This window comes from Streptomyces sp. NPDC002566 (assembly GCF_042889585.1).
Lineage (GTDB): Bacteria > Actinomycetota > Actinomycetes > Streptomycetales > Streptomycetaceae > Streptomyces.
On the sequence record NZ_JBIARD010000009.1, the window covers coordinates 114,939 to 172,015 of the forward strand.

Below are 57,077 nucleotides of genomic sequence, written 5' to 3' on the forward strand. Positions count from 1 at the left end.
CGGGCGACTTCCGCCGGCCGAAGGGAAAGCGATGGGTAGGACACTCGCGGAGAAGGTCTGGGACGATCACGTCGTCCGGCGCGCCGAGGGCGAGCCCGACCTCCTCTTCATCGATCTGCACCTGCTGCACGAGGTGACCAGCCCGCAGGCCTTCGACGGACTGCGTCAGAACGGCCGGCCGGTGCGCCGCCTCGACCTCACCATCGCGACCGAGGACCACAACACCCCGACCCTCGACATCGACAAGCCCATCGCCGACCCGGTCTCCCGCGCCCAGCTGGAGACCCTGCGCAAGAACTGCGCCGAGTTCGGCGTCCGGCTGCACCCGCTCGGCGACGTCGAGCAGGGCGTCGTCCACGTCGTCGGACCGCAGCTGGGGCTGACCCAGCCGGGCATGACGGTCGTCTGCGGCGACTCCCACACCTCCACGCACGGCGCGTTCGGCGGGCTGGCCTTCGGTATCGGCACCTCGCAGGTCGAGCATGTGCTGGCCACCCAGACGCTGCCGATGACCCGCCCCAAGACCATGGCCATCACGGTCGACGGCGAACTGCCCGAGGGCGTCACCGCCAAGGACCTGATCCTGGCGATCATCGCCCGCATCGGCACCGGCGGCGGCCAGGGCTACGTCCTGGAGTACCGCGGCTCCGCCATCGAGAAGCTCTCGATGGAGGCCCGGATGACCATCTGCAACATGTCGATCGAGGCCGGCGCCCGGGCCGGCATGATCGCCCCCGACGAGACGACCTTCGCCTACCTCGAGGGCCGTCCGCACGCCCCGAAGGGCGAGGACTGGGACGCGGCCGTCGCGTACTGGAAGACCCTGAAGACCGACGACGACGCCGAGTTCGACGCCGAGGTCGTCATCAAGGCCTCCGAACTGTCGCCGTTCGTCACCTGGGGCACCAACCCCGGCCAGGGCGCGCCGCTTTCGGCGGACGTCCCCGACCCCGCTTCGTACGAAGACGCTTCGGAGCGCTTCGCCGCCGAAAAGGCCCTGGAATACATGGGGTTGGAGGCCGGGCAGCCGCTGCGCTCGATCAGCGTGGACACCGTCTTCGTAGGCTCATGCACCAACGGCCGTATCGAGGACCTGCGGGCCGCCGCCGACATCGTCCGGGGCCGCAAAGTCGCCGACGGCGTACGGATGCTGGTCGTCCCGGGCTCCGCGCGCGTGGGTCTGCAGGCCGTCTCCGAGGGCCTGGACGTCGTCTTCAAGGACGCCGGCGCCGAATGGCGGCACGCGGGCTGCTCGATGTGCCTCGGCATGAACCCCGACCAGCTGGCCCCGGGTGAGCGCTCCGCGTCCACCTCCAACCGCAACTTCGAGGGCCGGCAGGGCAAGGGCGGTCGTACGCACCTGGTGTCGCCGCAGGTCGCCGCGGCCACCGCGGTCCTGGGCCACCTGGCCTCCCCGGCCGACCTGTCCGACGACGCCCCCGTCACGCCCGCTGGAGTCTGATCAGTCATGGAAGCATTCACCACGCACACCGGCCGGGCCGTCCCGCTGCGCCGCTCCAACGTCGACACCGACCAGATCATCCCCGCCCACTGGCTCAAGAAGGTGACCAGGGACGGATTCGAGGACGGGCTGTTCGAGGCCTGGCGCAAGGACGAGTCGTTCGTCCTCAACCGCCCCGAGCGGCAGGGCGCGACCGTGCTGGTCGCCGGCCCCGACTTCGGCACCGGCTCCTCCCGCGAGCACGCCGTGTGGGCGCTGCAGAACTACGGCTTCAAGGCCGTGATCTCCTCTCGCTTCGCCGACATCTTCCGCGGCAACTCGCTGAAGAACGGCCTGCTCACGGTGGTCCTGGAGCAGAAGACCGTGGACGCGCTCTGGGAGCTCACCGAGAAGGACGCGACAGCTGAGGTCACCGTGGACCTCGAGGCGCGTGAGGTGCGCGCCGAGGGCATCACCGCCTCCTTCGAGCTGGACGAGAACTCCCGCTGGCGGCTGCTGAACGGGCTGGACGACATCTCCATCACCCTGCGCAACGAGGCCGACATCGCCGCCTACGAGGCCAAGCGCCCGTCGTACAAGCCGCGGACGCTCACGGTCTGATCCGCGAGGACCCCTGAGGGGTCGTCCCGGCGCCGCCCGTCGGCAGGGGCGAGATCCGGCCACCGCGAAACCCTTCCGTACCCCCGATCACTCCGATCGGGGGTACGGCCGTTTTCGTCCTCGCACACCTCGGCGAGTCTTCGCGGTTCCTCCCAACTTCCCACGTTAAGAAGGTGGTTGCCGGGGTACGCGAGGTGTGTGGACGCGATCTCCGCAGTCGCCAGGACGGCTGTCCCAGGCGGCAGTTGCCCCCTGGGCGGGCGACAACTCGCCCCAGATGGCACAATCTGTGCATGGAACACGACGGCCAACTCCAGCTCTATACGGCGGTCGCGAACCAACTCAAGGAAGCGCACTCACGAGTGCGCGCACTGCAAGTCCCGGAGGGCGTACGGATGGCGCTGGCCCGGAAGCTGCTGGTCATTACGGCCGCGGCCAAGCACGATCTCGCCGACGCGACAAGGCGGCTGGAGCGGTTCATGGCGGACCTCGATCAGGGACGAATGCCTGAAGAGGAGCGCTGATCGCCTCCGGAGCAGCCGATTTCGTTGCGGCACAAGGGTGATTAGCCCGTTTCGTGTTTGATTTGCGGTATATATCTGCCTAACGTGCGAAAAAGCTTGAACACTTTCGTTCTGGCGAGGTTCCGAAGGGGAAGACGTGAACAAGGCGCAGCTCGTAGAAGCGATTGCCGACAAGTTGGGCGGCCGCCAGCAGGCCGCCGACGCGGTCGACGCGGTCCTGGACGCCATCGTCCGCGCGACCGTCGCCGGGGACCGGGTCTCGGTCACCGGCTTCGGTTCGTTCGAGAAGGTCGACCGTCCGGCGCGTTACGCCCGCAACCCCCAGACGGGCGAGCGGGTTCGGGTCAAGAAGACGTCCGTGCCGCGCTTCCGCGCCGGCCAGGGCTTCAAGGACCTGGTGAGCGGCTCGAAGAAGCTCCCGCGCGGCGGCGAGGTCGCCGTCAAGAAGGCCCCCAAGGGCAGCCTGAGCGGCGGCGCCACGGCGACGGTCAAGAAGGCCGCCGCCAAGAAGGCCACCACCAAGGCCGCCGCCAAGAAGACCACCCCCGCGAAGAAGACGACGGCCGCCGCGAAGAAGACCTCGGCCGCCAAGAAGACGACCGCGAAGAAGACGACGGGCAAGACGGCCGCTGCCGCGAAGAAGACCAGCGCCGCCAAGACCGCCACCGCGAAGAAGACGACGGCGAAGAAGGCCCCGGCGAAGAAGGCGACCGCCGTCAAGGCCCCCGCCAAGAAGTCGACCGCGCGCAAGACCACCGCCAAGAAGACCACTGCCGCCCGCCAGGCGTAAGGGTTCAGGGGCACTCACACGCTGGGCCGGACTCCCTCATGGAGCCCGGCCCGCGGCGTGTCCGCACGCGCGCCACGCCCCGCGAGGACCCGCGACTCTGACGCTCCCGCCGGGCGCCGGTCAGAACGTCTGCAGCGTCACGAGCGTGATCCGCCGCGCGTCCCCCTCGCCCTCGGTCTCGATCCGCACCCGCTGACCGGGGCGCAGCAGCCTCAGCCCGCCCGCGTCGAACGCCGGCGCGTCGAAGGGAACCGGAGTGCCGTCGTCCAGCAGCACCTGTCCGCTGCGGCTGCCGGGGTCGTACGTGTACGCGGTGGCCTGCATGACGGCAGCCTACTGCCCGGGGATCAGCAGCCGCGCGGCCGCGGCGGCCGTGCGGGGGCCCACGCCCAGGGCCAGGGCGGCCCGCAGGTCCTCGCCGGTGTCCACGTCCTGGCGGACGGAATCCACCGCGTCGAGCCGGAGTTCCACCGCCCCGGAAACACGGTGGCGGTCCCGGGAATCCGGACCGAATGCGGGAAGCAATTCACCGTCCGGGCCGACGGCGAGAAGGGTCGTGCCGATTGCCGCGGCATCCGGGAGAAAAGCGCGCGGGAATTCAGCGGCCGCGTCCAGTACCCGCGCCAATTCCAGTGGACGCAGAGCCGGCAGATCGGCGTTCAGCGCCGCGATCGCGCTCCGGGGACGTGCGGCCCGTACGAAGGCCGCCCCGTGCTCCAGCGCGCCGTTCAGACCGGTGCGCGGCTCGTCGGGGACGACGCGGGCGCCCAGCGCCGCCAGTTCACGCCCGGCCAGCGCGTCGTCCGTGACGACTGCCACATCCCGCACCACCGGGCAGGCCAGCGCGGCCGCCACCGTGTCCTGGGCGAAGGCGAGGGCGAGTCCGGGGCGCAGTTCGCCGGCCGCGGTGTCCGCGAGCCTGCTCTTGGCCAGCGCCAGAGGCTTCACGGGTATGACCAAGTTCCACTGCACCGGTGTACCGTCCCTCTCTCGTCGCCGCCATTGTCACCCGGCCCCTCCGGCGCGGCCTCGGTCGGGGCGTACGGTGTTCTCGACACAGAGGCGGCCTGGGGCGACACTTGTGCGGCCCCCAGGCGCCGTAGGGAAGTCCTAGAGGAAGGTGTCCGCGTGCCCCGCCGCAGAATCGGGTTCTGGTACCGCTTCGCTGCGGTCCTGTGCAAACCGCCCTTGGTGGTGCTGATCAAGCGGGACTGGCGCGGAACGGAGCACATCCCGGCCGAGGGCGGATTCATCACCGCGGTGAACCACAATTCGCACGTCGATCCCTTCGCCTACGCGCACTACCAGTACAACACCGGACGAGTGCCGCGATTCCTGGCGAAGAGCGGGCTGTTCAAGAAGGGGTTCGTCGGCGCCGCGATGCGCGGCACCGGGCAGATCCCCGTCTACCGCGAGAGCAGCGACGCCCTCAGCGCCTTCCGCGCCGCGATCGACGCGGTGGAGCGCGGCGAGTGCGTCGCCTTCTACCCCGAGGGCACCCTCACCCGCGACCCGGACGGCTGGCCGATGACCGGCAAGACCGGCGCCGCGCGCGTGGCCCTGCAGACCCGGTGCCCGGTGATCCCCGTCGCGCAGTGGGGCGCCAACGAACTGCTGCCGCCCTACGCGAAGAAGCCCAACCTCTTTCCCCGCAAGACCCACCACGTCCTCGCGGGCCCGCCCGTGGACCTGGCGCGGTTCTACGGCAAGGAGATGACTCCCGAGCTGCTGAAGGAGGCGACGGAGGTCATCATGGCCGCCGTCACCCGCCAGCTGGAGGAGATCCGCGGCGAGAAGGCGCCCGCCACGCCCTACGACCCGCGCCGGGAGCGGATCGAGCAGCGCCGCCGCACCCAGGAGGAGCAGACGCGGCCGCCGGAGGCGACGCAGGCTCAGCAGACGCCGGCTCCGGCATCGGTACCCGCACCGGCACAGACGAAGACGCCCGCACCGACGCAGACCGGTCGGCCGGCCGTCCGAGAAGGGGAGAACGGCACGTGAGCAAGCCCGTCAAGGCGGCCGTGTTCGGCACCGGATCCTGGGGCACCGCCTTCGGGCGGGTCCTCGCCGACGCGGGCTGCGAGGTGACGCTGTGGGCGCGCCGCGCCGAGCTCGCCGACGCGGTCAACTCCACGCGGACCAACCCGGACTACCTGCCCGGCGTCGAACTCCCCGCCAACCTGCGCGCCACCGCCGACGCCGCCGAGGCCGCGCGGGACGCCGACTTCACCGTCCTCGCGATCCCCTCGCAGACCCTGCGCGACAACCTCGCCGAATGGCGCCCGCTGCTCGCCCCGCACACCGTCCTCGTCTCCCTGATGAAGGGCGTCGAACTCGGCACGACCATGCGGATGAGCGAGGTGATCGAGGACGTCGCCAAGGTGGCCCCCGAACGCGTCGCCGTGGTCACCGGACCCAACCTCGCCAAGGAGATCGCCTCCCGGATGCCGGCGGCGGCCGTGGTCGCCTGCGTCGACGAGCCCGTCGCGCAGCGGCTCCAGACCGCCTGCCACACCCCGTACTTCCGCCCCTACACCAACACCGACGTCGTCGGCTGCGAACTGGGCGGCGCGGTGAAGAACGTCATCGGGCTCGCCGTCGGCATCGCGGACGGCATGGGCCTCGGCGACAACGCCAAGGGCTCCCTGATCACCCGCGGCCTCGCCGAGACCACCCGCCTCGGTCTGGCGATGGGCGCGGACCCGCTCACCTTCTCCGGACTGGCCGGTCTCGGCGACCTGGTGGCGACCTGCTCCTCGCCGCTGTCGCGCAACCACACCTTCGGCACCAACCTCGGCAAGGGCATGACGCTCCAGGAGACCATCGCCGTCACCCGGCAGACCGCCGAGGGCGTCAAGTCCTGCGAGTCCGTGGCGGATCTGGCCCGCCGGCACGGCGTCGACATGCCCATCACCGAGACGGTCGTCGACATCGTGCACGAGGGGAAGCCCCCCCTGGTCGCGCTCAAGGAGCTGATGTCGCGCAGCGCGAAGCCCGAACGACGCTGAGCGACACCGGAGGGACCCTGAGCGCACCCCGGGAGTCGACGCTGGGTCCGGGCACCGCCACCGGGTACTCTCAACCCGATATGAGCACCGAGAACCTCCCCCAGAGCCCCGGCCAGCCCGCCCGCAAGCCGCGCGTGGCCGTCGTGTTCGGCGGGCGCAGCTCCGAACACGGGATCTCCGTGGTCACCGCGGGCGCCGTCCTCAAGGCCATCGACCGGACCAAGTACGAGGTCCTGCCGATCGGCATCACCCGGGACGGCCGCTGGGCGATCACCGCCGACGCGCCCGAACGCATGGCGATCACCGAGCGCCGGACGCCCAGCGTGGAGGAGCTCGCGGAGTCGGCCGAGGGCGGCGTGATCCTCCCCGTCGACCCGGCCAACCGCGAAGTCGTCTACAGCGAGCCCGGATCGGTGCCCAAGGCGCTCGGCGAGGTCGACGTCGTCTTCCCGGTGCTGCACGGCCCCTACGGCGAGGACGGCACCCTTCAAGGCCTGCTGGAGCTCTCCGGCGTCCCCTACGTCGGCTCGGGCGTGCTCGCCTCCGCCGTCGGCCAGGACAAGGAGTACATGAAGCGGGTGTTCACCTCCTTCGGGCTCAAGGTCGGCCCGTACGTGGTGATCCGCCCCCGGGAGTGGCAGCAGGACGAGTCCGCCGCCCGCAAGAAGATCGTCGACTTCGCAGGCGAGCACGGCTGGCCGCTCTTCGTGAAGCCCGCGCGCGCGGGCTCCTCCATCGGCATCACCAAGGTCGACGACCTCGCCGGACTGGACGACGCGATCGCCGAGGCGCAGAGCCACGACCCGAAGATCCTCGTCGAAGCGGCGCTGCGGGGCCGCGAGATCGAGTGCGGGGTGCTGGAGTTCGAGGACGGCCCGCGCGCCTCCGTCCCGGCCGAGATCCCGCCGCCGGACGCGCACGCGTACTACGACTTCGAGGCCAAGTACATCGACTCGACGCCGGGGATCGTGCCCGCGCCGCTGACCGACGAGGAGACCGCCGAGGTGCGGCGGCTCGCGGTGGACGCCTACGAGGCCGCCTCCTGCGAGGGCCTCGTGCGCGCGGACTTCTTCCTCACCGAGGACGGCGAGTTCGTGATCAACGAGATCAACACCATGCCCGGCTTCACGCCGATCTCGATGTACCCGCAGATGTGGCAGGCCAGCGGCGTCGGCTACCCCGAGCTGGTCGAGCGGCTCATCCAGGCGGCGCTGCGCCGCTCCACGGGACTGCGCTGACCGTCGCGGCCCGAAGTCAGTCGGCGATCCCTTCGGGGATCGCCGACTTGACGGCCGGCGCGAGGTCCACCAGCGCGGCCGCCCCGTCCCCGGAGGGCACCGAGACCTCGACGTACGCCCGCCGCAGAGCGGTGGTGCACCGGTAGCCGCCGTCCCCCTGCTTCTCCATCAGCCAGGCCACGCCGTCCACCTCCCCGGAGTCGGCGTTCGTATCGTTCATCTCCGCGGGCCGCTCCACACCGCAGCGCAGTATGATCGCCGGGTCCCCCCAGCCCGCGGTCAGCGCAGACGCGGGTCCGGGATCCCGGCGGTCACGTCCGTCCACCTTCGACGGCAGCGCCCTGTCGAGGTTCCGGCACAGTTCCACGACCTTCGCGGAAGGGCTGGGAACCGCGACCGAGGCGCTGTCGTCTGCCGAGGAGCAGCCCGCGGCCGCGCAGAGCAGAGCGAGGACGGGCAGGCCACTGAGCCGGCGACGGAAAAGATTCACCGGCCAAGCGTAGACGGGGGCTACAGATGCACGACCGGGCAGGTCAGGGTTCGCGTGATCCCGTCCACCTGCTGGACCTTGGCGACCACCATGCGGCCGAGGTCGTCGACGGTGTCGGCCTGGGCCCGCACGATCACGTCGTAGGGACCCGTGACGTCCTCGGCCTGGACGACGCCGGGGATCTTGCCGATCGACTCGGCGACGGTCGACGCTTTACCGACGTCCGTCTGGATCAGGATGTACGCCTGTACCACGGAACCTCCAGGGCGGCCACGAGGATCATGTGGGGAAAAGGAACGCCACGGTATCGCGTCGTAGCTCGCCACGGGGAGACCCGCGGGGAGCGCGACTCGCGCGCCGGGGTGGGGGCAGGACAGAAGTTGACGGCCACCTCGACCGTATCGAGGACACTGGTGACGCGCGACCGGGCAAGGACAGCATCAGAAGGGGCGAAAGGTCAATGAAGGGCACTGTTGGTGAGCTCGGTGAGTTCGGGCTCATCAGGGAGCTCACCTCCCGTCTCACGACCTCCGCGGCGGTCCGGGTGGGCCCCGGCGACGACGCCGCCGTGGTCGCCGCCCCCGACCGGCGGGTCGTGGCCAGCACGGACATCCTGCTGGAGGGACGGCACTTCCGCCGGGACTGGTCCACCGCCTACGACGTCGGCCGCAAGGCGGCCGCGCAGAACCTCGCCGACATCGCCGCGATGGGCGCCGTCCCGACGGCGCTGCTGCTCGGCCTGGTCGTGCCCGCCGAACTGCCGGTCACCTGGCCCACGGAGCTGATGGACGGCCTGCGCGACGAGTGCCAGGTCGCCGGCGCCTCCGTGGTCGGCGGGGACGTCGTGCGCGGCGACACGATCATGGTGTCGATCACCGCGCTCGGCGACCTGCGCAACCAGGAGCCCGTCACCCGGGCCGGCGCGCAGCCCGGCGACCTGGTCGCGGTGACCGGCTGGCTGGGCTGGTCGGCCGCCGGGTACGCGATCCTCTCCCGCGGCTTCCGCTCGCCCCGCGCCTTCGTCGAGGCGCACCGCCGCCCCGAGCCGCCGTACCACGCGGGCCCCGCGGCCGCCGGGCTGGGCGCGACCGCGATGTGCGACGTGAGCGACGGGCTGATCGCCGACCTCGGGCACATCGCGGAGTCCAGCAAGGTCCGCATCGACATCCGGTCCGGTGCGATCGACATCCCCTCGCAGATGAACGACATCGGCCAGGCCGTCGGCGTCGACCCCATGCAGTGGGTGCTGACCGGGGGAGAGGACCACGCCATCGTGGCGACCTTCCCGCCGGACGTGAAGCTGCCGGCCCGCTGGAAGGTGATCGGCGAGGTCCTCAACCCGTCCGCGCTGCCCCAGGTGACGGTCGACGGCGCCCCTTGGACGAGCAAGGGCGGCTGGGACCACTTCGGGGACATGGAGTCATGAGCGCACCGCCCCGGGTGCTGACGGTCGCCGGCTCCGACTCCGGCGGCGGAGCGGGAGTTCAGGCCGACCTGAAGACGATGCTCGCGCTGGGCGTGCACGGCATGAGCGTGCTCACCGCCGTCACCGCCCAGAACTCCCTCGGCGTGCAGGGCGCATGGGAGCTGCCGGCCGAGGCGGTGCGCACCCAGTACCGCAGCGTCGTGGACGACATCGGCGTCCAGGCCGTGAAGACCGGCATGCTCGCCTCCGCCGAACTCGTCGAGACCGTCGCCGAGTTGCTCGCCGGCACGGACGCGCCGGTGGTCGTCGACCCGGTCGGCGTCTCCAAGCACGGCGACCCGCTGCTGGCGGCCTCGGCGCTGGACTCCGTCCGCACGAAGCTGCTGCCGACGGCGACCGTCGCCACTCCGAACCTCGACGAGGTGGCCCAACTGACCGGCGTGCGCGTCGAGTCGGAGGCCGACCTGCGGGAGGCGGCGCACGCCGTGCTGGCGTACGGGCCGCGGTGGGCCCTGATCAAGGGCGGGCATCTGGCCGGCCCCGCCGTGGACCTGCTCACCGACGGCGTCACCGAGCACTGGCTGCGCGCGCCCCGGCACGACAACCGGCACACCCACGGCACGGGCTGCACCCTCGCCTCGGCGATCGCGGCGCAGCTCGCCAAGGGGCGGCCGGTGCCGGAGGCGGTGACGGCGGCCAAGGAGTACGTCACCGGGGCGATCGCCGCCGGGTTCGCGCTGGGCGCGGGCATCGGGCCGGTGGACCACGGCTGGAACCTCACCCGGGGCGGCTGACCGCCGTCCGGCCGGATCCGTAGCTGACCGCCGTCCTGCCGGATCCGGATACAGCAAGAAGCCGGTCCACCCAGGGTGGACCGGCTTGATGCAGCGAACCGGCAGTGGCCGCGCGCTCAGCTGAGCGTCAGCGCGAGACCTTGCCGGCCTTGATGCACGAGGTGCAAGCGTTCACGCGCTTCGGCGTCCCGCCGACCACGGTACGCACGCGCTGGATGTTCGGGTTCCAGCGACGGGACGTACGGCGGTGCGAGTGCGAGATGTTGTTGCCGAAGCCCGGCCCCTTGCCGCAGACGTCGCAGTTGGCAGCCACGGGTCACTCCAAAGACTTCAGATGCACTTACGGTTGATCCCGGCATGCCGGGATCAAGATCGATGGGATCAGAGATCTGAGTGGCGGTGCCAGGGGATGGCCCGATACGGATCGGGCAACCGGAGCAGCATACAACGACTGCGCCAGTACAACGAAACTACCATGGCTGCTCAGGGGCTCCGCCCCGGCCCGCTTCCGGCGGACACCCCTCCAAGGTCTACGCTGCGTGCCAGTCCAGCAGCTCAAGGAGGCCCAGGTGCCGCAGGTGCCGCAGACATTCGATGCTCTCGCGGTCCGCACCTGGTGCGGCCTGGCGCTGGGCGCGCTGGGACGCGCGCGTGAGGAGATCGACGCGATCAACGTCTATCCGGTCGCGGACGGGGACACCGGCACCAACCTCTATCTGACCGTCGAGTCCGCGGTGACCGCCGTGGAGGCCGTGTTCACCGGACACGAGGCCGGGTCGGCCGGCGGCGGGGTCCACGGCGTCCCCTCGCTCGCGGACGCGGCGCGCGCGATGGCGCACGGCGCGCTCATAGGCGCGCGCGGGAACTCCGGGACGATCCTGGCCCAGTTGCTGCGCGGCATGGCCCAGGTGCTCACCGCCGAGGGTGAGAGGCCCCACACGGACGCCGGGGGGCTGCGCCTGGCGCTGCGGCACGCGGCCGACTCCGCCCGCCGGGCCGTGGCCCACCCCGTCGAGGGCACCGTCCTGTCCGTCGCCGCGGGCGCGGCCGACGCGGCCGGTGCGGCCGACGGCGACTGCGGGGCGGTGGCCCGCGCGGCCTACCGGGGCGCGTGCGCCGCGCTCGCCGCGACCCCGGGCCAGCTGGCCGTCCTGGAGCGCGCCGGGGTGGTCGACGCGGGCGGGCGGGGCCTGGTGGCGGTGCTCGCGGCACTGGTGGAGACGCTCACCGGGGAATCGCCGACGGCCCCTCCGGCCCCTTCCCGGGCCGTGCACTTCCCGGACGCGCCGGACACCCCGCGCTCTCCGGCCGTCCCCGACCCCCTCGACTCCGAGGTCTGCGGGGACGTCCCCGAGGGCGGCGGCCCCGCCTTCGAGGTGATCTACCTGCTGGAGGCCGAGGACACCGCCGTGGACCGGCTCCGCAGCCGGCTCGACGCCCTCGGCGACTCCCTCGTCGTCGTGGGCGGTGACGGGCTGTGGAACGTCCATGTGCACGTCGACGACGCCGGGGCGGCCGTGGAAGCGGGCGTGGAGGCCGGCCGCCCGTACCGCATCCGCATCACGCACTTCGGCCTCGACGACGTGCACGCGCGCGGGGGTGAGCGGCAACCCCGTGAGCGCGTCGAGCGGGCGGTCGTCGCCGTCGTGGAGGGCGAGGGCCTCGCGGGGCTGTACGCCGAGGCGGGCGCGACGACGGTCCTCGCGCGCCCGGGGGAGCCGCCCGCCAGCGGAGAGCTCGTCGAAGCCGTGCGACGGGCCCACGCGCGCGAGGTCGTGCTGCTGCCCAACGACGCCGACCTGCGTCACACCGCCGCCGCGGCGGCCGAGCAGGCCCGCACGGAGGGCATCCGGGTCGCCCTCATCCCCACCCGCTCCGCGGTCCAGGGGATCGCCGCGCTCGCCGTCCACCAGCCGGAGCGCCGCTTCGACGAGGACGTGGTCTCCATGACCTCGGCGGCCGGCGCCACCCGCTACGCCGAGATCACGGTCGCCGAACACCAGTCCTGGACCATGGCCGGCATCTGCCAGGCCGGCGACGTCCTCGGGCTCGTCGACGGCGACGTGGCCGTCATCGGCGCCGACGTCACCGCCACCGCCGAGACCGTCCTGAACCGCATGCTGTCGGCCGGCGGGGAACTGGTCACCCTGGTGCTCGGCGACGAGGCGCCCGAGGGCGTCGCCGAGCGCCTTGAGGCACGGGTGCGGGAGGCGTACCTCGCCGTCGACACCGTGGTCTACCGGGGCGGCCGGCAGGGGGCACTCCTGCTGATCGGCGTCGAGTGACCCGCCGCCGGTTGCTCAGCCCGTCTGCTCCGTCGTGACCTGGATCAACTGCTCGGCCTCGGCCCGCCGCGCGCGGACCGTCTCGTCCCCGGTGTCGGGGTCGTCGTCGGCGTAGGCCGCCAGCACCGCACGCGCGCGTGCCGCCGCCTGCCCGGGGCGGCCGAGGTCGGTCTCCAGCCAGCCGGCGGCCAGTTCGGCCGCGGTGCGGGCGTGCAGGGCGTCCTCCCCGAGGGGGACGAATACGGCGACCGCGCGGGCCATCTGCGACAGGGCGTCCTCCCACGTCTCCCGGATGGACTCGTCGTCGGCGTCCTCGGCGGCCGAGCGGGCCAGCAGATCGCCGAACTGGCGGTGGGTGTGGCCGAGTTCGAGGACGAGCCGCGGACGCTCCTCCGCCGCGTCCGCGGTGTCCGCCGCGTCCAGCGCCTCCAGCGCGTCCGCGCACTCCTCGACGGCCCTCGTCATCAGCTCACGCGCCGCGCCGACACCGCCCTCGGCGCGCAGCGCCAGCCACGCGCGTGCGCGCAGGGACCGGATCAGCCCGTGGACGTTGCCCAGGGAGCGCCACAGCTCACCCGCGCGCGCGTACGCCCGGTCCGCCTCCTCGGGGAGCCCCGCCTGACCGAGGGACTCGCCGGCCAGGTGCGCGAGCGTGGCGTGGTCGTGCTGCTCGGGCCAGTGCCGGGCTGTCTCGGCTGCCTGCAGCCGCCGTTCGGCGCTCGCCCGGTGCTCGCCGAGCTCGCTCAGACAGTCGCCGAGCCACCACTGCGTCTGGACGACCGCGCCGTCGCCGTGCGTCTGCGGGCTCAGGTCCGCGAGCGCCGACTCCAGCACCTCCGCCGCCTCCGCCCACCGGCCCTGCCGGACCAGGAACCCGCCCAGCTGGTGCCGCGCCCACGCCCCGAGCGTCGGGCCCTCGCCGGCCTCGTCGGCCCAGTGCGCGGCCTCCAGGGCGTGCTCCGCGGCCTCCCCGGGCTCTCCCCGGCCGCCGACCACCTCGGCGAGCTGGAGGCCCAGCTGCGCCCGCCCCACCGGCTCCAGGAACGCCCCGCCGTGCTCCAGCGCCGCCCGCAGCGCCCGCTCCGCCTCCACCAGGTCGCCCAGGTGGTGGGCCAGACCGGCGAGCCGGGCCTCGTACTCCACGGCGAACCAGGGCAGGCCCGCCTCGGTGAACTCCGCCGCCGCCCGCGCGAACAGCTCCGCGCCCGCCTGCGCGTCCCCCGAGCGCACGGCCAGCTCCGCGAGCATCGCGTGCCCCTCGGCGACCCGCGCGGCGAGCCGCACGTCGTCCCCGGCCCGCCCGTCGACGAGAGCGAGCAGCTCCCGCACGGCCGCCTCGGCCTCCGCCAGCACCGCCTCGGCCTCCGCCGTGTCCGTCGGCTCCGCCGCGTCCGGCTCCCCGACCGCCTGGACGCGGCGCATCAATATGCGGGCGCGGCCCATCAGCACACCCGCCGCCTGCGGCATCTCCGTGCCGCCGTCGGCGTACAGCGCGAGGACCAGGTCGTAGGGTTCGGCGACGGCCGTCAGGGCCGCGTCGACGTCCCCGGCGAGCGCGCGGACGTACGCCGCACGCGTGCGTGCCGCCAGGGCCTCCCCGGGGTCGCCGGCCTCCGCGTACAGCTCGGCGGCCCGCTCGAACTTCCCCGCGCCCTCCGGGCCGAGCGCCATCGCCTCGTGGTCGGCGATCTCCGCACGGTCGCGCGCCTCCAGCGGGACGCCCTCGGCGGCCCGCGCCACCGCGGCCCACGCCTCCATGGCGTGCGGCTGCAGGGCGTCCGACAGCCGCCGCGCCTCCGCGAGCAGCGTGGGCAGGTCCGCCTCGACGGCCCGCGCGTCCGCGGTCGACGGCGGCTCCCAGGACGCCGGCGGCGGTACGGCCGGCGTCGCCGGGCGGGCCGTCCGCACGCCCAACGGCAGCCGTTCCACCAGCGGTTCCTGCGCCATACGCGCGCGGGTGCGCTCAGTCACGTACGAGGTGCCGTTGCGCTCGTCGAACCGCGCGGCCAGCGCCAGCGCCTCCTCGCGCGCGTGGGCCGCGAGCTCGTCCGCCGTCCACGCCCGCCCCGCCGGGCCGGGCACCGTCCGGCCGCCCAGACCCCGCGCCGACAGCCGCTCCATCAGCAGCGCCACCACGCTCAGGAACTCCAGCCTGCTGCGCGGATGGCCGTCGTCGGTGAAGTACGCCGGCCGCTCCGCGAGCAGCTCCAGGCCCCGCGCCTCGTTCCCGGTCAGCGCGCAGAACTCCACGTGGTCCGCGTACGCGCCCCGCATGCTCTCCATCGCCCGCACCAGCCGGAAACCCCGCAGATGGTGGGCGCGCGCCTCCTCCGGCCGGTCCAGGCGCAGCAGCGGCAGCAGCGAGGAGGCCAGCACGGTGTGCGGTTCGTGCGCGCACGTGTACTCGCCCTCGAGGACCGGCGCCCACAGGTCGAGGGCCTCCGCGTCCCGGCCCCGCTCGGCCTGCCACCAGCCCTGCCCGTGCAGTTCGCAGGCGTGGCAGTCGGCCATGCTGTCCCGGTCCGCGGCCAGCCAGGCGGCGAACGCCCGCTCCGCCCGCGGCACGTCCCCGACATGCGCGGCCACACTGAACTCCGCGCTGCGCACGGCCCGTTCGGAGTGCCCGGCGAGCCGGTAGCGGTGCTCCATCTCGCCCAGCCACTTCTCCACCGACGCCAGCGGCACATGCGGCTGGTCGAGCATGCCGGACGTCACCCACTTGAAGACCCAGTGCAGCGAGTGCGTCTCGTACTCGTCGAAGTCACCGGGCCGTTCGTCCCACATGCGCAGCAGCCGCGCGAACGGGACGAACATCTTGCCCTTCTCGGAGCTGTAGTTGTAGACCTTCAGCTGGTGCCCGAGCGCCTCGATCACGGCGAGCGGGATGTTCAACCGCTCGGCCGCCACGAGCAGTTGCTCCGCGCGCGCGTTGCGCGCCGGCCCCTCCGGCTGCCCGGAGTTCTCCGCCATCGCCCGGCGCAGCGCCTCGAAGTCCCCGATCTCGGTCATCAGCGACCGCCCTCCCCCTGTGCGGAGTCGCCCTGTGCGGACTCCCCGTGCGTGGCCCACTCCAGGAGCCCGATGAACGCCCGGTTCAGCAACGCGGAGTCCGCCGGCCGCAGCGGCCGCTGCGCCATCAGCAGCGCCTGCCCGTACAGCGACTCCGCCGCGGTCCCTGTCAGCTCCGCGTCCCGCAGCGAACTGATGCGCCGGACCAGCGGGTTGAGATGGTTCAGCACCAGCCGCGCGCGCGGGGCGCTGCCCCGCAGCGAGCCCAGGATCCCCGCCCACAACTCGTCCGCCCGCTCCTCGGCCTCCGCGCGCGCCTGCTCGTGCCGCGCCGCGCGGTCGTCCAGGTGCAGCGCGGGCACGGACAGCGGGTGGAACGCCCGCAGGACGACGTCACAGCCCAGCGGGTCGAGCTTCGCCCGCGCCGCCGCCAGGAAGCCCGACAGAGCCAGCTCCACCGCCGGCTCCACCGCGTCCAGATGAGCGGTCACGGTGTCCGCGTCCAGCTCGGCGACGACCGTCCCCGGCCGCACCGAAGGCAGCGCCTCGACCAGCTCGGCGTCGTACGTGTAACCGCCGTTCACCACACCGACGCCCTGCGCGGACGCGATCGGCGCGACCTGCCGGTACTCCTCCACCGTCCGCGTGAAGTGCACGACGGGGTGCCGCTGCGCGAACTCCTCCAGCGACAGCCGCCCGTCGGACGTCTCGAAGGGCAGCCACGGCAGCATCGTGCGCAGCATCTCCTCGTCGTGCCGCGCGAGGGACTTCACCCCCAGGTGGTGCACGGCCAGGAACGCGGCGAGGCGCTCCGGATCACCGGCGGCCAGACCCGTCAGCCACGCCCGGATCCGCTCGCCCAGCGCCTCGCGCACGGCCGCCAGCGTCTCGTCCTCGTACAGCGCCTCACGCGAGGCCGTCGGCCGCAGACTGTCCGTGTCCAGCACACAGCGCACGAAGAACGCCCAGTCGGGCAGCAGCTGTTCGGCCCGCTCGGTCAGCAGCATGCCCTTCAGGTGCACCCGGTGACCCGCCCGCTGCGCCGGACTGACCGCCGCCGGCAGCACGTACGCCACCCCGCGGATCCCGGCGAGCGGCACGTTCAGCTCGATCGAGTCCAGCGGCGTGAATCCGAACAGCTCGTGGCAGTGCCGGGCCAGCGCCACCCGCCGGCCCGCGGGGGAGGGGTACGGCCGGTCCCAGGGGGCCGGCAGATCGGTGACCGCCTCCTCGCCGACCCGGACGTCGTAGGGCAGCAGCGAGCCGAAGTCCCGCGCCAGCCGCAGCACCCGCTGCTCGTCGAGCCACTCCGCCGCCCCGGCCCGCGCCGTCAGGTGCACGGTGGTGCCGGGCTCCGGGCGCTCCTCGTCGGGCAGCGTCCGCACGGTGTACGAGCCGTCGTCGCGGGCCGTCCACTCCACCGGCGGCGCGCCGGGCGTGCGGGCGCTGCGGCTGACCACCCGGATCCGCTCCGCCACCACGAAACAGGCCAGCAGCCCGATGCCGAACTGCCCGAGGAAGTCGGAGCGGGCCTCCTGCAGCCCCTCCGCCCGCTTGGAGCTGCGCCCGATGGTGGCCAGCAGGTCGTGCACGTCGGCCTCGGTGAGCCCGACGCCGGAGTCCTCCACCCGCAGCGTGCCGCCCGACGCGAACAGCCGCACCCGCGCCGGGGCGTCGGGCTCCTCGGCCCGCCGGGCGGTGATGGCGTCCACGGCGTTCTGCAGCAGTTCGCGCAGGTAGACCCTCGGACTGGAGTAGAGGTGATGGGACAGCAGGTCCACCAGACCGCGCAGGTCGACCTGGAACGTGTGAGGTGACGGGGATGCCTGGGATGACTGTGACGTCTGGGAGTCCATCGCTCAAGCGCCGCGGTTGGGGGCGTCGACGGCGCGGGGTCGGGCGGTCCCGGTGGGGCGGTGACCGCGGTGAGATGGCCGGAGCGCGTCATCCTAGAGCCCGAACGAGCCGTCTGACCAGGGGTTTCGGGACACGTCTACGGCAATGTCAGTGCGGTGGTGTGCAATGGATCTCGTGCCCGCACTCGAAGAACCGCTGAAGAAGGTGCTCGGCCCACCGACCGCGAAGGTGATGGCCGAGCACCTCGGCCTGCACACGGTCGGCGACCTCCTGCACCACTACCCCCGCCGGTACGAGGAGCGCGGCCAGCTCACCCACCTCGCCGACCTCCCCATGGACGAGCACGTCACGGTCGTCGCGCAGGTCGCCGACGCCCGGCTGCACAGCTTCGCCTCCGCCAAGGCCCCCCGCGGCAAGGGACAGCGCCTCGAAGTCACCATCACCGACGGCAGCGGCCGCCTCCAGCTGGTCTTCTTCGGCAACGGCGTCCACAAGCCCCACAAGGAGCTCCTGCCGGGCACGCGCGCGATGTTCGCGGGCAAGGTCTCCCTGTTCAACCGCCGCCTCCAACTGGCCCACCCGGCCTACGAACTGCTCCGCGGCGACGCGGAGGAGTCGGTGGAGACCTGGGCGGGCGCCCTCATCCCGATCTACCCGGCCACCGCCAAACTGGAGTCCTGGAAGATCGGCAAGGCGATCCAGACGGTGCTGCCCAGCGCCCAGGAAGCCGTCGACCCCCTGCCCGGCTCCCTGCGCGAAGGCCGCGGGCTGGTCTCCCTCCCCGAGGCCCTCCTCAAGATCCACCGCCCGCACACCAAGGCCGACATCGACGACGCCCGCGCCCGCCTGAAGTGGGACGAGGCCTTCGTCCTCCAGGTCGCCCTGGCCCGCCGCCGGCACGCCGACGCGCAACTGCCCGCCGTCCCCCGCCGGCCGAGCCCCGACGGCCTGCTCACCGCCTTCGACGACCGCCTCCCCTTCACCCTCACCGACGGCCAGCGCAAGGTCTCCCGCGAGATCTTCGACGACCTGGCGACCGACCACCCGATGCACCGGCTGCTCCAGGGCGAGGTGGGCTCCGGCAAGACGCTGGTGGCCCTGCGCGCCATGCTCGCCGTCGTCGACGCCGGCGGCCAGGCCGCGATGCTCGCGCCCACCGAGGTCCTCGCCCAGCAGCACCACAGGTCGGTGGTGGAGATGATGGGCGAGCTCGCCGAGGGCGGCATGCTCGGCGGGGCCGAACAGGCCACCAAGGTCGTGCTGCTCACCGGGTCCATGGGAGCGGCCGCCCGCCGGCAGGCGCTGCTCGACCTGGTCACCGGCGAGGCCGGCATCGTCATCGGCACACACGCGCTGATCGAGGACAAGGTCCAGTTCCACGACCTCGGCCTGGTCGTGGTCGACGAACAGCACCGCTTCGGCGTCGAACAGCGCGATGCCCTGCGCGGCAAGGGCAAACAGCCCCCGCACCTCCTCGTCATGACCGCCACGCCCATCCCGCGCACGGTCGCCATGACCGTCTTCGGCGACCTGGAGACCTCCGTCCTGGACCAGCTCCCGGCCGGCCGCTCGCCCATCGCCAGCCATGTCGTCCCGGCCGCCGACAAGCCCCACTTCCTCGCCCGCGCCTGGGAACGGGTCCGCGAGGAGGTCGGCAACGGCCACCAGGCGTACGTCGTCTGCCCCCGCATCGGCGACGACGAGGACGAGCCGAAGAAGAAGGCGCAGGAAGACGCGGACAAGCGCCCGCCCCTCGCCGTCCTCGACGTCGCCGACCAGCTCGCGAAGGGACCGCTCACCGGCCTGCGCATCGAGGTGCTGCACGGCCGCATGGCCCCCGACGACAAGGACGCCGTCATGCGCCGCTTCGCCGCCGGCGACATCGACGTCCTCGTCGCCACCACCGTCATCGAGGTCGGCGTCAACGTCCCGAACGCCACCGCCATGGTGATCATGGACGCCGACCGCTTCGGCGTCTCCCAGCTGCACCAGCTGCGCGGCCGCGTAGGCCGGGGCTCGGCCCCCGGCCTGTGTCTGCTGGTCACCGAGATGCCCGAGGCGAGCCCCGCTCGCCAGCGCCTGGGCGCCGTCGCGGCCACCCTCGACGGCTTCGAGCTCTCCCGCATCGACCTCGAACAGCGCCGCGAGGGCGACGTCCTCGGCCAGGCCCAGTCCGGCGCGCGCACCTCGCTGCGCGTCCTCGCGGTCATCGAGGACGAGGAGGTCATCGCCCAGGCGCGGGAGGAGGCGGTGGCGCTGGTGGCGGCGGACCCGGAGCTGACGGGCCTGCCCGGCCTGCGGACCGCCCTGGACGCCCTGCTGGACGAGGAACGGGAGCAGTACCTGGAGAAGGGGTGAGGGGAAACTCCCGAGGGGCGCGGGCCGCATCGCCTGTGCGGCTACCGCCGCGGGATCGCGACCAGCCACAATGAACGTGAAGCAGCCCACGACCAAGGACCGAAGATGACCCGCGTGATCGCCGGCGCAGCCGGCGGACGTCGCCTGGCCGTCCCGCCAGGGACCGGCACCCGCCCCACCTCCGACCGCGCACGCGAAGGCCTCTTCTCCACCTGGCAGTCCCTCCTGGGCGGCCCCCTGGAGGGCGAACGGGTCCTCGACCTCTACGCCGGATCGGGCGCCGTCGGCCTCGAAGCCCTCTCGCGCGGCGCGAGCCACACCCTCCTGGTCGAGGCCGACGCCCGCGCCGCCCGCGTCATCCGCGAGAACGTGAGAAACCTCGCGCTCCCCGGCGCCGAGGTGAGGGCGGGCAAGGCCCACCAGGTGATCCAGACGGCGCCGGCGGCCCCGTACGACCTCGTCTTCCTCGACCCCCCGTACGCGGTCACCGATGACGATCTTCGCGAGATCCTGCTCACACTCCGCTCGGGGGGCTGGCTCGCCGCCGAAGCGCTGGTCACCGTGGAGCGCAGCACCAGAGGCGGGGACTTCGGGTGGCCGGACGGCTTCGACGCCCTCCGCTCCCGCCGCTACGGCGAGGGAACGTTTTGGTACGGTCGCGCCGCCTCAACGTGCGAAGACGCACGATGACCGGACCGGAGAGCGAGGGATCACAAGTGCGCCGCGCCGTCTGTCCCGGGTCGTTCGACCCGATCACCAACGGACATCTCGACATCATCTCCCGTGCCTCCCGTCTGTACGACGAGGTCTACGTCGCGGTGATGATCAACAAGTCCAAGAAGGGCCTGTTCGAGATCGACGAGCGGATCGACCTGATCCGCCGGGTCACCGCCGAGTACGCCAACGTCAGGGTCGAGGCCTTCCACGGCCTCCTCGTCGACTTCTGCAAGCAGCGCGAGATCCCGGCCATCGTCAAGGGCCTGCGCGCGGTCAGCGACTTCGACTACGAGCTGCAGATGGCCCAGATGAACATCGGCCTCTCCGGCGTCGAGACGCTCTTCGTGCCCACCAACCCCGCCTACAGCTTCCTGTCGTCCTCCCTGGTGAAGGAGGTCGCGACCTGGGGCGGCGATATCTCCCACCTGGTCCCGCCGCTCGTCCACGAGGTGCTCACCGAGCGCCTGCGTCAGGGCTGACGGCCCCCTGAGCCGCTGACGGCCCCTCACCCGGTGTCCCGCGGCCGCCTCCTGGCCGTACAGTCGTCCCGTCCGTCTCCTTCACAGCTGTAGAGAGTGGCGAGCAACCGGTGGACGTGCAGAAGAAGCTCGACGAGATCGTCACGGCGGTCTCCAGTGCCCGGTCGATGCCGATGTCGGCCTCGTGCGTGGTCAACCGCGCGGACCTGCTCGCCCTGCTGGAAGAGGTGCGCGCGGCCCTGCCCGACTCCCTCGCCCAGGCGCAGGAGCTGATCGGCGGCCGGGAGCAGATGGTCGAGCAGGCCCGCCAGGAGGCCGACCGGATCATCGAGACCGCGCACGCCGAACGCGGCTCGCTGGTCTCCGGCACCGAGATCGCCCGCCGCTCCCAGGCCGAGGCCGACCGCATCCTCGCCGAGGCCCGCAAGGAGGCCGAGGACATCCGCGCGGAGGCCGACGACTACGTCGACTCCAAGCTCGCCAACTTCGAGGTCGTCCTCACCAAGACCCTCGGCTCCGTCGGCCGCGGCCGGGAGAAGCTCCTCGGCACCGGCCCGGGCACCGACGAGAACGGCTTCGAGGACGAGGACGCCCCCGAGCGCAGCCACGACCCGGAGACCCTGCGCCGCGACGCCGACGCTTACGTGGACGTCAAGCTGGGCGCCTTCGAGGCGGTCCTGGCCAAGACCCTGGAGGCCGTCGGCCGAGGCCGGCAGAAGCTGCACGGCCGGATCGCCTCCGACGACCTCGGCCTCCTCGCCGACGACACCACGACCTTCCAGCACTCCTCCGACGCCGACTACCTCGCCGACCTCGCCGCCCTCGCGGCGCGGGACACCCCGGCCGAGCAGCCCGCGCAGCAGCAGCCGCAGCAGTACGACCACCGGGAGCCGCAGCCGGCGTACGACTACGCCCAGCAGCAGGACCCCTACGGCGGCTACCAGCCGCAGACGGCCTACCCCGGCGGGCAGGACCCCTACGGCTACCAGCAGCAGGCCGACCCGTACGCCTACCACGGCTACGACGCCCACCAGGCGCCCTACGACCCGAACCAGGCCGCCCACCACCAGGTCCCGGCCCCGGAGCAGGAGCCGCAGCAGCAGTCGCAGCCCCAGCAGTCCGGGCAGGACCCGCAGGCGTACGCCCTCGACGAGACCAGCCTCTTCGACACCGGCATGATCAGCGCCGAGCAGCTGCGCGCCTACGAACAGGGCCGCGGCCTGTGACGGCGGCGGTCACGGGCGGCGGGCGGTCGCGGGAGGCCGTGAGCACCCGATTGGGCCATGAGCGCAAGGTCCAGTATCCTGGCTCTTCGGTCGCGTGTGCGCGTCACTGACTGCGTGCCGTTCGCGATCACCGCTGCCCGGAAACCGGAGGGCGGCGACCCCCAGAGCTCGGAAAGATCGAAAGCAGGAATGGCTTCCAACGCCCGCCTCGACCACCGCAACCCTCTCGTGTTCGACACGCACGAGCTGGGGCGGCGTCCTGGCGCGCAGCAGCGCCTGACCCGCGAGATCGACGCCCCCAGGGACCTCGGGATCCAGGGGGTCATCGGAGTGCCGGAAGGCGCCCCGGTGGAGCTGGAGCTCCGCCTCGAATCCGTCATGGAAGGGGTGCTCGTCACGGGCACCGCCCGTGCGACGGCCGAGGGGGAGTGCGTAAGGTGTCTGGAGCCGGTCGAGCTGGAGCTCGAAGCGGACTTCCAGGAGATGTTCTCGTACCCTGACGCCGACGACCGGGGCCGTGTGAAGACGGAACCGGCCGACGACGCCGAGGACGACGAGGACATGCTCTTCCTCGAGGACGGCCTGTTCGACCTCGAACCCGTGCTGCGCGACGCGGTGGTGCTCGCACTGCCCATGCAGCCGGTGTGCCAGGACGACTGCCCCGGCCTGTGCTCCGAGTGCGGAGCCCGGCTGGCGGACGACCCGGACCACCACCATGACGCCGTCGACATCCGTTGGGCGGCTTTGCAGGGACTCGCCGGTTCACTCGAAGACGGCGAGAAGGACGAGATGAGCGGCGAAGCGCCCGATTCAGCGCGCGCCGCCGAGAAGCAGGAGAAGTAGCCGTGGCTGTTCCGAAGCGGAAGATGTCGCGCAGCAACACGCGCCACCGCCGGTCGCAGTGGAAGGCTGCGGTCCCCACCCTGGTTGCGTGCGAGCGCTGCCACGAGCCCAAGCAGCAGCACATCGCGTGCCCGTCTTGCGGCACCTACAACAAGCGCCAGGTCCTCGAGGTCTGAGCGGCTGGTGAGAGGCTTCATGTCTGACGCCAAGGCGGACACGACCGCCAAGAACAAGGCGGACACGGCCTCGTCCCACACGCTTCTGGAAGGGCGGCTCGGCTATCGGCTCGAGTCCGCCCTTCTGGTGCGTGCGCTGACCCACCGCTCCTACGCGTACGAGAACGGCGGTCTGCCGACGAACGAGCGGCTGGAGTTCCTCGGGGACTCCGTGCTCGGCCTCGTCGTCACGGACACGCTGTACCGCATCCACCCCGACCTGCCCGAAGGCCAGCTGGCCAAACTGCGGGCCGCGGTGGTCAACTCGCGTGCGCTGGCGGAGGTCGGTCGCGGCCTCGACCTGGGCTCCTTCATCCGGCTGGGCCGCGGTGAAGAGGGCACGGGCGGCCGGGACAAGGCATCCATCCTCGCCGACACCCTGGAAGCGGTGATCGGCGCGGTCTATCTCGACCAGGGCCTCGACGCGGCCTCCGAACTGGTGCACCGCCTGTTCGACCCGCTGATCGAGAAGTCCTCGAACCTCGGAGCCGGCCTGGACTGGAAGACGTCCCTCCAGGAGCTCACCGCGACCGAAGGACTCGGCGTCCCCGAGTACCTGGTCACGGAGACCGGCCCCGACCACGAGAAGACCTTCACTGCTGCCGCCCGCGTCGGAGGCGTCTCGTACGGCACCGGCACCGGCCGCAGCAAGAAGGAGGCGGAGCAGCAGGCCGCCGAGTCCGCCTGGCGGTCCATCCGGGCCGCTGCGGACGAACGCGCCGCGGCGGCCAAGACCGTCCAGGCCGTTCCGGTGGTCGACGGCAGCGCGGACACCGAGTCCGCCTCCGCCTGACCCCTCCGCCCCGACGAGCGCCCGCCCCTCACCAGGGGGCGGGCGCTCGGTTCGTCCACCAGTCCCACGGGGGTCGTCATGCCCGAGTTGCCCGAGGTCGAGGTCGTCCGGCGCGGCCTGGAGCGGTGGGTCGCCCACCGGACCGTCGCCGCCGCCGAGGTGCTGCACCCGCGTGCCGTACGCCGTCACCCGGCCGGGGCCGACGACTTCGCGCACCGGCTGGAGGGCCACCGCGTCGGCGTCCCCAGCCGGCGCGGCAAGTACCTGTGGCTCCCGCTGGAGGACACCGGCCAGGCGATCCTCGCGCACCTCGGGATGAGCGGGCAGCTGCTGGTGCAGCCGCAGGGATCGCCCGACGAGAAGCACTTGCGCGTCCGCGTCCGCTTCGCGGACGCCCAGGCCACCGAACTCCGCTTCGTCGACCAGCGCACCTTCGGCGGCCTGTCCCTGCACGACACCACCCCCGACGGTCTGCCCGACGTCATCGCTCACATCGCCCGCGACCCCCTCGACCCGCTGTTCGACGACGCGGCCTTCCACCAGGCGCTGCGGCGCAAGCGCACCACGATCAAGCGGGCCCTGCTCGACCAGTCGCTGATCAGCGGCGTCGGCAACATCTACGCGGACGAGGCCCTGTGGCGCTCCCGTCTCCACTACGACCGGCCGACCGCGTCCCTCACCCGTCCCCGCACCGCCGAGCTCCTCGGGCACGTCCGGGACGTGATGAACGCGGCCCTGGCCGTCGGCGGCACCAGCTTCGACAGCCTGTACGTCAACGTCAACGGCGAGTCCGGCTACTTCGACCGGTCGCTGGACGCCTACGGACGCGAGGGCCTGCCGTGCAAGCGGTGCGGCACGCCGATGCGCCGGCGGCCCTGGATGAACCGGTCGAGCTACTACTGCCCGAAGTGTCAGCGGCCGCCGCGCGTCTCGTCGTAGCGCGTGCGGGCGGCGAGGACGTCGTCCATCCGCCCTTCCACCAGGTGGATCAGGCCCAGGAGCCGTTCGGCGACCTCATGGCCGAAGGGGGTCAGCTCGTAGTCGACGCGGGGCGGGTTGGTCGGCTGGGCCTCGCGGTGCACCAGGCCGTCGCGCTCCAGCGCCTGCAGGGTCTGGGACAGCATCTTCTCGCTCACGCCGTCCACCCGGCGGCGCAGCGCGTTGAACCTGAGAGAGCCCTCGTGCAGGGCCCCCAGCGTGAGTGCGCCCCAGCGGCCCGTGACGTGCTCAAGCGTGCCCCGCGAGGGGCAGGCCTTGGCGAACACGTCGTAGGGGAGCTCCTGCTCCGGGATGCCGTCCATTCCTTCAGAATACGCGAGCACAGCGCTGAACGACAGATAGCGCTAACCAATGGTTAGCGCTATCTGTCGGCTGAGTGCTGTCTGTCGGCGCTCCTAGTAGCCGAAGTCCTGCGTCCACCAGGGGCCGCCCGAGCCGAGGTGGACGCCGACGCCCAGGGTCTTGAAGTCGCAGTTCAGGATGTTGGCGCGGTGGCCGGGGCTGTTCATCCAGGCCTGCATGACCGCCGCCGCGTCGGCCTGGCCGCGGGCTATGTTCTCGCCGCCGAGGTCGGTGATGCCGGCCTTCGCGGCCCGGTCCCAGGGGCTCGCGCCGCTCGGGTCGGTGTGGTCGAAGAAGTTCCGGCTGGCCATGTCCACGCTGAAGGCCTGAGCGAGGGACGCCAGGGAGCTGTTCGCGGCGACGGGGCTGCAGCCGACCTTCGAGCGCTCCTCGTTGACGAGCTTCAGCACCTCCGCCGCGGCCTGGATCTCCGAGGACACCGCGACCGCGGCGCTGCTGCGGCCCGGCGACTTCGACGCCGACTTCGACGGGGCCGACTTGCGCGCCTGCTTCGTCGGCGCGGTCGTCGGCTTCTCGGTGCTGGGCGGCGCGCTCGGCGACGCCGTCGAGGCCGACGGGCTGGGCGAGGCCGGCGTCGACGCGGGGGCCGAAGCCGAAGCCGAGGCCGACGGCGTGCCGGACCGGCTCGCGTCCCGGCTGGTCGACGACTCGCCGCGCTCGGCGCCGGGGTCGGCGGAGCCGGACGTGCCGCCGAACTCCGTGGCGGAGTTGGCCGGCGGGTCGGCGGCCGTCACCCTGTCCGAGGGGCCGCCGTTCCCGCCCAGCTTGTAACCGTCGAGGCCGGGCACCACGCCGGACGCCACCGCGACCGTGCCGAGGGCGACGGCCGCGGACACCCCGAGCAGCCCCGTCTTGACCGGGGTCACGGCCTTGCGCTTGCGGCGCCGGCCCGTCCCGCCCCGGCCCGGACCGGTCGAACCGGACAACCCGGACCCGCCGGGGCTGAAGCCGTCCGCCGTGAGGACCGCGGTGTCCTCGGCGGACCGGGCGTGGCCGTCGTCCGTCGCGTACAGGTAGTCGTGGCTCCTGGCGGCCGAGTCGGCGTACGCCTCCGGGTTCAGGTACGGCGCGATGCCCATGATGGGGCCATCGGCGTGACGGTCCTGCGCGCCGCGGCCGGCGGCGGCGCGTCGGTGGCGTCCCATGTCCTGGCCTTCCTCGTCCGAACGGTCTCCTCGGTCGACCCGCGCCGGGCGGCGCATGGCGTCACAGACTCCATATGGTCGACCTGACTCACTCGATCGAGTGAGTTTCATATGAGATTCATTGGGTCGGGACGGTACCGCATGCCGCCGGGGGCGGAAGCGTTCCGAGTGGCTTCGCCCGGTTAGATGGCACCCATGAGCGAGGAAGTACGGATGGTGGCCTGGGTGCGCGGACACGTCCAGGGCGTGGGTTTCCGCTGGTTCACGCGGGCCAAGGCGCTGGAGATCGGCGGTCTGAGTGGCTTTGCTCTCAATTTGGCCGACGGACGGGTCCAGGTCGTCGGCGAGGGCAGTCGTGAGGCCTGCCAGGGGTTGCTGGAGTGGCTCCTGAGTGACGACACGCCCGGGCGCGTGGACGGAGTCACAGAGATATGGGACACACCCCGCGGGGGCTACGACGGCTTCGCCATCCGCTGACGAAACACGCACCCCGGGGGGCCGCGGCGGCGCGGGAACCTACCGCCGGCGGCCGCCCGAAGTGAAAAGAAGCAGGTGGTTGCCAAGAACCGCTTGCCGTGGCAGGCTCCGCACGCAAAGATGATCGCCACGCCCTGAGGGCCCGCGGGAGTCACAGCGCCGCCGTTTCCGGCCGCGCGCCCCACGGATGCCCACCGATACGGGGCGTGATCGTGTTGACCGTCAAACTTTTTGGTGAGACGCTGAAAGCACCCCGCGCACCTAGCTGTTTGGCATGGATGAACGGCAGCACGAACAAGATCCGGTCAACACCGCGGGTGCGAATCCCTCACGACCCACCACCGCTTCGGTCGGTCACTCAGTGTGGAGGACCATCCATCATGGCAAAGGCGCTTCTCGGTTACGTCGGCGGCTCCGACCCGCGACTCCTCGCCGAGATGCGACGGCTCCAGCAGCGCGTCCAGGACCTGGAAAACGAGCTCGGACGAATCCAGGCCGAGAACGACGCTCTGACGGCTGCCGCTTCTCACGACAGGTTCATGGAGAGCATCGACGCACACCAGGCGGAGCCTGCGCTCACCTGATCGCTGCACCGCTCCACGACAGCAGGCGCAGCGAAGGGGAGACACTTTCCCATCGCGTCGGACCGCTAAAGTTGTCAGAAGTAGCAAGGGACGCTTCGGCGTCCCTTCTTTCTTCCCCCGATCCCCCGGCTGACGCCCGCTTCCGTCCCGATCCGCCGATCGGCTTCCCCCGCGCATCCTTCCCACTCTTCAACGAAGGGTCTGCCCTCAGCGTTCAAGGGTGAAACCGCGGGTTCACGGAGTGGGACAAGTCGGGAAGGTAGAGTCCAGCGCCGTGCACCTCAAGGCCCTGACCCTGCGGGGGTTCAAGTCGTTCGCCTCGGCGACCACGCTCCGGTTCGAGCCGGGCATCACGTGCGTCGTGGGGCCGAACGGCTCGGGCAAGTCCAACGTCGTGGACGCGCTCAGCTGGGTCATGGGCGAGCAGGGCGCCAAGTCGCTGCGCGGCGGCAAGATGGAGGACGTCATCTTCGCCGGCACCACCGGCCGCCCGCCGCTGGGCCGCGCCGAGGTGTCCCTGACCATCGACAACTCCGACGGCGCGCTGCCCATCGAGTACGCCGAGGTCACCATCACGCGGATCATGTTCCGCAACGGCGGCAGCGAGTACCAGATCAACGGCGACACCTGCCGCCTCCTCGACATCCAGGACCTGCTGTCCGACTCCGGCATCGGCCGGGAGATGCACGTCATCGTCGGCCAGGGCCAGCTCGACTCCGTGCTGCACGCCGATCCCATGGGCCGCCGCGCCTTCATCGAGGAGGCGGCGGGCGTCCTCAAGCACCGCAAGCGCAAGGAGAAGGCGCTCAGGAAACTGGACGCGATGCAGGCCAACCTCGCGCGCGTGCAGGACCTGACCGACGAACTGCGCCGCCAGCTCAAGCCGCTGGGGCGGCAGGCCGCCGTCGCCCGCCGGGCCGCCGTCATCCAGGCCGACCTGCGCGACGCCCGGCTGCGCCTGCTCGCCGACGACCTCGTACGGCTGGAGGAGGCCCTCCGGGCCGAGGTCGCCGACGAGGCCGCGCTGAAGGAACGCAAGGACAGCGCCGAGCAGGAGCTGAGGAAGGCGCTCCAGCGCGAGGCACTCCTGGAGGACCAGGTGCGCCGGCTCACGCCACGCCTCCAGCGGGCGCAGCAGACCTGGTACGAGCTCTCCCAGCTGGCCGAGCGCGTCCGCGGCACGATCTCGCTCGCCGACGCGCGCGTGAAGAGCGCCACCTCCGCGCCCCCAGAGGAACGGCGTGGCCGCGACCCCGAGGACCTGGAGCGTGAGGCCGCCCGGGTGCGGGAGCAGGAGGCCGAGCTGGAAGCCGCCCTGGAGGCGGCTCAGCGGGCGCTCGACGACACCGTCGCCCACCGCGCCGACCTGGAGCGCGAGCTCGCCGTGGAGGAACGGCGGCTGAAGGACGCCGCCCGCGCGATCGCCGACCGCCGCGAGGGCCTCGCCCGGCTGCACGGCCAGGTCAACGCGGCCCGCTCGCGCGCCGCCTCCGCCCAGGCCGAGATCGACCGCCTGGCCGCCGCCCGGGACGAGGCCAGGGAACGGGCCGTCGCCGCCGAGGAGGAGTACGAGGCGCTGAAGGCCGAGGTCGACGGCCTCGACGCCGACGACGCGGAACTCGCCGAACGGCACGAGGAGGCGAAGCGGCGGCTGGCCGAGGCCGAGGCCGCGCTGACCGCCGCCCGCGAGGCGGCCGGCACCGCCGAACGCGAGCGGGCCGCGACCAAGGCCCGCCATGACGCCCTGGCGCTGGGCCTGCGCCGCAAGGACGGCACGGGCGCGCTGCTGGCGGCGAAGGACCGCCTCGGCGGACTGCTCGGCCCTGCCGCGGAACTCCTCACCGTCACCCCGGGCTACGAGGTCCCCCTCGCCGCGGCCTTCGGCGCCGCCGCCGACGCCCTCGCCGTCACCACCCCGTCCGCGGCGGCCGACGCCATCCGCCTCCTGCGCAAACAGGACGCGGGCCGAGCGGCCCTGCTCCTGACGGGAGCACCGGAGGACCAGGCCCCTGCCCCCGCCCCCGTCACGCCCGCGCAGGCCAGGGGCACCGACGGGAACCACGACCACGCCCCCACCGCCGCGCCGGGCACGGCCGGCGATCCCGCACACCTCACCTCCGGCGAAGGCGAGACGCCCGCACCCGCCCGCTACGCCATTCCCGCCCCCGCGTCCGGCAGCAGCACTCCCGCCCACGCCACCGGCACCGGCCACGGTCCCGGTGCTCCCCCGTTCGCCGCCGGCCTCGTCAAGGCTCCCCTCGAACTTCTGCCCGCCGTGCGGCGGCTCCTGCGGGGGATCGTCGTCGTGGAGACGCTGGAGGAAGCCGAGGAGCTGGTGTACGCGCGGCCGGACCTCACCGCCGTCACCGCCGAAGGCGACCTGCTGGGGGCGCACTTCGCGCACGGGGGGTCGGCGGGCGCGCCCAGTCTGCTGGAGGTCCAGGCCTCCGTGGACGAGGCCGCCGCCGAGCTGGAGGAACTGGCCGTGCGCTGCGCTGAGTTGACGGAGGCGCAGCTTGCGGCCGGCGAACGGCGCAAGGCGTGCGCGGCCCTCGTCGAGGAGGCGGGGGAGCGGCGGCGGGCCGCCGAGCGGGAGAAGTCGGGCGTGGCCCAGCAGCTGGGGCGGCTCGCGGGGCAGGCGCGGGGCGCGGCGGGGGAGGCCGAGCGGTCCGCCGCGGCGGCCGCCCGGGCCCAGGAGGCGCTGGACAGGGCGGTGGAGGAGGCCGAGGAGCTGGCCGAGCGGCTGGCCGTGGCCGAGGAGATGCCGGGGGAGGAGGAGCCGGACACCCACGTGCGGGACCGGCTCGCCGCCGACGGGGCCAACGCCCGGCAGACCGAGATGGAGGCGCGGCTCCAGGTCCGTACGCACGAGGAGCGGGTCAAGGGGCTGGCCGGGCGGGCCGATTCGCTGGACCGGGCGGCCCGTGCCGAGCGGGAGGCACGCGCGCGTGCCGAGCGGCGGCGGGCGCGGTTGCGGCACGAGGCCGCCGTCGCGGAGGCCGTCGCCTCCGGCGCCCGGCAACTGCTCGCGCACGTCGAGGTGTCGGTGCGCCGGGCGGACGAGGAGCGGGTCGCGGCCGAGGCGGCGAAGGCGCACAGCGAGCGGGAGCTGGCCGCCGCCCGCACCGCCGGGCGTGATCTCAAGGCGGAACTCGACAAGTTGACGGATTCAGTCCACCGAGGCGAGGTACTAGGAGCGGAGAAGAGGCTGCGGATCGAGCAGCTGGAGAACAAGGCGCTGGAGGAGTTCGGTGTCGAACCGGCAGGGCTCGTCTCCGAGTACGGGCCGGACCAACTGGTGCCGCCCTCGCCCCCCGCCGACGGCGAGCAGCTGCCGGAGGATCCCGGGCACCCGCGCAACCGGCCCCGGCCGTTCGCCCGGGCGGAGCAGGAGAAGCGGCTGAAGGCCGCGGAACGGGCGTACCAGCAGCTCGGCAAGGTGAACCCGCTGGCCCTGGAGGAGTTCGCCGCGCTGGAGGAGCGTCACCAGTTCCTCAGTGAGCAGCTGGAGGACCTGAAGAAGACCCGCGCCGACCTGCTCCAGGTGGTGAAGGAGGTCGACGAACGGGTCGAACAGGTCTTCACCGAGGCGTTCCGCGACACCGCCCGCGAGTTCGAGGGCGTGTTCAGCCGGCTGTTCCCCGGTGGCGAGGGGCGGCTGGTCCTGACCGACCCCGACAACATGCTCACCACGGGTGTGGACGTGGAGGCCCGGCCGCCGGGCAAGAAGGTCAAGCGGCTGTCGCTGCTGTCCGGCGGGGAGCGGTCGCTGACGGCCGTCGCCATGCTGGTGTCGATCTTCAAGGCCCGGCCGAGCCCGTTCTACGTCATGGACGAGGTCGAGGCGGCGCTGGACGACACCAACCTGCAGCGGCTGATCCGCATCATGCAGGAGCTCCAGGAGTCCTCGCAGCTCATCGTGATCACGCACCAGAAGCGCACCATGGAGGTCGCCGACGCGCTCTACGGCGTCTCGATGCAGGGCGACGGCGTGTCGAAGGTGATCTCCCAGCGGCTCCGCTAGCGGCGGGCCCCCTGTTACCCCCGAACCTTACTTTCAAGTGTTGAACACATACTCTTCACGTGTGCCTCTTTTCTCACACGCGTACGGGCCTTGACTTCGAAACTTGAAGGCATAGTCTCGGCAACGTTGTTTTTACCTTCAGGTACCGCCTACCTCGAAGGGCTGACCCCACACCGGCAGCGTTGCCGGTGGCCCGAGGAGTTGAACGTGACCAGCACAGCGCAGGCACCCAAGTCAGGAGCCGCAACGGCTCATCCCGATCATCTCGGGCACGTCATCTTCATCGCCGCGGCGGCCGCCATGGGCGGCTTCCTCTTCGGCTACGACAGCTCCGTGATCAACGGCGCGGTCGAAGCCATCCGCGACCGCTACGACATCGGCTCCGCCGCCCTGGCCCAGGTCATCGCCGTCGCCCTGATCGGCTGCGCCATCGGCGCCGCGACCGCCGGCCGGATAGCCGACCGCATCGGCCGCATCCGCTGCATGCAGATCGCCGCCGCGCTGTTCACCGTGAGCGCCGTCGGCTCGGCGCTGCCCTTCTCCCTGTGGGACCTCGCCTTCTGGCGCGTCGTCGGCGGCTTCGCCATCGGCATGGCCTCCGTCATCGGCCCGGCATACATCGCCGAGGTCGCCCCGCCCGCCTACCGAGGCCGCCTCGGCTCCTTCCAGCAGGCCGCGATCGTCGTCGGCATCGCCGTGTCCCAGCTGGTCAACTGGGGTCTGCTGAACGCCGCCGACGGCGACCAGCGCGGCCGGCTGATGGGCCTGGAGGCTTGGCAGGTCATGCTCGGCGTGATGGTCGTCCCGGCCGTCCTGTACGGGCTGCTCTCCTTCGCCATCCCCGAGTCGCCGCGCTTCCTCATCTCCGTCGGCCGGCGTGAGCGCGCCCGCGAGATCCTCCAGGAGGTCGAGGGCAAGGACGTCGACTTCGACGCCCGGGTCGCCGAGATCGAGCACGCCATGAAGAGCGAGCACAAGTCCAGCTTCCGTGACCTGCTCGGCGGCTCCTTCTTCTTCAAGCCGATCGTCTGGATCGGCATCGGCCTGTCGGTCTTCCAGCAGTTCGTCGGCATCAACGTCGCGTTCTACTACTCCTCGACGCTGTGGCAGTCCGTCGGCGTCGACCCGGCGGACTCGTTCTTCTACTCGTTCACGACGTCGATCATCAACATCGTCGGCACCGTGATCGCCATGATCTTCGTGGACCGCGTCGGCCGTAAGCCGCTCGCCGTCATCGGCTCCGTCGGCATGGTGATCGGCCTCGCGCTGGAGGCCTGGGCCTTCTCCTACGACCTCGTCGGCGGCAAGCTCCCGGCCACGCAGGGCTGGATCGCCCTCGTCGCCGCCCACGTGTTCGTCCTCTTCTTCGCCCTGTCCTGGGGTGTGGTCGTCTGGGTCTTCCTCGGCGAGATGTTCCCCAACCGGATCCGAGCCGCCGCCCTCGGCGTCGCCGCCTCCGCGCAGTGGATCGCCAACTGGGCCATCACGGCGAGCTTCCCGTCGCTGGCCGACTGGAACCTGTCCCTCACCTACGTGATCTACGCGGCCTTCGCCGCCCTCTCCATCCCCTTCGTCCTCAAGTACGTCAACGAGACGAAGGGCAAGTCCCTGGAGGAGATGGGCTGACCCGACCCGGGGAGCAGGGCCACCACCCCGCCGCCCTCCTCCCCACCCACCGCCGCCCCCGCCCGGCCCACACAGCCGGACGGGGGCGGCGGTGTTGCCGGGCACCCCGGACACGCGGGTCGCCGGACCTGCGGCCCCGGGTCAGCCGTCCAGGGCCGGGAGGGCGCGCTCGGCGAACAGGCGCAGGCTCCGCCAGCCCTCCTCCAGGGGCATCCCGCCGACCAGCGGATGGAGGACGAGGTTGTCCAGGCCCTCCGCCGCGCACTGCTCCGGGGTCAGGACGCGGTAGACGCCCTCCGCGCGCAGCTCCTCCACCGACGTGGCCCGCGAGCGCACCGCCGAGCGGATGTCCGCCGACTGCCAGGAGGCGTAGGTGCGGGCCTCGTGCAGGAAGTGCCCGCCGTACTTCGCCCACACCCGGTCCGGGTCCTCGGCGATGTGCAGCAGCGGGGTCTGCGCCCCCGGCATCATCACCCAGCCCTGCGTCCCGTACTCCACCAGCCGCTCCTTGTAGTACGCCTCCAGCTCCGGCAGATGCGCACTGGGGAAGAACGGCAGCCCGAGCCGGGCGGCCCGGCGGGCGGCGGCCCGCGAGGAGCCCCCGACCAGCAGCAGGGGGTGCGGCTCGGAAGCGGGCCGCGGGGTGACCCGTACCGTACGGCCCCGGTACGCGAACTCCTCTCCGGTCCACGCCCGCAGCAGCGTCCGCAGCACCTCGTCCTGGAGCCGCCCCCGCCGCGCCCACTCCACCCCGGCCCGCGCGTACTCCTCGGGCCGGTACCCGATCCCGGCCACCGTGACCAGCCGGCCGCCGCTCAGCAGGTCCAGCACCGCGATGTCCTCCGCCAGCCGCAGCGGGTCGTGCAACGGGCCGATCACCGCGGACACCGTGACCGCGAGCCGACGGGTCGCACCGAGGACCGCGCCCGCGAAGACGAACGGAGAGGGCAGCCAGTTGTTCTCGACGCCGTGGTGCTCCTCGGTCTGCACCGTGGTGATCCCGTGGTCGTCGGCGTACGCGGCCATCTCCAGGGCCGCCCGGTAGCGCGCGCCGAGCTCGGCGGGACTCGCGCCGGGAGCGACGAGGTTGAAACGGACGACGGTCACGGGCATGGCAGGGCCCCCTTCGGTCGTGGAGGGCAGGACGCTAGCTGACGGGCCGTCAGGTATCCAGAGGCGGGCGGCGCCCCGTTCGCACGCGTCGGCGGCCGACCCGGCGGGGAGGGGTCGCGCATACTGGACGCGTTATGGACATCGTCATCCTTGCTGTAGTCATCGCCGTGGTCGTGGTCGCCGCGCTCGGCGGGCTCGTGGTCGGCAGCCGGCGCAAGAAGCCGCTGCCCCCGCCGCCCCCCACCGCGCCCGACATCACGGCGCCTCCGGCCGAGCCGCACGTCGGCGACGAGGCCGAGACGCCGCGCGACGAACCGCGCCGCACCATCGAGGAGGTGGACCTCCCGGGCGGCGGCGCTCCCACCGCCGTCGAGGAACCTCCCGTCGTCGAGGCTCCGCCGATCGAGATCCCGGAGCCCACCGAGGGGCGGCTCGTCCGCCTCCGCGCCCGCCTCTCCCGCTCCCAGACCGCCCTCGGCAAGGGTCTGCTCACGCTGCTCTCGCGCGAGCACCTCGACGAGGACACCTGGGAGGAGATCGAGGACACGCTGCTCACCGCCGACGTCGGCGTGCAGCCCACCCAGGAACTCGTCGAACGGCTGCGCGAGCGGGTCAAGGTGCTCGGCACCCGCACACCCGAGGAGCTGCGCGGCCTGCTGCGTGAGGAGCTGCTCAAGCTGGTCGGCACCGAGGTCGACCGCACCGTGAAGACCGAGCCCGAGGACCGCAAGCCCGGCATCGTGATGGTCGTCGGCGTCAACGGCACCGGCAAGACCACCACCACCGGCAAGCTCGCGCGCGTGCTCGTCGCGGACGGCCGTACGGTCGTCCTGGGCGCCGCCGACACCTTCCGGGCCGCCGCCGCCGACCAGCTCCAGACCTGGGGCGAGCGCGTCGGCGCCCACACCGTGCGCGGGCCTGAGGCGGGCGATCCCGCCTCGGTCGCCTTCGACGCGGTCAAGGAGGGCAAGGAGATGGGGGTCGACGTCGTCCTCATCGACACCGCCGGGCGGCTGCACACCAAGACCGGGCTCATGGACGAGCTCGGCAAGGTCAAGCGAGTCGTCGAGAAGCACGCCCCGCTCGACGAGGTGCTGCTGGTCCTCGACGCCACCACCGGCCAGAACGGCCTCGTCCAGGCGCGGGTCTTCGCCGAGGTCGTCGACATCACCGGCATCGTGCTGACCAAGCTCGACGGCACGGCCAAGGGCGGCATCGTGGTCGCGGTCCAGCGCGAGCTGGGCGTGCCGGTCAAGCTGATCGGGCTCGGCGAGGGCGCGGACGACCTGGCGCCGTTCGAACCCGAGGCGTTCGTCGACGCGCTGATCGGGGACTGACCACCCCCGCCACGCGAGGAAGCGCCCGCCCCTGATCCAGTGGGAGCGGGCGCTTCGCCGTCTGCGGCCGGGGTGGGGGGCGTGGCGTACGCCGGTGGGTGTGTACGCCGCCGGCCTACGCGCGGGAGCGGTGGGCCACGTACGCCAGGGTGCCGAGCAGCAGGCGGGCCTCGGGCGGTCGGGTCGCCGAGTCCAGCGCGGGCGGGCGCAGCCAGCGCACCGGGCCGAGGCCGCCCCGGTCGGAGGGCGGCGCCGTGATGTGCGCGCCCGGACCGAGGCCGCGCAGGTCCAGGGAGTCCGGCGCGTCCCAGCCCATGCGGTACAGCAGGTCGGGCAGCTCGGCGGCGGCCCCGGGAGCGACCAGGAACTGGGCGCGGCCCTCGGGGGTGGCGGTCACCGGGCCGAGGGGGAGGCCCATGCGTTCGAGGCGGACCAGGGCGTGCCGCCCGGCCGGCTCGGCCACCTCGACCACGTCGAAGGCCTCCCCGACGGGCAGCATCACCGAGGCGCCCGGGTGCTCCGCCCACGCGCGCGTGACGTCGTCGAGCGTGGCGCCGGCCGGGACGCGGGGTGCGAACGGAAGGGGGTGCGCGCCCGGTGCCCGGCAGTCGGGGCGGCCGCAGGAGCACAGACCGCCGGCGGCGCGCGCCCCCGGCACCACGTCCCACCCCCACAGTCCGGTGAACTCGGCGACGGCGGTGCACTCGGACGAGCGACCGCGCCTGCGCGCGCCGGAGCGGATCTCGCGAATGCCGCCGATCGTGAAGCCCATGCCCCCTCCAACGGGTCCGGCGCACTGATGGTCACGCAGCGGACGCATCTCGTGACTCTGCGTGCTTTCGCCTTCCCGGCCCAGCCGTTTTCAGGCGGCGTCCGGGAGTGCTTTGGGTAGTGCGTACGGCTGCGCACGCCCCTGAGTGCACCGTTCCGCCCACCCCTGGCCGTCCTATGTCAAGTGAATCGCTAACGCGCCACCGTAGGTTCATTCGAAGGGGTGGCGAATGGTGGCGTTTCTGGAACCGCCGTGGTCGGCGCGTGATCGTGGGGTTACTTTGAGTGTGCGAGACCCAGGGGCACATGCCTCTGTGGGTATGCCGGGGGCAAGTCGGCCAACCGTTCGAAGGGTGAGAACCGCCGGACGGCGGACCCCGTTCACCGGCATTCTGATAGGGCTTGGCGCAGCGAAGCGACAAGTGGTCTCAGGGATGGGGGCGTTCCAGTGAGCGGCAACAGCGGTAGGGGGACGAGCGCGGGGAGCGCCGCGCCCGCCGACAAGCGCCCCAACGAGCTGCTCACGTCCTGGTTCGTGCGCAGCGGCTGGTCCAAGGGCGAACTGGCCCGCCAGGTCAACCGCCGGGCCCGCCAGCTGGGCGCCAACCACATCTCCACGGACACCTCGCGCGTGCGCCGCTGGCTGGACGGCGAGAACCCCCGCGAGCCCATCCCCAAGATCCTCTCCGAGCTGTTCACCGAGCGGTTCGGCTGCGTCGTCTCCGTCGAGGACCTCGGTCTGCGCACCCCGCGGCAGACGCCCGCGGCCACCGGCGTCGACCTGCCCTGGACGGGCCCGCAGACAGTGGCCCTGCTCAGCGAGTTCTCGCGCAGCGACCTGATGCTGGCCCGGCGCGGCTTCCTCGGAACGTCGCTGGCCCTGTCCGCGGGCCCCACCCTCATCGAGCCCATGCAGCGCTGGCTCGTCCCCTCGCCGCCCGCCCCGCCGGAGGCGGAGCCCCTCCCGACCAGCCGCGCGCGCGGCCGGCTCTCCAGGCCCGAGCTGGACCTGCTGGAGTCCACGACCGTGATGTTCCGGCAGTGGGACGCCCAGTGCGGCGGCGGACTGCGCCGCAAAGCCGTCGTCGGACAGCTGCACGAGGTGACGGACCTCCTCCAGGAGCCCCAGCCCGAGGCCACCGCCCGCAGGCTCTTCAAGGTCGCCGCCGAACTGGCCGAGCTCGCCGGCTGGATGAGCTACGACGTCGGACTCCAGCCCACCGCGCAGAAGTACTTCGTCCTCGCCCTGCACGCCGCCAAGGAGGCCGGCGACCGGCCGCTCGGCTCCTACATCCTGTCCAGCATGAGCCGCCAGATGATCCACCTGGGGCGGCCCGAGGACGCCCTGGAGCTGATCCACCTCGCCCAGTACGGCAGCCGGGACTGCGCCGGCCCGCGCACCCAGTCCATGCTGTATGCGATGGAGGCCCGCGCCTACGCCAACATGGGCCAGCCCGGCCGGTGCAAACGGGCGGTCCGGATGGCCGAGGACACCTTCGCCGACGCCGCCGACTGGGACGAGCCGGACCCCGACTGGATCCGCTTCTTCTCCGAGGCCGAACTGCACGGCGAGAACTCCCACTCCTACCGCGACCTCGCCTACGTCGCCGGCCGCAGCCCCACCTACGCCTCACTCGCCGAACCCCTGATGCAGCGGGCCGTCGACCTCTTCGCCAAGGACGAGCACCACCAGCGGTCCTACGTGCTGAACCTCATCGGCATGGCCACCGTCCATCTGCTGCGCCGCGAGCCCGGACAGAGCGCGGTGCTGGCCGCGCAGGCCATGAAGGAGGCCAAGAAGGTCCGCTCCGAGCGGGTGAACACCCGTATCCGGAAGACCGTCGACTGCGCGGTCCGCGACTTCGGGGACCTCACCGAGGTCGTCGACCTCACCGACCGGCTCGCCGTCGAGCTGCCGGAGGCCGCCGAAGCGGTCTGACCGCCGACACGACGGCCCTGAACCCCGGCCGCGGCCGGCCTTCCCGAACCGCCCGACTCGGCTCCCCCATGCCAGGTCATCGGAAGGCCGACCGCGGCCGGTCCGCTTCCCTCCCGGCGAGCCCCGGCGTCCGCCGGGTGAAGGTTGCGCCACGATAACGATCGGCTGGGGCGGCATCCGCCAGTTCATCGACGCGTAACACGCACGGCGCCTTCGTCACGGCGGCGAAACAACGAGGGGCTTCCACCGAAACCGCGCTGCGTCAATCTCGTGGCCCATAAGCGGCCCACCCCTCATTCCGCTCAGGCTTCGCCCGCACGGGGCCGTACCTACGACGAGGAGACGCCGATGGCATCAGCCATCACGCTTGCGGCGGACGCACCCACGCTGTCGTCCGCGAACACAGGCTTCATGCTCATCTGTTCCGCCCTGGTGATGCTCATGACACCGGGCCTGGCCTTCTTCTACGGAGGCATGGTCCGCGTCAAGAGCACCCTGAACATGCTGATGATGAGCTTCATCAGCCTCGGGATCGTCACCATCCTGTGGGTGCTGTACGGCTTCTCCCTCGCCTTCGGCACCGACTCCGGCAGCCTCATCGGCTGGAACTCGGACTGGGTCGGTCTCAGCAACATCGGCCTGACCGAGCTGTGGGACGGCTACACCATCCCGGTCTTCGTCTTCCTCGTCTTCCAGCTGATGTTCGCCGTCATCACCCCGGCCCTGATCAGCGGCGCCCTCGCCGACCGGGTCAAGTTCAGCGCCTGGGCGCTGTTCGTCGCCCTGTGGGTCTCGGTCGTCTACTTCCCCGTCGCGCACTGGGTCTGGGGCGCCGGCGGCTGGGCCTTCGAACTCGGCGTCATCGACTTCGCCGGCGGCACGGCCGTCCACATCAACGCCGGCGCCGCGGCCCTCGGCGTGATCCTGGTCATCGGCAAGCGCGTCGGCTTCAAGAAGGACCCGATGCGCCCGCACAGCCTCCCGCTGGTCATGCTCGGCGCCGGTCTGCTGTGGTTCGGCTGGTTCGGCTTCAACGCCGGCTCCTGGCTCGGCAACGACGACGGCGTGGGCGCGCTGATGTTCGTCAACACCCAGGTCGCCACCGCCGCCGCCATGCTGGCCTGGCTGATCTACGAGAAGATCCGCCACGGCGCGTTCACCACGCTCGGCGCCGCCTCCGGCGCGGTCGCCGGCCTGGTCGCCATCACCCCGTCGGGCGGCGCGGTCTCCCCGCTCGGCGCGATCGCCGTCGGCGCCATCGCGGGCGTCCTGTGCGCCATGGCCGTCGGCCTGAAGTACAAGTTCGGCTACGACGACTCCCTCGACGTCGTCGGCGTCCACCTGGTCGGCGGTGTCCTCGGCTCCCTGCTGATCGGCTTCTTCGCCAGCGGCAAGGGCCAGTCCGACGTCAAGGGCCTCTTCTACGGCGGCGGCCTCGACCAGTTGTGGAAGCAGTGCGCCGGCGTCTTCGCCGTCCTCGCCTACTCCCTGATCGCCTCCGCGATCCTCGCCTTCCTCCTGGACAAGACCATCGGCATGCGCGTCCCCGAGGACGACGAGATCGCCGGCATCGACCAGGCCGAGCACGCGGAGACCGCATACGACTTCAGCGGAGCCGGCGGCGGCGCCCGCTCGACCGCCCTCCCGGCCCCCGTGCCCGACACCGCCAAGAAGGTGGACGCATGAAGCTCATCACCGCCGTCGTCAAGCCCCACCGCCTCGACGAGATCAAGGAGGCCCTCCAGGCCTTCGGGGTGCACGGTCTGACGGTCACCGAGGCCAGCGGCTACGGTCGTCAGCGGGGCCACACCGAGGTCTACCGCGGCGCCGAGTACACGGTGGACCTGGTCCCCAAGATCCGCATCGAGGTGCTGGCCGAGGACGACGACGCCGAACAGCTGATCGACGTCGTGGTCAAGGCGGCCCGCACCGGCAAGATCGGCGACGGCAAGGTCTGGTCCCTCCCGGTCGAGACGGCCGTACGGGTCCGCACCGGCGAGCGCGGCCCGGACGCGCTCTGACGGCAGAACAGAACAGGAGCCACTGGGTGACGAGTACGGACGTGCGGAAAGAAGCAGAGGACTCGGGACCCAGCGGTTACGCGGCGGCCCGGCTGCGCCTCCTCACCGAGGAGACGCGGTCCGGGCCGCCGCGCCGTAAGGCCCTGTCCCAACTCACCGACGACTGGCTCGCGGGACTGTTCACCGCGGCCGCCGGCACCACCCAGGGCGTCTCCCTGGTCGCCGTCGGCGGCTACGGCCGAGGCGAACTGTCCCCGCGCAGCGACCTCGACCTCCTCCTGCTGCACGACGGCGGCGACCCCGCGGAGATCGCCGGACTCGCCGACCGCCTCTGGTACCCCGTGTGGGACCTCGGCCTCGCCCTCGACCACTCCGTGCGCACCCCCGCCGAGGCCCGCAAGACGGCCGGCGAGGACCTGAAGGTCCACCTCGGCCTGCTGGACGCCCGCCACCTCGCCGGCGACCCGGCGGTGACGGCCGCACTGCGCACCGCCGCCCTCGCCGACTGGCGCAACCAGGCGCCCAAACGCCTGCCCCAGCTCCAGGAGCTCTGCGCCGAACGCGCCGACCGCCAGGGCGAACTCCAGTACCTCCTGGAACCCGACCTGAAGGAGGCCCGCGGCGGCCTCAGGGACGCCACCGCCCTGCGCGCCGTCGCAGCCTCCTGGCTCGCCGACGCACCCCGCGAAGGCCTCGACGACGCCCGCCGCAGGCTCCTCGACGTCCGCGACGCCCTCCACCTGACCACCGGCCGCGCCACGGACCGCCTCTCCCTCCAGGAGCAGGACCAGGTCGCCGCCGAACTGGGCCTCCTGGACGCCGACACCCTCCTGCGCCAGGTCTACGAGGCCGCCCGCGTCATCTCCTACGCCAGCGACGTCACCTGGCGCGAAGTGGGGCGCGTGCTCCGGTCGCGCGCCGTGCGGCCGAGGCTGCGCGCCATGCTCGGCGGCGGCAAGCCCACCGCCGAACGCTCCCCGCTCGCCGAAGGCGTCGTCGAACAGGACGGCGAGGTGGTGCTCGCCCGCGCCGCACGCCCCGAACGCGACCCCGTGCTCCCGCTGCGCGCCGCGGCCGCCGCCGCCCAGGCCGGCCTCCCGCTCTCCCTCCACGCCGTACGCCGCCTCGCCGCCACCGTGCGCCCCCTGCCCACGCCCTGGCCCGCCGAAGCACGCGAACAACTGGTCACCCTGCTCGGCTCCGGCCGCCCCACCGTCGACGTCTGGGAGGCACTGGAGGCCGCCGGCCTGATCACCCGGCTGCTGCCCGACTGGGAGCGGGTGCGCTGCCGGCCGCAGCGCAACGCCGTGCACCTGTGGACCGTCGACCGGCACCTCATCGAGACCGCCGTGCGCGCCTCCGAGTTCACCCGCCGCGTCAGCCGGCCCGACCTCCTCCTGGTCGCCGCGCTGCTGCACGACATCGGCAAGGGCTGGCCCGGCGACCACTCCGTGGCCGGCGAGACCATCGCCAGGGACGTCGCCGTCCGCATCGGCTTCGACCAAGCGGACGCCGCCGTCCTCGCCACCCTCGTCCGCCACCACCTGCTGCTCGTCGAGACGGCCACCCGGCGCGACCTGGAGGATCCGGCCACCGTCCGCTCGGTCGCCGAAGCCGTCGGCTCACCCGGCACACTCGAACTGCTGCACGCCCTGACCGAGGCCGACGCCCTCGCCACCGGCCCGGCCGCCTGGTCCTCCTGGCGCGGCTCACTCGTCGCCGAGCTGGTCAAACGCGTCGCCGCCGTCCTCGCCGGGGACGAACCCGAGGAGCCGGCTGCCGCCGCGCCCACCGCCGAACAGGAGCGCCTCGCCATCGAGGCGGCCGCCACCGGCAGCCCGGTCCTCTCGCTGCGCGCACAGACCGAACCGCCCGCCGACGCGGCGGCCGGACCAGCGCCCGGCGACCCCGAACCGCTCGGCGTGGAACTCATCGTCGCCGTACCCGACCAGCCCAGCGTGCTCCCGGCCGTCGCCGGCGTCCTCGCTCTGCACCGGCTGACCGTGCGCACCGCCGAACTGCGCGCCCACGACCTGCCCTCCGGCATCGACGGCTCCGTTCTGCTGCTCAACTGGCGGGTCGCCGCCGAGTACGGCTCGCTGCCCCAGGCGGCCCGGCTGCGCGCCGACCTGGTCCGCGCGCTGGACGGCTCACTGGACATCGCGGGCCGGCTCGCCGAGCGGGACGCCGCCTACCCCAGGCGCCGGGGCACGGTCGCGCCCCCCGCGCGCGTGACGGTCGCCCCCGCGGCCTCCCGCCACGCCACGGTCATCGAGGTCCGCGCCCAGGACGCCCCCGGACTGCTGCTGCGGATCGGACGGGCGCTGGAGGACGCGGCGGTGCGCGTGCGGAGCATGCACGTGAGCACGCTCGGCGCCAACGCCGTCGACGCCTTCTACGTCACGGACGACACGGGCGCCCCCCTGCCGCCGGGCGAGGCCACGGCCGTCGCGCGGAAACTGGAGGAGACGCTGAGGGCGTGACCTCACGGTGTGCCGTGCGTTGAGCGGATTGTGCTCCCGGCCGACGCGGGGATGATCCGGACGAGCTCGTCACAATCCTCGGAGGCGACACCCGCTCCCCGCCTGCGCGGGGTTTGCCGCCCCCGCCTGCTGAATGCAGCAGGCGGGGGCGATTCGCTTGCGGGGCCGGATACCCTGGACAGCAGCCCCAAACGCCCCCGACTCCGAGGACCGACGCCGCCGTGTTCGATACTCTCTCCGATCGCCTCTCAGCGACCTTCAAGAATCTGCGCGGCAAGGGGCGTTTGAGCGAGGCGGACATCGACGCCACAGCGCGCGAGATCCGCATTGCGCTCCTGGAAGCCGACGTTGCCCTGCCCGTCGTCCGCACGTTCATCAAGAACGTAAAGGAGCGCTGTCTGGGGGTCGAGGTCTCCAAGGCCCTCAACCCCGGCCAGCAGGTCCTCAAGATCGTCAACGACGAGTTGATCACGATCCTCGGCGGCGAGACCCGGCGGCTGCGCTTCGCCAAGCAGCCGCCCACCGTCATCATGCTGGCCGGTCTCCAGGGCGCCGGTAAGACCACCCTCGCGGGCAAGCTGGGCCGCTGGCTGAAGGAGCAGGGCCACTCGCCGCTGCTGGTCGCCTGCGACCTCCAGCGTCCCAACGCCGTCAACCAGCTGAGCGTCGTCGCCGAGCGCGCCGGTGTCGCCGTCTACGCGCCGCAGCCGGGCAACGGCGTCGGCGACCCGGTCCAGGTCGCCAAGGACTCCATCGACTTCGCGAAGTCCCGGGTGCACGACATCGTGATCGTGGACACCGCGGGCCGCCTCGGCATCGACGCCGAGATGATGCAGCAGGCCGCCGACATCCGCGACGCGGTCAGCCCCGACGAGATCCTCTTCGTCGTCGACGCCATGATCGGTCAGGACGCCGTCAACACCGCCGAGGCGTTCCGCGACGGCGTCGGCTTCGACGGCGTGGTCCTCTCCAAGCTCGACGGCGACGCGCGCGGCGGCGCCGCCCTGTCGATCCGGCAGATCACCGGCAAGCCGATCATGTTCGCGTCGAACGGCGAGAAGCTCGACGACTTCGACCAGTTCCACCCGGACCGGATGGCGTCCCGCATCCTCGACATGGGTGACCTGCTCACCCTGATCGAGCAGGCGGAGAAGACCTTCAGCCAGGAAGAGGCCGCCAAGATGGCCTCCAAGCTGGCGTCCAAGAAGGGTCAGGAGTTCACGCTCGACGACTTCCTGGCCCAGATGGAGCAGGTCAGGAAGATGGGGTCGATCTCCAAGCTCCTCGGCATGCTCCCCGGTATGGGGCAGATCAAGGACCAGATCAACAACCTCGACGAGCGGGACGTGGACCGCACGGCCGCGATCATCAAGTCGATGACCCCCGCCGAGCGCCAGGACCCCACGATCATCAACGGCTCGCGCCGCGCCCGGATCGCCAAGGGCTCCGGCGTCGACGTCAGCGCGGTGAAGGGCCTGGTCGAGCGGTTCTTCGAGGCCCGCAAGATGATGTCCCGCATGGCGCAGGGCGGCGGCATGCCCGGGATGCCGGGGATGCCCGGCATGGGCGGCGGCCCCGGCCGCACCAAGAAGCAGCCGAAGAAGGCCAAGGGCAAGCAGCGCTCCGGCAACCCGATGAAGCGCAGGCAGCAGGAGCAGGAGGAGGCGGCCCGCAGGGCGGCCGGCGCGCAGGGCGGCCCCGGCGGCGCCTTCGGTCTGCCCGGCCAGCAGGGCGGCCAGGACTTCGAGCTGCCGGACGAGTTCAAGAAGTTCATGGGCTGAGCCCGCGGGTGTCGTGCGCCAGGGCGTGTGACACCGCGAGGAACGCAAGACGCTGAGGGCGTCCTTCCGCACGGGAGGGCGCCCTCAGCGCGTGCCGCCGTCCGCTGTGTGCCGTAACGTCCAGATATGAGCGATGCCGCGCCGCCGCGGCGGACCCCCGACCAGCCGTGGCGCACCGAGGGCACTCCGGACGAGCCGCCGGCGAGATCCGGCGGCCGCAGGAGGCGCGGGCGCTGGTGGGGCCTGGCCGTCACCGCCGTGATCGTCTTCCTGCTGGCCTACATCGGGCTCAACTACCTCGACCGGGGCGACGAGCCCACGATCGCCTACACGGAGTTCAGCAGACAGGTCGACGAGGGCAACGTCGACAAGATCTACTCCAAGGGCGACGCGATCGAGGGCCAGCTCAAGAAGGCCCGTGACGATCCCGACGGCGGCGGCCAGTACACCCGGTTCCGCACCCAGCGGCCGGCCTTCGCCGAAGACGACCTCTGGCAGAACCTGGAGCGGCGGGACGTCACCGTGACCGCGCGGCCGGTGGTGCAGCAGCGCGGTCTGCTGTCCAACCTGCTGATCTCGCTGGTGCCGATCGTGGTCCTGGTCGCCGTGTGGATCTTCGTCGCCCGGCGCTTCGGCGGCGGGCTGGGCGGTGCGGGCGGCATGCTCGGGCGCAAGACCCCGCCCAAGCCGGTCGAGCTGCGCGCCGGCACCCAGCGCACCACCTTCGCCGACGTGGCCGGCATCGACGAGGTCAAGGGCGAACTGGACGACGTGGTCGACTTCCTGGAGCACCCGGACGCCTACCGCAGGATGGGCGCCAAGATGCCCCGCGGTGTGCTGCTTGCGGGCTCGCCCGGCACCGGCAAGACCCTGCTCGCGCGGGCGGTGGCCGGCGAGGCCGGGGTGCCCTTCTTCTCGGCCTCCGCCTCGGAGTTCATCGAGATGATCGTCGGCGTCGGCGCGTCCCGGGTGCGCGAGCTGTTCGCCGAGGCGCGCAAGGTGGCGCCGTCGATCATCTTCATCGACGAGATCGACACCATCGGGCGGGTGCGCGGCGGGGGCGCCTCGGTGAGCGGCCACGACGAGCGCGAGCAGACGCTGAACCAGATCCTCACCGAGATGGACGGCTTCTCCGGCTCGGAGGGCGTCATCGTCATCGCCGCGACCAACCGCGCCGACATCCTGGACCCGGCCCTGACCCGGCCCGGCCGCTTCGACCGGGTGGTCAGCGTCTCCCCGCCGGACCGCGGCGGACGGGAGGCGATCCTGCGCATCCACACCCGGGAGATCCCGCTCGCCGACGACGTGGACCTCGCCCAGGTGGCGCGCACGACCCCGGGCATGACGGGTGCGGATCTGGCCAACCTCGCCAACGAGGCCGCCCTGCTCGCCGTCAAGCGCAAGCAGGACCGGGTGACCTCGGCGGACCTGTCGGAGGCGCTGGAGAAGGTGCAGCTGGGGGCGGAGCGCACGCTCGTCATGCCCGAGGAGGACCGCCGCAGGACCGCCTACCACGAGAGCGGGCACGCGCTGCTGGGCATGCTGCAGCCCGGCGCCGACCCCGTCCGCAAGGTCACCATCGTGCCGCGCGGCCGGGCGCTCGGGGTGACGATGTCGACGCCGGAGGTGGAGCGGTACGCGCTCTCCGAGGAGTACCTGCGCGGCCGCATCATCGGCGCCCTGGGCGGAATGGCGGCCGAGCAGGTGATCTACGGGGTGGTCACCACGGGAGCGGAGAACGACCTCGAGCAGGTCACGAACATCGCGCGGGGCATGGTCGCCCGGTGGGGCATGAGCGAGCGCGTGGGCCGCCTGTCCGCCCTCCCGAGCGACGCCCAGCAGGCCTACGGCCTCGCCGCCGCGCCGCGCACCCTCGATGTGATCGACGACGAGATGCGGCGCGTCGTGGAGGACTGCTACGAGGAGGCCATCCGCAAACTCCGCGACCACCGAAGGCAGTTGGACGCGCTGGCGGAGGCGCTCCTGGAACACGAGACCCTGGAGGAGGCGGACGCCTACCGCATCGCAGGAATCACCCGCCTGACGAAGAGCGAGGCGTGAGACGGCCCTGGGGCCTCGCCCGGGCCCGTTAGCCCGCTCGGCCTTGGGCCTCGCCCCAGCCCGTGGGCTGGTCCAGCCTTGGGCCTCGCCCCGGCCCGTGAGTTCGTCCCGGCCTGTGGGCTCGTCCGGCCTTGGGCCTCGCTCCGGCCCGTGAGCCCGCTCGGCCTTGGGCCTCGCCCCCAGCCCGGGGGCTGGTCCGGCCTCGGGTCTCGCCCCGGCCCGTGAGCTTGCCCGGCCTTGGATCTCGCCCTGGCCTGTGGGCTCGTCGGGCCTTGGGCCTCGCCCCGGGCTGTGAGTACACCCTGCCTTGGGCCCCGCTCCGGCCTGTGGGCTCGTCCGGCCTCGGGTCTTACCCCGGCCCATGAGCCTGCCCGGCCTTGGGCCTAGCCCCGGCCCGTGGGCTCGTCGGGCCTTGGGCCTCGCCCGGGCCTGTAAGTTCACCCTGCCTTGGGCCTCGCTCCGTCCCGTGGGCTCGCCCGGCCTTGACCTGGCCCAAGCCTGTGGGCTCCGGCCTTGGGCCTCGCTCCGGCCCGTGGGCTCGTCCAGTCTTGGGTCTCACCCGGCCCATGAGCTTGCCCGGCCTCGGGCTCACCCGGCCTCCGGCCTCGCCCCGGCCCGTGGGCTCGCCCGGGCTTGGGCTTCAGCAGGCCCGTGAGACCGCCGGTGGCATCCCTCAGGGTGTTCGGGCGATCAGGTAGCGGAACACGTTCGGCATCCACACCGTGCCGTCCGGCCGTCGGTACGGGTGCAGCGCCTCGGTGATCTCCTTGTCGACCTGTGCCTGGTCCGTCGCGGAGATCGCCGCGTCGAACAGGCCTGTCGACAGCAGGCCCTTGAGGGCGCTGGCCACGCTCGCGTAGCCGAACGGGCAGGCCACGCGCCCGGATCCGTCCGGCTTCAGCCCGGCGCGCTGGGCGACCTCCTCCAGGTCGTCGCGCAGGGCCGGACGCCAACTGCCCGCTGAGCGCAAAGGTTCGGTCAGTTTGGTGGCCACCCGCAGCACCGTGGATGTGGCGCAGCGCTCCGGCGGGCCCCAGCCGGCGAGCACGACGGGCGCGCCGCGCCGGGCGAGCGGAGCGGCGGCCGCGAGCTCCTCGCCGAGCCCCTCGGAGTCGCCGGCGAGGCAGCCGATGGGCTCGAAGGCGGTCACGATGTCGTACGGAGCCGTCGCTGCGTCGGCCGGGTCCGGCGAGCCGTCGGCCGAGTCCTCGCCGGCGTTCGCGTGCGTGCCGTCCCCGAGGTCCCGCAGCGTGCCGTCGACGAGGCGGACGGCGTCACGCGCGTGTGCGTCCCAGGTCTGCGGGGCCAGCCGCCGCCGGGCGAGGGCCAGCCGCTCCGGGAAGGAGGACTCGACGCCCGTGACGCGGGCGCCCGCGGAGACGGCCGTCAGCAGGGCCAGCCCGGAGCCGCAGCCCAGGGCCAGCAGCCGCGTGCCCGGACCCACGTCCAGCCGCTCGTAGACGGCCTCGTGGAGCGGAACCAGCATCCGCTCCTGGATCTCGGACCAGTCACGCGCGCGTGCCGCCAGGTCCGCGCGGGGCACCGGCCCCGCTTGAGGCCGGTGCTGGCGCACGAGCGTAGGTGTCATGGAAAAGCGCCCCAATCCGCCGTGAGTTGCCGCTGATCGTCAAGGTGGCCCCGTAAGGGGTCCTTGCGCTATGCCTGTCCGGGTCACGCGGCCTGGCACCGCGCCTCGCCGCGTTGCCGAAGCCCCCTGGTAGCTCCGCTACCAGAGACCTCCGGCGCCTTGCGATGCACGGCACCAGCCCACGCGCCCTGATCGGACGCTCATAGCGCAAGGACCCCTAAGTGCGCTCGCACTCCCCGTATGCCAGGTAACTCCGCACTCGGTTCCGCGTCCAGAGGTCGCGGGGCCCGGCTTGCGGTCCGGGCGCCGGTGTGGCCGGATTTCACATTCCGGTAACCCAAGCCCGTACCATCGCGCCATGGCGAGGGCACCCGGCCGCCCGCCGTGCCGTCCTGGCCGACGGGCATGAGGCGGGGGCCGCCGGGAACACGCAGACCGGACGGCGTCCCGCCGCGGAGGCGGGGCGGTGCCCGAGCGCGGGGCCGAGCCCGGTAACGTCGCCCCCGTCGCGTACGCCGACCGGGTCGTCGTACCCCGGCGGGGGAGCGGCCGGAAACGCCTCTTGCGCTCCCGGGGGGAGTCGAGTCGCCCGGCGCGCGAACGGAGCGCGGACATCGACTACGCGCCGGTGCGTATCGCGGACTACGTACCACCTTGGTACGGCCTGTGAGGCTTCTCCGCAGATCAGCGCACCCGCCCTCGTCAGGACGCATCAGAGGCAACTGACGGGTAAGTGCAAATTATTTGGGATGGCCCGGAATAGGAACACAGCGGCACCCACGCTCGTTGTCATTACGTGAGCACGACACAGACACCACCTGTTCTCGCCGCAGAGCTGGCACAGGCGTGGGCCGACATTCAGCGGTACCACCCCGAGTTGCCGGACCTTGCCGCGCCAGAGTCCCTGATCGGGGAGTCGTCGTCCGCCTGCGGTCACGAGCTCTCCTTCGAGCGGCTGCTGCACGAGGCGGTTCACGGGATCGCCGCCTCGCGCGGCGTCCGTGACACCTCCCGGGCCGGCCGCTACCACAACCGCCGATTCCTCGCGATCGCCGAGGAGCTGGGCCTGGACCACCCCGATGAGCCGCACCCCAGCAGCGGCTTCTCGCTGGTCACGCTCAACCCCGAGGCCAAGCGGCGCTACCGGCCGACCATCGACCGCCTCCACCGGGCCCTCAAGGCGCACCTGGCGGCCACCTCCGCCGACACCACCCGCGCCTTCCGCGGCCCGGCCGCCCGGCACGGCTCCTCCGGCGGCGGCGTCCGCGTCAAGGCGGTGTGCGACTGCGGCCGCAACGTCCGCGTCGTGCCGTCGGTCCTGGCGCAGGCGCCGATCGTCTGCGGCGGCTGCGGCAAGCCGTTCCGCATCCCGGAAATCATGGGCGCGGCGTAACCGGGAGACACCGGCATCTCGTGGCTGCCGGTCCCCGGACGACTCGCCCACCCCGACACCGCCCCCGCGCCGCCCGCAACCGGCGCGGGGGCGGAATCAGCCATGGAGTCCAGGGGCCCGAGCCCCCGCCCGAAAGCGACCCGCGGGGTGTGGCACAATGGCTAGCTGTACTCGACAGCCGCACAGGACCCCTCTCTCCTCCGGCTGACGCGTCCGTCGGGCACTCGGGTACCGCAACCCCACGCGGCATTCTCGCCGTGCCCAACCACGTCAAATCCAGGAGAACCCACTCCCGTGGCAGTCAAGATCAAGCTGAAGCGTCTGGGCAAGATCCGTTCGCCTCACTACCGCATCGTCGTCGCCGACTCCCGCACCCGCCGTGACGGCCGTGCGATCGAGGAGATCGGCAAGTACCACCCGACGTACAACCCGTCGGTCATCGAGGTCGACGCGGACCGCGTGGCGTACTGGCTCGGTGTCGGCGCGCAGCCGACCGAGCCCGTCCTCGCCATCCTGAAGAAGACCGGCGACTGGCAGAAGTTCAAGGGCGAGCCCGCCCCGGCTCCGCTGCTGACCGCCGAGCCGAAGAAGGCGCGCCCGTCGTTCGAGGCCCTCGGTGGCGACGACACGGGCAAGGGTGAGGCGATCACCCAGAAGAAGAAGGCCGAGAAGAAGGACGAGGCCGCCGCCGAGTCCTCCGAGTCGACCGAGGCCTGAGCAGCATGCTCGAAGAGGCGCTTGAGCACCTCGTGAAGGGCATCGTCGACAACCCTGACGATGTGCAGGTCGCCTCGCGCAACCTGCGCCGCGGGCGTGTGCTGGAGGTCCGGGTCCACCCCGACGACCTCGGCAAGGTGATCGGCCGCAACGGCCGTACCGCACGCGCTTTGCGCACCGTCGTGGGCGCCATCGGCGGCCGCGGCGTCCGCGTCGACCTCGTCGACGTGGACCACGTCCGCTGACGCATCAGCAGCACCGGCTCGGGCCGGGGAGGGCCACTGGGCCGTCCCCGGCCCGCAGTCGTCACGACAGGAGATCTTCGCAAGTGCAGCTCGTAGTCGCACGGATCGGCCGCGCCCACGGCATCAAGGGCGAGGTCACCGTGGAGGTCCGCACCGACGAGCCGGAACAGCGGCTCGGCCCCGGCGCCGTACTGTTCACGGACCCCGCCTCCGTGGGTCCGCTCACGATCGAGACCGGCCGGGTGCACAGCGGCCGTCTCCTCCTGCGCTTCGAGGGCGTCACCGACCGCACCGCCGCCGAGGCCCTGCGCAACACCCTCCTGATCGCCGAGGTCGACCCCGAGGAACTCCCCGAGGACGAGGACGAGTTCTACGACCACCAGCTCATCGACCTCGACGTGGTGACCGAGGACGGCGAGGAGGTCGGCCGGATCACCGAGATCTCCCACCTGCCCTCCCAGGACCTCTTCATCGTGGAGCGGCCCGACGGCAGCGAGGTGATGATCCCGTTCGTCGAGGAGATCGTCACCGAGATCGACCTCGAGGAGCAGCGGGCCGTCATCGCCCCGCCGCCCGGACTGATCGACGACCGCGCCGAGATCGCCTCCTCCCGGGACGAGTCCTGATGCGCCTCGACGTCGTCACGATCTTCCCCGAGTACCTCGACCCGCTGAACGTCTCCCTCGTCGGCAAGGCACGCGCGCGTGGACAGCTCGACGTCCACGTCCACGACCTGCGGCAGTGGACGTACGACCGCCACAACACCGTCGACGACACCCCCTACGGCGGCGGCCCCGGCATGGTGATGAAGACCGAGCCCTGGGGCGACGCCCTCGACTCGGTCCTCGCCGACGGCTACGAGAGCGGCGCCCACGCCCCCGCACTCGTCGTCCCCACCCCCAGCGGCCGCCCCTTCACCCAGAAGCTCGCCGGCGAGCTCTCCGAACGCCCCTGGCTGATCTTCACGCCCGCCCGCTACGAGGGCATCGACCGCCGCGTCGTCGACGAGTACGCCACCCGCATACCGGTCTACGAGGTCTCCATCGGCGACTACGTCCTCGCCGGCGGCGAGGCGGCCGTGCTCGTCGTCACCGAGGCGGTGGCCCGGCTGCTGCCCGGCGTCCTCGGCAACGCCGAGTCCCACCGCGACGACTCCTTCGCGCCCGGCGCCATGGCCGACCTCCTGGAAGGGCCCGTCTACACCAAGCCCCCCGCCTGGCGCGGCCGGGACATCCCCGAGGTGCTGCTCAGCGGCCACCACGGCAGGATCGCCCGCTGGCGCCGCGACGAGGCCCTCAGCCGTACGACGGCCAACCGGCCCGACCTGATCGAGCGCGCCGACCCCCGGGCCTTCGACAAGAAGGACCGCGAGATGCTCTCCATCCTGGGCTGGTCCCCGGACCCGGAGGGCGAGCCCTACGGCCGATTTTGGCGCAGGACCGGCGGCGTGGAACAATAGGCCGCTGTTGTGCGCTGTCCGGCGTGCGCCCCTGCCACAGGGGGACACGACGCCCGCCCCGACGCGCGCGACCACCAACCCAGAACCTCTAGTTCCCGTTGATGACCTGTGGCATCAGCGAAGAAAGCAGACGAAATGTCTCACCTGCTCGACTCCGTCGACGCCGCGTCGCTGCGCAGCGACGTCCCGGCCTTCCGCCCGGGTGACACCGTCAACGTCCACGTCCGCGTCATCGAGGGCAACCGCTCCCGTGTGCAGCAGTTCAAGGGCGTCGTCATCCGCCGTCAGGGCGCCGGTGTCCGCGAGACCTTCACGGTCCGCAAGGTCTCCTTCTCCGTCGGCGTCGAGCGCACCTTCCCGGTGCACACCCCGATCGTCGAGAAGATCGAGCTCGTCACCCGCGGTGACGTCCGCCGCGCCAAGCTGTACTACCTCCGTGAGCTCCGCGGCAAGGCCGCGAAGATCAAGGAGAAGCGCGACAACTGAGCGCCCTGAGGGGTCCACGGCCCGGCCGGATAACATCTGGCCTCGATGGACACCGAAGCGCAGCACACGGAGCGCGACCGCTCCTCCGCACCCGCCCCTCCCGAGCACAGCTCGGAGGCGGCGGCACCGGAGGGACGGTCGCGTTTCGCGTTGGCGGGGCGCGTCACGGAATGGGTCCCCGGTGGGTGGATCAGCCTCACCCTCCTTGCCTGCCTGCTGTTTTCGCTGTTCTTGAACAGTTTCGTGGCTCAGCCCTTCCAGATTCCCAGCCGATCCATGGAAACCGGATTGAGGATCGGGGACCGGGTTCTCGTAAATAAGTTGGCGTACCGTTTCGGTGCCGAACCGCGGCGCGGCGACGTCGTCGTGTTCGACGGCACCGGGTACTTCGGGCACGCGGACTACATCAAACGCGTTGTGGGTGTGGGAAGAGACCACGTGGTCTGCTGTGACAAGGACGGGAGGATCCAGGTGAACGGCCGGCCGGTCGACGAGTCGACGTTCCTGTACCCGGGCGACAGCCCCTCCACGGTGCCCTTCGACGTCGTCGTGCCCGAAGGCGCCCTGTTCCTCCTCGGCGACCACCGCAGCGCCTCCAGCGACTCCCGCGATCACCTGGGGTCCCCGGGCGGCGGCATGATCCCCGTCGGCGAGGTGATCGGCCGCGCCGACTGGATCGTCTGGCCCTTCGCCCACCAGGCCCGACTGCACCGCCCGAGCGCCTACGCGCGCGTGCCGGCCGGGGAGGGCGCCGATGGGTAACCGCGGAAAGCCGCGCGGCGTCCCCGTCAGCGCCGCGGACAACCTCCTGCCCACCGGCGCGCGGCGCACCTCCACCCCCGGCGGCGGCGGACGCACGCGCACGGAACGGCGCAAGCTCCAGCGCAAGGTCAAGCGCAAGCGCAGGCGGAGCGCCGTCCGGGAGATCCCGCTGCTCGTCGGCGTGGCCGTCCTCATCGCCCTGGTGCTCAAGACGTTCCTCGTGCAGGCCTTCGTGATCCCGTCCGGCTCGATGGAGCAGACGATCCAGATCGGCGACCGCGTCCTGGTGGACAAGTTCACCCCGTGGTTCGGCTCCAAGCCGCAGCGCGGCGACGTCGTCGTCTTCAAGGACCCCGGCGGCTGGCTGCAGGACGAGCAGACGACCCCCAAGAAGGCGGACCCCGTCGTCGTCAAGCAGATCAAGGAAGGGCTCACGTTCATCGGCCTGCTGCCGTCCGACGACGAGAAGGACCTCATCAAACGGGTCGTCGGCGTGGGCGGCGACCGCGTCCAGTGCTGCGACGGCGCCGGACGCGTCACCGTCAACGGCGTTCCCCTGAACGAGGGAAACTACATCTACCCCGGCGACGCCCCCTCCGCGATGGCCTTCGACATCACCGTCCCCCAGGGCCGGCTGTGGGTGATGGGCGACCACCGGGGCAACTCCGCCGACTCCCGTTTCCACCAGGACACCGACTACGGCGGCACCGTCTCCGAGGACGGCGTGCTGGGCCGGGCCATGGTCATCGCGTGGCCCCTCGGCCGCTGGAACTCCCTAAAAGAACCGCAAACCTTTTCCTCCGTGACCGACTCGGGCTTCGCGACGACCTCGGCCCCCGGCACGTCGCATAGGGTTGCTCCCGACCATCCGAACGGACCGGTCGGACTCCCGAGCCCTGCGGAACTCCCGCTCGTTATGGGAGTGGTGGGCCTGCGCCGTATGTGGGGCAGGCAGCGGCACAGAGTTAGGAGTTGGCGTGGGGGATGTGGCGGTTGGCGCACGGTCCGGGCACGACGGCGAGGAGTACCGCGGACGTCCCGTGGAAGCGGCCGACCAGGCTACGGACGGCGCCGTGAACTCCGGGAATGACGTCCCGGCGGCCGGAGGCCCCGCGGGCCCCGGGGGCGGACAGCCGCCCACCACGGAGCCGGGCCCGGGCGACGGCGCGCCCAAGGCGAAGAAGCCGCGCTCCTTCTGGAAGGAGCTGCCGATCCTGATCGGCATCGCGCTCGTCCTCGCCCTGCTGATCAAGACGTTCCTGGTGCAGGCGTTCTCGATCCCCTCGGACTCGATGCAGAACACCCTCCAGCAGGGCGACCGGGTCCTCGTCGACAAGCTCACCCCGTGGTTCGGCTCCGAGCCGGAGCGCGGCGAGGTCGTCGTCTTCCACGACCCGGACAAGTGGCTCGCGGGCGAGCCCACGCCCGAGCCGAACGCGGTGCAGACCTTCCTCAGCTGGATCGGCCTGATGCCGTCGGCGGAGGAGAAGGATCTGATCAAGCGGGTCATCGGCGTCGGTGGCGACACCGTCACCTGCAAGGGCACCGGCCCGCTCACCGTCAACGGCAAGGCCCTCGACGAGCCGTACGTCTACCCGGGCAACACCCCGTGCAGCCAGGACGACCAGGGCGGCCAGTTCTCTGTGAAGGTTCCCCAGGGGTTCATCTGGGTCATGGGCGACCACCGGCAGAACTCGCGGGACTCCCGCTACAACCAGTCCGACAAGAACCACGGCATGGTCCCTGTCGACCAGGTCGTCGGCCGTGCCGTCGTCAAGGCCTGGCCGATCAACCGCTGGGGCACGCTGCCCGTGCCGGACACCTTCGACCAGCAGGGCCTGAACCCGCAGGCCGCCGCCTCCACCGCGCTCACCGTCGCCCCGCAGGGCGTCGCCCTCGCCGGCGTCGTCCCGCTGGTCCTGTGGCGCCGCCGGCGTGCGGACTCCGCCGGCGAGCGGACCGCGCCGACGGTGACCTCGGGCGGCTGACGGGTGAAGGGCTGACCCGGCTCGGTACCCCCGGGTAGGGTGCGGACCCATGGGTGGCGAGAGCACGACACGTACGGCCCCGCACAGCGGCGGTGGCACCAGCAGCGGCCCGGTGGGCAGCCGGACCGGACAGCGCCTGTCCGGACTGGCCGTCGCGCTGGGCCTGGTGCTGTTCCTCGGCGGGTTCGGCTGGGCGGCGCTGACCTACCGCCCCTACACCGTGCCCACCGGCTCGATGGTCCCGACGATCAACGCCGGCGACCGGGTCCTCGCACAGGTCGTGGACGGCGACGAGGTGCGCCGCGGTGACGTCGTCGTCTTCAAGGACACCAACTGGGCCGACGCGCCCGTCGTCAAGCGCGTGGTCGCGGTCGGCGGCGACACCGTCTCCTGCTGCACGAACGGCAAGCTGACCGTCAACGGCAAGCAGATCGACGAACCGTATCTGCCCAAGGGCGCCCCCGCCGAGGTCAAGAGCATCCCCGAGGTGGAGGTCCCCGAGGGGCGGCTGTTCCTGCTCGGCGACGAGCGCCAGGGCTCGCTGGACTCCACCGCCCACCTCACCGACGCCGCCCAGGGCACCGTGGCCGCCTCCGCCGTCACCGCGCGCGTGGACGCCGTCGTCTGGCCGATGAACGGCATGCTGAAGCGCCCCACGGGCTTCCAGGCGCTCGGCCACCTCTCCGAGCCCGGCCCGCTGCGCACCATCGGCTGGTTGATCGTCGCCGGCGCGGTGCTCGTCCTCGGCGGCGGCGCCTACGGGCCCATCGCCAAGCGGACCTCCCGCCGCGGGGCCGGCGCGAGCACGGGGGCCGCGAGTGCCGGCTGAGCCGGCGTTCGGCGAGCCGGCCGGGACGGACCTGCCGCCGGGCGCGGCCGACACGTACACGGGCGGCCTGCGCAAGGTGGCCCGGGTCGTGCTGCTCGACCCCGAGGACCGCATCCTGCTGCTGCACGGCCATGAGCCGGACGACCCAGCCGACGACTGGTGGTTCACGCCCGGCGGCGGCGTCGAGGGCGACGAGACCCGTGAAGAGGCCGCCCTGCGGGAACTCGCCGAGGAGACGGGCATCACCGAGGTCGAACTCGGCCCGGTGCTCTGGCGGCGGAGGTGCTCCTTCCCGTTCGCGGGCCGCCGCTGGGACCAGGACGAGTGGTACTACCTCGCCCGTACGACCGTGACGGCGACCCGCGCCACGGCCCTGACCGAACTGGAGCGGCGCAGCGTCGCGGGAGCGCGTTGGTGGACGTGTCAGGAACTGAGCCGGGCACATGAGACGGTGTATCCGACCAGACTCGCCGAGTTGCTGAGCAGGCTGCTCGACGAAGGTCCCCCGGCCGGCCCGGTGACGCTCGACACGGAAATCGTCTAGCGGCTCACGGGACTGGCGCACAATGGTGGGATCGCACGGCTGAAGGGGAACATGCCATGAGCGCCGAGGACCTCGAGAAGTACGAGACCGAGATGGAGCTGAAGCTCTACCGGGAGTACCGCGATGTCGTCGGTCTGTTCAAATTCGTGATCGAGACCGAGCGGCGCTTCTACCTGACCAACGACTACGAGATGCAGGTGCACTCGGTCCAGGGCGAGGTGTTCTTCG

Annotated in this window: 53 protein-coding genes (1 of these 53 only partly in view); 41 read left to right on the plus strand and 12 right to left on the minus strand. The window is 72.2% G+C overall.

Features of this window, described 5'->3' with window-relative positions:
* Positions 1–31 precede the first annotated feature (31 nt).
* The 4 genes from leuC to ACFYXA_RS30870 all read left to right on the plus strand — a co-directional run bounded on the left by leuC (position 32) and on the right by ACFYXA_RS30870 (position 3,376).
* The gene (gene leuC / locus ACFYXA_RS30855) at positions 32–1,462 is read left to right on the plus strand and encodes a 3-isopropylmalate dehydratase large subunit (protein WP_352247190.1); all 1,431 of its coding nucleotides are present in this window, start codon (positions 32–34) and stop codon (positions 1,460–1,462) included.
* 6 nt (positions 1,463–1,468) lie between these two features.
* Entirely contained in the window at positions 1,469–2,062 is a 594-nt protein-coding gene (leuD, locus tag ACFYXA_RS30860; RefSeq protein WP_130443198.1) for a 3-isopropylmalate dehydratase small subunit, read from the plus strand.
* 293 nt (positions 2,063–2,355) lie between these two features.
* A complete protein-coding gene (locus ACFYXA_RS30865; protein ID WP_130443196.1) occupies positions 2,356–2,586 on the plus strand; it encodes a hypothetical protein in 231 nt (76 codons plus the stop codon).
* 136 nt (positions 2,587–2,722) lie between these two features.
* A complete protein-coding gene (locus tag ACFYXA_RS30870) occupies positions 2,723–3,376 on the plus strand; it encodes an HU family DNA-binding protein (RefSeq protein ID WP_352247188.1) in 654 nt (217 codons plus the stop codon).
* Between the two features lie 120 nt (positions 3,377–3,496).
* On the opposite strand, the gene ACFYXA_RS30875 is transcribed toward ACFYXA_RS30870, so the two are convergent.
* Positions 3,497–3,700, minus strand: coding sequence for a hypothetical protein (locus ACFYXA_RS30875; RefSeq protein WP_130443192.1), 204 nt, complete (start codon positions 3,698–3,700; stop codon positions 3,497–3,499).
* A 9-nt stretch (positions 3,701–3,709) separates the two neighbouring features.
* Positions 3,710–4,348 carry a 2-phospho-L-lactate guanylyltransferase gene (gene cofC, locus ACFYXA_RS30880; RefSeq protein ID WP_352247187.1) on the minus strand — a complete coding sequence of 213 codons (639 nt, stop codon included), beginning with the start codon at positions 4,346–4,348 and terminating at the stop codon, positions 3,710–3,712.
* Positions 4,349–4,504: 156 nt separating this feature from the next.
* On the opposite strand from cofC, the gene ACFYXA_RS30885 reads away from it, so the two are divergent.
* From ACFYXA_RS30885 to ACFYXA_RS30895, 3 genes are all read left to right on the plus strand, one after another.
* Complete coding sequence (locus ACFYXA_RS30885) at positions 4,505–5,377, plus strand: lysophospholipid acyltransferase family protein (protein ID WP_352247186.1); 873 nt, start codon at positions 4,505–4,507, stop codon at positions 5,375–5,377.
* The gene (locus ACFYXA_RS30890) at positions 5,374–6,384 is read left to right on the plus strand and encodes an NAD(P)H-dependent glycerol-3-phosphate dehydrogenase (RefSeq protein ID WP_352247185.1); all 1,011 of its coding nucleotides are present in this window, start codon (positions 5,374–5,376) and stop codon (positions 6,382–6,384) included. The genes ACFYXA_RS30885 and ACFYXA_RS30890 overlap by 4 nt, the downstream gene beginning before the upstream one ends.
* A gap of 80 nt (positions 6,385–6,464) precedes the next feature.
* Positions 6,465–7,622 carry a D-alanine--D-alanine ligase family protein gene (locus tag ACFYXA_RS30895; protein WP_389039068.1) on the plus strand — a complete coding sequence of 386 codons (1,158 nt, stop codon included), beginning with the start codon at positions 6,465–6,467 and terminating at the stop codon, positions 7,620–7,622.
* Positions 7,623–7,638: 16 nt separating this feature from the next.
* Here the strand turns inward: ACFYXA_RS30895 and ACFYXA_RS30900 are convergent, their stop codons facing one another.
* Positions 7,639–8,112 (minus strand): DUF3515 domain-containing protein, encoded by a 474-nt coding sequence (locus tag ACFYXA_RS30900; RefSeq protein ID WP_389039071.1) that lies wholly within the window; start codon positions 8,110–8,112, stop codon positions 7,639–7,641.
* A gap of 20 nt (positions 8,113–8,132) precedes the next feature.
* A complete protein-coding gene (locus ACFYXA_RS30905; protein ID WP_130443182.1) occupies positions 8,133–8,366 on the minus strand; it encodes an Lrp/AsnC family transcriptional regulator in 234 nt (77 codons plus the stop codon).
* 206 nt (positions 8,367–8,572) lie between these two features.
* On the opposite strand from ACFYXA_RS30905, the gene ACFYXA_RS30910 reads away from it, so the two are divergent.
* Together ACFYXA_RS30910 and thiD are read left to right on the plus strand one after the other, a co-directional pair.
* Complete coding sequence (locus tag ACFYXA_RS30910; protein ID WP_351095874.1) at positions 8,573–9,538, plus strand: thiamine-phosphate kinase; 966 nt, start codon at positions 8,573–8,575, stop codon at positions 9,536–9,538.
* A complete protein-coding gene (gene thiD, locus ACFYXA_RS30915; RefSeq protein WP_389039075.1) occupies positions 9,535–10,332 on the plus strand; it encodes a bifunctional hydroxymethylpyrimidine kinase/phosphomethylpyrimidine kinase in 798 nt (265 codons plus the stop codon). Before ACFYXA_RS30910 ends, thiD begins: the two co-directional genes overlap by 4 nt.
* 127 nt (positions 10,333–10,459) lie before the next feature.
* Here the strand turns inward: thiD and rpmB are convergent, their stop codons facing one another.
* A complete protein-coding gene (gene rpmB / locus ACFYXA_RS30920; protein ID WP_003993230.1) occupies positions 10,460–10,645 on the minus strand; it encodes a 50S ribosomal protein L28 in 186 nt (61 codons plus the stop codon).
* Between the two features lie 256 nt (positions 10,646–10,901).
* Between rpmB and ACFYXA_RS30925 the strand changes: the two genes are divergently transcribed.
* Positions 10,902–12,617, plus strand: coding sequence for a DAK2 domain-containing protein (locus ACFYXA_RS30925; protein WP_352247204.1), 1,716 nt, complete (start codon positions 10,902–10,904; stop codon positions 12,615–12,617).
* A 15-nt stretch (positions 12,618–12,632) separates the two neighbouring features.
* On the opposite strand, the gene ACFYXA_RS30930 is transcribed toward ACFYXA_RS30925, so the two are convergent.
* Together ACFYXA_RS30930 and ACFYXA_RS30935 are read right to left on the minus strand one after the other, a co-directional pair.
* On the minus strand, positions 12,633–15,626 hold the full coding sequence (locus ACFYXA_RS30930; protein ID WP_389039078.1) for a tetratricopeptide repeat protein: 2,994 nt from the start codon (positions 15,624–15,626) through the stop codon (positions 12,633–12,635).
* Positions 15,626–17,482 carry an HSP90 family protein gene (locus tag ACFYXA_RS30935; protein ID WP_352247180.1) on the minus strand — a complete coding sequence of 619 codons (1,857 nt, stop codon included), beginning with the start codon at positions 17,480–17,482 and terminating at the stop codon, positions 15,626–15,628. The genes ACFYXA_RS30930 and ACFYXA_RS30935 overlap by 1 nt, the downstream gene beginning before the upstream one ends.
* Positions 17,483–17,648: 166 nt before the next feature.
* Here ACFYXA_RS30935 and recG point away from each other — a divergent pair, with 166 nt between their 5' ends.
* From recG to mutM, 8 genes are all read left to right on the plus strand, one after another.
* Positions 17,649–19,841, plus strand: a complete 2,193-nt coding sequence (gene recG, locus ACFYXA_RS30940) for an ATP-dependent DNA helicase RecG (RefSeq protein WP_389039081.1) — start codon at positions 17,649–17,651, stop codon at positions 19,839–19,841.
* Between the two features lie 105 nt (positions 19,842–19,946).
* On the plus strand, positions 19,947–20,531 hold the full coding sequence (rsmD, locus tag ACFYXA_RS30945; RefSeq protein ID WP_352247178.1) for a 16S rRNA (guanine(966)-N(2))-methyltransferase RsmD: 585 nt from the start codon (positions 19,947–19,949) through the stop codon (positions 20,529–20,531).
* 26 nt (positions 20,532–20,557) lie between these two features.
* Positions 20,558–21,037 (plus strand): pantetheine-phosphate adenylyltransferase, encoded by a 480-nt coding sequence (gene coaD / locus ACFYXA_RS30950; RefSeq protein WP_351096092.1) that lies wholly within the window; start codon positions 20,558–20,560, stop codon positions 21,035–21,037.
* Between the two features lie 110 nt (positions 21,038–21,147).
* Complete coding sequence (locus ACFYXA_RS30955; protein WP_352247177.1) at positions 21,148–22,263, plus strand: ATP synthase F0 subunit B; 1,116 nt, start codon at positions 21,148–21,150, stop codon at positions 22,261–22,263.
* A 189-nt stretch (positions 22,264–22,452) separates the two neighbouring features.
* Complete coding sequence (locus ACFYXA_RS30960; protein WP_130443164.1) at positions 22,453–23,106, plus strand: DUF177 domain-containing protein; 654 nt, start codon at positions 22,453–22,455, stop codon at positions 23,104–23,106.
* A 2-nt stretch (positions 23,107–23,108) separates the two neighbouring features.
* The gene (rpmF, locus tag ACFYXA_RS30965) at positions 23,109–23,282 is read left to right on the plus strand and encodes a 50S ribosomal protein L32 (protein WP_003951102.1); all 174 of its coding nucleotides are present in this window, start codon (positions 23,109–23,111) and stop codon (positions 23,280–23,282) included.
* 7 nt (positions 23,283–23,289) lie between these two features.
* The gene (rnc, locus tag ACFYXA_RS30970; protein WP_388485047.1) at positions 23,290–24,114 is read left to right on the plus strand and encodes a ribonuclease III; all 825 of its coding nucleotides are present in this window, start codon (positions 23,290–23,292) and stop codon (positions 24,112–24,114) included.
* A 78-nt stretch (positions 24,115–24,192) separates the two neighbouring features.
* Positions 24,193–25,053 (plus strand): bifunctional DNA-formamidopyrimidine glycosylase/DNA-(apurinic or apyrimidinic site) lyase, encoded by an 861-nt coding sequence (gene mutM, locus ACFYXA_RS30975; RefSeq protein WP_352247176.1) that lies wholly within the window; start codon positions 24,193–24,195, stop codon positions 25,051–25,053.
* Here the strand turns inward: mutM and ACFYXA_RS30980 are convergent.
* Positions 25,026–25,415, minus strand: coding sequence for a winged helix-turn-helix transcriptional regulator (locus ACFYXA_RS30980; RefSeq protein WP_389039090.1), 390 nt, complete (start codon positions 25,413–25,415; stop codon positions 25,026–25,028). The two genes, mutM and ACFYXA_RS30980, sit on opposite strands and share 28 nt — an antisense overlap.
* Positions 25,416–25,508: 93 nt before the next feature.
* Positions 25,509–26,621, minus strand: a complete 1,113-nt coding sequence (locus tag ACFYXA_RS30985) for a CAP domain-containing protein (protein ID WP_389039093.1) — start codon at positions 26,619–26,621, stop codon at positions 25,509–25,511.
* A gap of 195 nt (positions 26,622–26,816) precedes the next feature.
* Here ACFYXA_RS30985 and ACFYXA_RS30990 point away from each other — a divergent pair, with 195 nt between their 5' ends.
* The 4 genes from ACFYXA_RS30990 to ACFYXA_RS31005 all read left to right on the plus strand — a co-directional run bounded on the left by ACFYXA_RS30990 (position 26,817) and on the right by ACFYXA_RS31005 (position 33,332).
* Positions 26,817–27,098 carry an acylphosphatase gene (locus ACFYXA_RS30990; protein ID WP_130443154.1) on the plus strand — a complete coding sequence of 94 codons (282 nt, stop codon included), beginning with the start codon at positions 26,817–26,819 and terminating at the stop codon, positions 27,096–27,098.
* Between the two features lie 380 nt (positions 27,099–27,478).
* The gene (locus ACFYXA_RS30995; RefSeq protein ID WP_073491170.1) at positions 27,479–27,682 is read left to right on the plus strand and encodes a hypothetical protein; all 204 of its coding nucleotides are present in this window, start codon (positions 27,479–27,481) and stop codon (positions 27,680–27,682) included.
* Between the two features lie 274 nt (positions 27,683–27,956).
* Complete coding sequence (locus tag ACFYXA_RS31000; RefSeq protein WP_389039098.1) at positions 27,957–31,706, plus strand: AAA family ATPase; 3,750 nt, start codon at positions 27,957–27,959, stop codon at positions 31,704–31,706.
* Between the two features lie 207 nt (positions 31,707–31,913).
* Positions 31,914–33,332 carry a sugar porter family MFS transporter gene (locus tag ACFYXA_RS31005; RefSeq protein WP_352247172.1) on the plus strand — a complete coding sequence of 473 codons (1,419 nt, stop codon included), beginning with the start codon at positions 31,914–31,916 and terminating at the stop codon, positions 33,330–33,332.
* A gap of 141 nt (positions 33,333–33,473) precedes the next feature.
* Here the strand turns inward: ACFYXA_RS31005 and ACFYXA_RS31010 are convergent, their stop codons facing one another.
* Positions 33,474–34,445 (minus strand): LLM class flavin-dependent oxidoreductase, encoded by a 972-nt coding sequence (locus ACFYXA_RS31010; protein ID WP_389039103.1) that lies wholly within the window; start codon positions 34,443–34,445, stop codon positions 33,474–33,476.
* A 134-nt stretch (positions 34,446–34,579) separates the two neighbouring features.
* Between ACFYXA_RS31010 and ftsY the strand changes: the two genes are divergently transcribed.
* Entirely contained in the window at positions 34,580–35,782 is a 1,203-nt protein-coding gene (gene ftsY, locus ACFYXA_RS31015; RefSeq protein WP_352247170.1) for a signal recognition particle-docking protein FtsY, read from the plus strand.
* Positions 35,783–35,897: 115 nt separating this feature from the next.
* On the opposite strand, the gene ACFYXA_RS31020 is transcribed toward ftsY, so the two are convergent.
* Positions 35,898–36,554, minus strand: coding sequence for a bifunctional DNA primase/polymerase (locus tag ACFYXA_RS31020; protein WP_389039108.1), 657 nt, complete (start codon positions 36,552–36,554; stop codon positions 35,898–35,900).
* A gap of 447 nt (positions 36,555–37,001) precedes the next feature.
* Here ACFYXA_RS31020 and ACFYXA_RS31025 point away from each other — a divergent pair, with 447 nt between their 5' ends.
* The 6 genes from ACFYXA_RS31025 (at position 37,002) to ftsH (ending at position 46,838) form a co-directional block, all read left to right on the plus strand.
* Positions 37,002–38,492: a hypothetical protein gene (locus ACFYXA_RS31025; protein WP_351095904.1), complete on the plus strand. Its 1,491-nt coding sequence runs from the start codon at positions 37,002–37,004 to the stop codon at positions 38,490–38,492.
* Positions 38,493–38,840: 348 nt separating this feature from the next.
* Complete coding sequence (locus tag ACFYXA_RS31030; protein WP_352247167.1) at positions 38,841–40,178, plus strand: ammonium transporter; 1,338 nt, start codon at positions 38,841–38,843, stop codon at positions 40,176–40,178.
* The gene (locus tag ACFYXA_RS31035; RefSeq protein WP_009190863.1) at positions 40,175–40,513 is read left to right on the plus strand and encodes a P-II family nitrogen regulator; all 339 of its coding nucleotides are present in this window, start codon (positions 40,175–40,177) and stop codon (positions 40,511–40,513) included. Before ACFYXA_RS31030 ends, ACFYXA_RS31035 begins: the two co-directional genes overlap by 4 nt.
* Before the next feature lie 26 nt (positions 40,514–40,539).
* Positions 40,540–42,996 carry a [protein-PII] uridylyltransferase gene (locus ACFYXA_RS31040; RefSeq protein WP_352247166.1) on the plus strand — a complete coding sequence of 819 codons (2,457 nt, stop codon included), beginning with the start codon at positions 40,540–40,542 and terminating at the stop codon, positions 42,994–42,996.
* 221 nt (positions 42,997–43,217) lie between these two features.
* Positions 43,218–44,777, plus strand: a complete 1,560-nt coding sequence (gene ffh / locus ACFYXA_RS31045; RefSeq protein WP_352247165.1) for a signal recognition particle protein — start codon at positions 43,218–43,220, stop codon at positions 44,775–44,777.
* A gap of 126 nt (positions 44,778–44,903) precedes the next feature.
* Complete coding sequence (gene ftsH, locus ACFYXA_RS31050) at positions 44,904–46,838, plus strand: ATP-dependent zinc metalloprotease FtsH (RefSeq protein ID WP_352247164.1); 1,935 nt, start codon at positions 44,904–44,906, stop codon at positions 46,836–46,838.
* A 673-nt stretch (positions 46,839–47,511) separates the two neighbouring features.
* Here the strand turns inward: ftsH and ACFYXA_RS31055 are convergent.
* Positions 47,512–48,426, minus strand: a complete 915-nt coding sequence (locus ACFYXA_RS31055; protein ID WP_389039116.1) for an SAM-dependent methyltransferase — start codon at positions 48,424–48,426, stop codon at positions 47,512–47,514.
* 796 nt (positions 48,427–49,222) lie between these two features.
* Between ACFYXA_RS31055 and ACFYXA_RS31060 the strand changes: the two genes are divergently transcribed.
* From ACFYXA_RS31060 to ACFYXA_RS31115, 12 genes are all read left to right on the plus strand, one after another.
* Positions 49,223–49,819, plus strand: coding sequence for a hypothetical protein (locus ACFYXA_RS31060; RefSeq protein WP_352247162.1), 597 nt, complete (start codon positions 49,223–49,225; stop codon positions 49,817–49,819).
* A gap of 294 nt (positions 49,820–50,113) precedes the next feature.
* Positions 50,114–50,536, plus strand: a complete 423-nt coding sequence (gene rpsP, locus ACFYXA_RS31065; RefSeq protein ID WP_130444691.1) for a 30S ribosomal protein S16 — start codon at positions 50,114–50,116, stop codon at positions 50,534–50,536.
* 5 nt (positions 50,537–50,541) lie between these two features.
* On the plus strand, positions 50,542–50,781 hold the full coding sequence (locus ACFYXA_RS31070; RefSeq protein WP_003973401.1) for an RNA-binding protein: 240 nt from the start codon (positions 50,542–50,544) through the stop codon (positions 50,779–50,781).
* A gap of 83 nt (positions 50,782–50,864) precedes the next feature.
* Positions 50,865–51,407 (plus strand): ribosome maturation factor RimM, encoded by a 543-nt coding sequence (gene rimM / locus ACFYXA_RS31075; protein WP_352247161.1) that lies wholly within the window; start codon positions 50,865–50,867, stop codon positions 51,405–51,407.
* Positions 51,407–52,240 (plus strand): tRNA (guanosine(37)-N1)-methyltransferase TrmD, encoded by an 834-nt coding sequence (gene trmD / locus ACFYXA_RS31080; RefSeq protein WP_130444695.1) that lies wholly within the window; start codon positions 51,407–51,409, stop codon positions 52,238–52,240. The genes rimM and trmD overlap by 1 nt, the downstream gene beginning before the upstream one ends.
* A 135-nt stretch (positions 52,241–52,375) precedes the next feature.
* Positions 52,376–52,726 (plus strand): 50S ribosomal protein L19, encoded by a 351-nt coding sequence (gene rplS, locus ACFYXA_RS31085; protein WP_020128707.1) that lies wholly within the window; start codon positions 52,376–52,378, stop codon positions 52,724–52,726.
* A 45-nt stretch (positions 52,727–52,771) separates the two neighbouring features.
* A complete protein-coding gene (gene lepB / locus ACFYXA_RS31090; RefSeq protein ID WP_389039126.1) occupies positions 52,772–53,488 on the plus strand; it encodes a signal peptidase I in 717 nt (238 codons plus the stop codon).
* Positions 53,481–54,578 carry a signal peptidase I gene (gene lepB / locus ACFYXA_RS31095; RefSeq protein ID WP_356684253.1) on the plus strand — a complete coding sequence of 366 codons (1,098 nt, stop codon included), beginning with the start codon at positions 53,481–53,483 and terminating at the stop codon, positions 54,576–54,578. Before lepB (ACFYXA_RS31090) ends, lepB (ACFYXA_RS31095) begins: the two co-directional genes overlap by 8 nt.
* Positions 54,466–55,476 carry a signal peptidase I gene (gene lepB / locus ACFYXA_RS31100; protein WP_389039131.1) on the plus strand — a complete coding sequence of 337 codons (1,011 nt, stop codon included), beginning with the start codon at positions 54,466–54,468 and terminating at the stop codon, positions 55,474–55,476. Before lepB (ACFYXA_RS31095) ends, lepB (ACFYXA_RS31100) begins: the two co-directional genes overlap by 113 nt.
* Positions 55,477–55,525: 49 nt before the next feature.
* A complete protein-coding gene (gene lepB, locus ACFYXA_RS31105; protein WP_389039134.1) occupies positions 55,526–56,305 on the plus strand; it encodes a signal peptidase I in 780 nt (259 codons plus the stop codon).
* Positions 56,295–56,849, plus strand: a complete 555-nt coding sequence (locus tag ACFYXA_RS31110) for an NUDIX hydrolase (RefSeq protein WP_389039137.1) — start codon at positions 56,295–56,297, stop codon at positions 56,847–56,849. Before lepB (ACFYXA_RS31105) ends, ACFYXA_RS31110 begins: the two co-directional genes overlap by 11 nt.
* Positions 56,850–56,905: 56 nt before the next feature.
* On the plus strand, positions 56,906–57,077 hold the 5' portion of the coding sequence (locus ACFYXA_RS31115; RefSeq protein WP_018102380.1) for a DUF2469 domain-containing protein. It continues 137 nt past the right edge of the window; 172 of the gene's 309 nt are visible here — the first part of the coding sequence; its start codon is at positions 56,906–56,908; its stop codon lies off the right edge, out of view.

Coding starts and splice junctions, on each gene's coding strand:
- ACFYXA_RS30930 (WP_389039078.1), bottom strand. CDS start 15,626: ATGACCGAGATCGGGGACTTCGAGGCGCTGCGCCGGGCGATGGCGGAG.
- ftsH (WP_352247164.1), top strand. CDS start 44,904: ATGAGCGATGCCGCGCCGCCGCGGCGGACCCCCGACCAGCCGTGGCGC.
- ACFYXA_RS31020 (WP_389039108.1), bottom strand. CDS start 36,554: ATGGGCTTCACGATCGGCGGCATTCGCGAGATCCGCTCCGGCGCGCGC.
- rsmD (WP_352247178.1), top strand. CDS start 19,947: ATGACCCGCGTGATCGCCGGCGCAGCCGGCGGACGTCGCCTGGCCGTC.
- ACFYXA_RS30875 (WP_130443192.1), bottom strand. CDS start 3,700: ATGCAGGCCACCGCGTACACGTACGACCCCGGCAGCCGCAGCGGACAG.
- thiD (WP_389039075.1), top strand. CDS start 9,535: ATGAGCGCACCGCCCCGGGTGCTGACGGTCGCCGGCTCCGACTCCGGC.
- ACFYXA_RS30960 (WP_130443164.1), top strand. CDS start 22,453: ATGGCTTCCAACGCCCGCCTCGACCACCGCAACCCTCTCGTGTTCGAC.
- ACFYXA_RS30985 (WP_389039093.1), bottom strand. CDS start 26,621: ATGGGACGCCACCGACGCGCCGCCGCCGGCCGCGGCGCGCAGGACCGT.
- trmD (WP_130444695.1), top strand. CDS start 51,407: ATGCGCCTCGACGTCGTCACGATCTTCCCCGAGTACCTCGACCCGCTG.
- leuD (WP_130443198.1), top strand. CDS start 1,469: ATGGAAGCATTCACCACGCACACCGGCCGGGCCGTCCCGCTGCGCCGC.
- ACFYXA_RS31070 (WP_003973401.1), top strand. CDS start 50,542: ATGCTCGAAGAGGCGCTTGAGCACCTCGTGAAGGGCATCGTCGACAAC.
- ACFYXA_RS31010 (WP_389039103.1), bottom strand. CDS start 34,445: ATGCCCGTGACCGTCGTCCGTTTCAACCTCGTCGCTCCCGGCGCGAGT.
- ACFYXA_RS31030 (WP_352247167.1), top strand. CDS start 38,841: ATGGCATCAGCCATCACGCTTGCGGCGGACGCACCCACGCTGTCGTCC.
- recG (WP_389039081.1), top strand. CDS start 17,649: ATGGATCTCGTGCCCGCACTCGAAGAACCGCTGAAGAAGGTGCTCGGC.
- ACFYXA_RS30935 (WP_352247180.1), bottom strand. CDS start 17,482: ATGGACTCCCAGACGTCACAGTCATCCCAGGCATCCCCGTCACCTCAC.
- rplS (WP_020128707.1), top strand. CDS start 52,376: ATGTCTCACCTGCTCGACTCCGTCGACGCCGCGTCGCTGCGCAGCGAC.
- lepB (WP_356684253.1), top strand. CDS start 53,481: ATGGGTAACCGCGGAAAGCCGCGCGGCGTCCCCGTCAGCGCCGCGGAC.
- ACFYXA_RS30895 (WP_389039068.1), top strand. CDS start 6,465: ATGAGCACCGAGAACCTCCCCCAGAGCCCCGGCCAGCCCGCCCGCAAG.
- lepB (WP_389039134.1), top strand. CDS start 55,526: ATGGGTGGCGAGAGCACGACACGTACGGCCCCGCACAGCGGCGGTGGC.
- ACFYXA_RS30995 (WP_073491170.1), top strand. CDS start 27,479: ATGGCAAAGGCGCTTCTCGGTTACGTCGGCGGCTCCGACCCGCGACTC.
- ACFYXA_RS30865 (WP_130443196.1), top strand. CDS start 2,356: ATGGAACACGACGGCCAACTCCAGCTCTATACGGCGGTCGCGAACCAA.
- leuC (WP_352247190.1), top strand. CDS start 32: ATGGGTAGGACACTCGCGGAGAAGGTCTGGGACGATCACGTCGTCCGG.
- ACFYXA_RS31055 (WP_389039116.1), bottom strand. CDS start 48,426: ATGACACCTACGCTCGTGCGCCAGCACCGGCCTCAAGCGGGGCCGGTG.
- ACFYXA_RS30910 (WP_351095874.1), top strand. CDS start 8,573: ATGAAGGGCACTGTTGGTGAGCTCGGTGAGTTCGGGCTCATCAGGGAG.
- ACFYXA_RS31035 (WP_009190863.1), top strand. CDS start 40,175: ATGAAGCTCATCACCGCCGTCGTCAAGCCCCACCGCCTCGACGAGATC.
- mutM (WP_352247176.1), top strand. CDS start 24,193: ATGCCCGAGTTGCCCGAGGTCGAGGTCGTCCGGCGCGGCCTGGAGCGG.
- ftsY (WP_352247170.1), top strand. CDS start 34,580: ATGGACATCGTCATCCTTGCTGTAGTCATCGCCGTGGTCGTGGTCGCC.
- ACFYXA_RS30990 (WP_130443154.1), top strand. CDS start 26,817: ATGAGCGAGGAAGTACGGATGGTGGCCTGGGTGCGCGGACACGTCCAG.
- lepB (WP_389039126.1), top strand. CDS start 52,772: ATGGACACCGAAGCGCAGCACACGGAGCGCGACCGCTCCTCCGCACCC.
- ACFYXA_RS30980 (WP_389039090.1), bottom strand. CDS start 25,415: ATGGACGGCATCCCGGAGCAGGAGCTCCCCTACGACGTGTTCGCCAAG.